This window comes from Thalassotalea fusca, from assembly GCF_053485835.1.
This window is the reverse complement of sequence record NZ_JBQRUN010000005.1, coordinates 173,015-230,685: the sequence shown is the minus strand read 5'-3', so window position 1 is coordinate 230,685 and position 57,671 is coordinate 173,015. Positions and strand designations below refer to the sequence as shown.

Annotated in this window: 58 protein-coding genes and 1 pseudogene (2 of these 59 running past the window's edge); 41 read left to right on the top strand and 18 right to left on the bottom strand. The window is 41.9% G+C overall.

Annotated features, from left to right (window positions below):
- Together ACSLUK_RS08715 and ACSLUK_RS08710 are read left to right on the top strand one after the other, a co-directional pair.
- A protein-coding gene (locus tag ACSLUK_RS08715) for a TonB-dependent receptor family protein (RefSeq protein ID WP_448548163.1) crosses the window boundary here: on the top strand, positions 1-685 show its 3' portion. The gene continues 1,535 nt to the left of window position 1, outside the view; only the last 685 of its 2,220 coding nucleotides appear in the window; its start codon lies beyond the left edge, outside the window; the stop codon is at positions 683-685.
- A gap of 479 nt (positions 686-1,164) precedes the next feature.
- Positions 1,165-2,130, top strand: coding sequence for a sterol desaturase family protein (locus ACSLUK_RS08710; protein WP_448548162.1), 966 nt, complete (start codon positions 1,165-1,167; stop codon positions 2,128-2,130).
- Positions 2,131-2,173: 43 nt separating this feature from the next.
- On the opposite strand, the gene ACSLUK_RS08705 is transcribed toward ACSLUK_RS08710, so the two are convergent.
- Both ACSLUK_RS08705 and ACSLUK_RS08700 read right to left on the bottom strand, forming a co-directional pair.
- On the bottom strand, positions 2,174-3,700 hold the full coding sequence (locus ACSLUK_RS08705) for a leucyl aminopeptidase (RefSeq protein WP_448548161.1): 1,527 nt from the start codon (positions 3,698-3,700) through the stop codon (positions 2,174-2,176).
- Between the two features lie 150 nt (positions 3,701-3,850).
- On the bottom strand, positions 3,851-5,854 hold the full coding sequence (locus ACSLUK_RS08700; protein ID WP_448548160.1) for a methyl-accepting chemotaxis protein: 2,004 nt from the start codon (positions 5,852-5,854) through the stop codon (positions 3,851-3,853).
- A gap of 262 nt (positions 5,855-6,116) precedes the next feature.
- Between ACSLUK_RS08700 and ACSLUK_RS08695 the strand changes: the two genes are divergently transcribed.
- Both ACSLUK_RS08695 and ACSLUK_RS08690 read left to right on the top strand, forming a co-directional pair.
- A complete protein-coding gene (locus ACSLUK_RS08695; RefSeq protein ID WP_448548159.1) occupies positions 6,117-10,121 on the top strand; it encodes a two-component regulator propeller domain-containing protein in 4,005 nt (1,334 codons plus the stop codon).
- 177 nt (positions 10,122-10,298) lie between these two features.
- Positions 10,299-11,375 (top strand): annotated as a pseudogene (locus ACSLUK_RS08690) (peptidoglycan-binding domain-containing protein); the annotation flags it as partial.
- Between the two features lie 484 nt (positions 11,376-11,859).
- Here ACSLUK_RS08690 and fusA read toward each other — a convergent pair.
- Entirely contained in the window at positions 11,860-13,947 is a 2,088-nt protein-coding gene (gene fusA / locus ACSLUK_RS08685; protein ID WP_448548158.1) for an elongation factor G, read from the bottom strand.
- A gap of 632 nt (positions 13,948-14,579) precedes the next feature.
- On the opposite strand from fusA, the gene rpsJ reads away from it, so the two are divergent.
- From rpsJ to rpsQ, 11 genes are read left to right on the top strand one after another with little or no spacing between them, the layout of a single operon-like run.
- Positions 14,580-14,891 carry a 30S ribosomal protein S10 gene (gene rpsJ, locus ACSLUK_RS08680; protein WP_093332363.1) on the top strand — a complete coding sequence of 104 codons (312 nt, stop codon included), beginning with the start codon at positions 14,580-14,582 and terminating at the stop codon, positions 14,889-14,891.
- A 14-nt stretch (positions 14,892-14,905) separates the two neighbouring features.
- Positions 14,906-15,544 carry a 50S ribosomal protein L3 gene (rplC, locus tag ACSLUK_RS08675; protein WP_448548157.1) on the top strand — a complete coding sequence of 213 codons (639 nt, stop codon included), beginning with the start codon at positions 14,906-14,908 and terminating at the stop codon, positions 15,542-15,544.
- A gap of 18 nt (positions 15,545-15,562) precedes the next feature.
- Complete coding sequence (gene rplD / locus ACSLUK_RS08670) at positions 15,563-16,168, top strand: 50S ribosomal protein L4 (RefSeq protein WP_448548156.1); 606 nt, start codon at positions 15,563-15,565, stop codon at positions 16,166-16,168.
- Positions 16,165-16,467: a 50S ribosomal protein L23 gene (gene rplW / locus ACSLUK_RS08665; protein WP_448548155.1), complete on the top strand. Its 303-nt coding sequence runs from the start codon at positions 16,165-16,167 to the stop codon at positions 16,465-16,467. Before rplD ends, rplW begins: the two co-directional genes overlap by 4 nt.
- Before the next feature lie 11 nt (positions 16,468-16,478).
- Entirely contained in the window at positions 16,479-17,303 is an 825-nt protein-coding gene (rplB, locus tag ACSLUK_RS08660; protein WP_448548154.1) for a 50S ribosomal protein L2, read from the top strand.
- A 27-nt stretch (positions 17,304-17,330) separates the two neighbouring features.
- Entirely contained in the window at positions 17,331-17,609 is a 279-nt protein-coding gene (gene rpsS, locus ACSLUK_RS08655) for a 30S ribosomal protein S19 (RefSeq protein WP_074496195.1), read from the top strand.
- An 11-nt stretch (positions 17,610-17,620) separates the two neighbouring features.
- Complete coding sequence (gene rplV / locus ACSLUK_RS08650; protein ID WP_448548153.1) at positions 17,621-17,953, top strand: 50S ribosomal protein L22; 333 nt, start codon at positions 17,621-17,623, stop codon at positions 17,951-17,953.
- 11 nt (positions 17,954-17,964) lie between these two features.
- Positions 17,965-18,657 carry a 30S ribosomal protein S3 gene (rpsC, locus tag ACSLUK_RS08645; protein ID WP_448548152.1) on the top strand — a complete coding sequence of 231 codons (693 nt, stop codon included), beginning with the start codon at positions 17,965-17,967 and terminating at the stop codon, positions 18,655-18,657.
- A gap of 10 nt (positions 18,658-18,667) precedes the next feature.
- Positions 18,668-19,081, top strand: a complete 414-nt coding sequence (gene rplP / locus ACSLUK_RS08640) for a 50S ribosomal protein L16 (protein ID WP_448548151.1) — start codon at positions 18,668-18,670, stop codon at positions 19,079-19,081.
- Entirely contained in the window at positions 19,081-19,272 is a 192-nt protein-coding gene (rpmC, locus tag ACSLUK_RS08635; RefSeq protein WP_448548150.1) for a 50S ribosomal protein L29, read from the top strand. The genes rplP and rpmC overlap by 1 nt, the downstream gene beginning before the upstream one ends.
- Positions 19,272-19,520 carry a 30S ribosomal protein S17 gene (gene rpsQ, locus ACSLUK_RS08630; protein ID WP_448548149.1) on the top strand — a complete coding sequence of 83 codons (249 nt, stop codon included), beginning with the start codon at positions 19,272-19,274 and terminating at the stop codon, positions 19,518-19,520. Before rpmC ends, rpsQ begins: the two co-directional genes overlap by 1 nt.
- Positions 19,521-19,559: 39 nt before the next feature.
- Here rpsQ and ACSLUK_RS08625 read toward each other — a convergent pair whose 3' ends face one another.
- Entirely contained in the window at positions 19,560-19,949 is a 390-nt protein-coding gene (locus tag ACSLUK_RS08625; protein WP_448548148.1) for a winged helix-turn-helix transcriptional regulator, read from the bottom strand.
- Positions 19,950-20,089: 140 nt separating this feature from the next.
- Between ACSLUK_RS08625 and ACSLUK_RS08620 the strand changes: the two genes are divergently transcribed.
- Positions 20,090-20,632, top strand: a complete 543-nt coding sequence (locus ACSLUK_RS08620; RefSeq protein WP_448548147.1) for a nuclear transport factor 2 family protein — start codon at positions 20,090-20,092, stop codon at positions 20,630-20,632.
- A 140-nt stretch (positions 20,633-20,772) separates the two neighbouring features.
- Here ACSLUK_RS08620 and ACSLUK_RS08615 read toward each other — a convergent pair whose 3' ends face one another.
- Entirely contained in the window at positions 20,773-22,641 is a 1,869-nt protein-coding gene (locus ACSLUK_RS08615) for a methyl-accepting chemotaxis protein (RefSeq protein ID WP_448548146.1), read from the bottom strand.
- A 297-nt stretch (positions 22,642-22,938) separates the two neighbouring features.
- Positions 22,939-23,787, bottom strand: a complete 849-nt coding sequence (locus ACSLUK_RS08610; RefSeq protein WP_448548145.1) for a glycosyltransferase family 2 protein — start codon at positions 23,785-23,787, stop codon at positions 22,939-22,941.
- A 386-nt stretch (positions 23,788-24,173) separates the two neighbouring features.
- Here ACSLUK_RS08610 and rplN point away from each other — a divergent pair, with 386 nt between their 5' ends.
- The 19 genes from rplN to ACSLUK_RS08515 all read left to right on the top strand — a co-directional run bounded on the left by rplN (position 24,174) and on the right by ACSLUK_RS08515 (position 35,085).
- Positions 24,174-24,542, top strand: coding sequence for a 50S ribosomal protein L14 (gene rplN / locus ACSLUK_RS08605; RefSeq protein WP_448548144.1), 369 nt, complete (start codon positions 24,174-24,176; stop codon positions 24,540-24,542).
- A gap of 12 nt (positions 24,543-24,554) precedes the next feature.
- Positions 24,555-24,869 (top strand): 50S ribosomal protein L24, encoded by a 315-nt coding sequence (gene rplX / locus ACSLUK_RS08600; RefSeq protein WP_448548143.1) that lies wholly within the window; start codon positions 24,555-24,557, stop codon positions 24,867-24,869.
- Positions 24,870-24,884: 15 nt separating this feature from the next.
- Positions 24,885-25,424, top strand: a complete 540-nt coding sequence (rplE, locus tag ACSLUK_RS08595) for a 50S ribosomal protein L5 (protein ID WP_448548142.1) — start codon at positions 24,885-24,887, stop codon at positions 25,422-25,424.
- An 11-nt stretch (positions 25,425-25,435) separates the two neighbouring features.
- Entirely contained in the window at positions 25,436-25,741 is a 306-nt protein-coding gene (gene rpsN / locus ACSLUK_RS08590; protein ID WP_448548141.1) for a 30S ribosomal protein S14, read from the top strand.
- A gap of 19 nt (positions 25,742-25,760) precedes the next feature.
- A complete protein-coding gene (gene rpsH, locus ACSLUK_RS08585; protein ID WP_448548140.1) occupies positions 25,761-26,150 on the top strand; it encodes a 30S ribosomal protein S8 in 390 nt (129 codons plus the stop codon).
- A 10-nt stretch (positions 26,151-26,160) separates the two neighbouring features.
- Positions 26,161-26,694 (top strand): 50S ribosomal protein L6, encoded by a 534-nt coding sequence (gene rplF, locus ACSLUK_RS08580; RefSeq protein WP_448548139.1) that lies wholly within the window; start codon positions 26,161-26,163, stop codon positions 26,692-26,694.
- A gap of 9 nt (positions 26,695-26,703) precedes the next feature.
- A complete protein-coding gene (gene rplR, locus ACSLUK_RS08575; protein WP_448548138.1) occupies positions 26,704-27,057 on the top strand; it encodes a 50S ribosomal protein L18 in 354 nt (117 codons plus the stop codon).
- Between the two features lie 9 nt (positions 27,058-27,066).
- Positions 27,067-27,570 (top strand): 30S ribosomal protein S5, encoded by a 504-nt coding sequence (gene rpsE, locus ACSLUK_RS08570; RefSeq protein WP_448548137.1) that lies wholly within the window; start codon positions 27,067-27,069, stop codon positions 27,568-27,570.
- A gap of 6 nt (positions 27,571-27,576) precedes the next feature.
- Positions 27,577-27,756, top strand: coding sequence for a 50S ribosomal protein L30 (rpmD, locus tag ACSLUK_RS08565; RefSeq protein ID WP_448548136.1), 180 nt, complete (start codon positions 27,577-27,579; stop codon positions 27,754-27,756).
- Between the two features lie 2 nt (positions 27,757-27,758).
- Complete coding sequence (rplO, locus tag ACSLUK_RS08560; protein ID WP_448548135.1) at positions 27,759-28,193, top strand: 50S ribosomal protein L15; 435 nt, start codon at positions 27,759-27,761, stop codon at positions 28,191-28,193.
- Between the two features lie 8 nt (positions 28,194-28,201).
- Positions 28,202-29,527, top strand: coding sequence for a preprotein translocase subunit SecY (gene secY, locus ACSLUK_RS08555; protein ID WP_448548134.1), 1,326 nt, complete (start codon positions 28,202-28,204; stop codon positions 29,525-29,527).
- Between the two features lie 30 nt (positions 29,528-29,557).
- A complete protein-coding gene (gene rpmJ, locus ACSLUK_RS08550; protein ID WP_084692761.1) occupies positions 29,558-29,674 on the top strand; it encodes a 50S ribosomal protein L36 in 117 nt (38 codons plus the stop codon).
- Positions 29,675-29,796: 122 nt separating this feature from the next.
- Positions 29,797-30,153, top strand: coding sequence for a 30S ribosomal protein S13 (rpsM, locus tag ACSLUK_RS08545; RefSeq protein ID WP_448548133.1), 357 nt, complete (start codon positions 29,797-29,799; stop codon positions 30,151-30,153).
- Positions 30,154-30,167: 14 nt separating this feature from the next.
- Complete coding sequence (gene rpsK, locus ACSLUK_RS08540; RefSeq protein ID WP_074496178.1) at positions 30,168-30,557, top strand: 30S ribosomal protein S11; 390 nt, start codon at positions 30,168-30,170, stop codon at positions 30,555-30,557.
- Positions 30,558-30,588: 31 nt separating this feature from the next.
- Positions 30,589-31,209, top strand: a complete 621-nt coding sequence (gene rpsD / locus ACSLUK_RS08535) for a 30S ribosomal protein S4 (protein WP_448548132.1) — start codon at positions 30,589-30,591, stop codon at positions 31,207-31,209.
- 27 nt (positions 31,210-31,236) lie between these two features.
- Positions 31,237-32,226, top strand: coding sequence for a DNA-directed RNA polymerase subunit alpha (locus ACSLUK_RS08530; RefSeq protein WP_448548131.1), 990 nt, complete (start codon positions 31,237-31,239; stop codon positions 32,224-32,226).
- Positions 32,227-32,267: 41 nt separating this feature from the next.
- Positions 32,268-32,675, top strand: coding sequence for a 50S ribosomal protein L17 (rplQ, locus tag ACSLUK_RS08525; protein WP_448548130.1), 408 nt, complete (start codon positions 32,268-32,270; stop codon positions 32,673-32,675).
- Between the two features lie 255 nt (positions 32,676-32,930).
- On the top strand, positions 32,931-33,830 hold the full coding sequence (locus ACSLUK_RS08520; RefSeq protein WP_448548129.1) for a phosphoribulokinase: 900 nt from the start codon (positions 32,931-32,933) through the stop codon (positions 33,828-33,830).
- Positions 33,831-33,837: 7 nt separating this feature from the next.
- Entirely contained in the window at positions 33,838-35,085 is a 1,248-nt protein-coding gene (locus ACSLUK_RS08515) for a gluzincin family metallopeptidase (RefSeq protein WP_448548128.1), read from the top strand.
- Between the two features lie 25 nt (positions 35,086-35,110).
- Here ACSLUK_RS08515 and ACSLUK_RS08510 read toward each other — a convergent pair whose 3' ends face one another.
- Positions 35,111-35,515, bottom strand: a complete 405-nt coding sequence (locus ACSLUK_RS08510) for an OsmC family protein (RefSeq protein ID WP_448548127.1) — start codon at positions 35,513-35,515, stop codon at positions 35,111-35,113.
- Between the two features lie 41 nt (positions 35,516-35,556).
- Positions 35,557-35,913 (bottom strand): DUF3802 family protein, encoded by a 357-nt coding sequence (locus tag ACSLUK_RS08505; protein WP_448548126.1) that lies wholly within the window; start codon positions 35,911-35,913, stop codon positions 35,557-35,559.
- A gap of 533 nt (positions 35,914-36,446) precedes the next feature.
- Here ACSLUK_RS08505 and ACSLUK_RS08500 point away from each other — a divergent pair.
- A complete protein-coding gene (locus ACSLUK_RS08500) occupies positions 36,447-39,437 on the top strand; it encodes a TonB-dependent receptor (RefSeq protein ID WP_448548125.1) in 2,991 nt (996 codons plus the stop codon).
- 326 nt (positions 39,438-39,763) lie between these two features.
- Complete coding sequence (locus ACSLUK_RS08495; protein WP_448548124.1) at positions 39,764-40,099, top strand: DUF3718 domain-containing protein; 336 nt, start codon at positions 39,764-39,766, stop codon at positions 40,097-40,099.
- Between the two features lie 63 nt (positions 40,100-40,162).
- Here ACSLUK_RS08495 and ACSLUK_RS08490 read toward each other — a convergent pair whose 3' ends face one another.
- The 10 genes from ACSLUK_RS08490 to ACSLUK_RS08445 all read right to left on the bottom strand — a co-directional run bounded on the left by ACSLUK_RS08490 (position 40,163) and on the right by ACSLUK_RS08445 (position 51,761).
- Positions 40,163-40,963 carry a DUF1338 domain-containing protein gene (locus ACSLUK_RS08490; RefSeq protein ID WP_448548123.1) on the bottom strand — a complete coding sequence of 267 codons (801 nt, stop codon included), beginning with the start codon at positions 40,961-40,963 and terminating at the stop codon, positions 40,163-40,165.
- A 242-nt stretch (positions 40,964-41,205) separates the two neighbouring features.
- Entirely contained in the window at positions 41,206-42,678 is a 1,473-nt protein-coding gene (gene astD, locus ACSLUK_RS08485; protein WP_448548121.1) for a succinylglutamate-semialdehyde dehydrogenase, read from the bottom strand.
- Between the two features lie 42 nt (positions 42,679-42,720).
- A complete protein-coding gene (astA, locus tag ACSLUK_RS08480) occupies positions 42,721-43,740 on the bottom strand; it encodes an arginine N-succinyltransferase (RefSeq protein WP_448548120.1) in 1,020 nt (339 codons plus the stop codon).
- Positions 43,741-43,799: 59 nt separating this feature from the next.
- Complete coding sequence (locus ACSLUK_RS08475; protein WP_448548119.1) at positions 43,800-45,017, bottom strand: aspartate aminotransferase family protein; 1,218 nt, start codon at positions 45,015-45,017, stop codon at positions 43,800-43,802.
- A 335-nt stretch (positions 45,018-45,352) separates the two neighbouring features.
- A complete protein-coding gene (locus ACSLUK_RS08470; protein ID WP_448548117.1) occupies positions 45,353-46,498 on the bottom strand; it encodes an HDOD domain-containing protein in 1,146 nt (381 codons plus the stop codon).
- Positions 46,499-46,549: 51 nt separating this feature from the next.
- Positions 46,550-47,164 (bottom strand): anthranilate synthase component II, encoded by a 615-nt coding sequence (locus ACSLUK_RS08465; protein ID WP_448548231.1) that lies wholly within the window; start codon positions 47,162-47,164, stop codon positions 46,550-46,552.
- A gap of 170 nt (positions 47,165-47,334) precedes the next feature.
- Positions 47,335-48,300, bottom strand: a complete 966-nt coding sequence (locus ACSLUK_RS08460) for a 5-oxoprolinase subunit C family protein (RefSeq protein ID WP_448548116.1) — start codon at positions 48,298-48,300, stop codon at positions 47,335-47,337.
- 1 nt (position 48,301) lies between these two features.
- Positions 48,302-49,057: a 5-oxoprolinase subunit PxpB gene (pxpB, locus tag ACSLUK_RS08455; RefSeq protein ID WP_448548115.1), complete on the bottom strand. Its 756-nt coding sequence runs from the start codon at positions 49,055-49,057 to the stop codon at positions 48,302-48,304.
- Between the two features lie 3 nt (positions 49,058-49,060).
- Complete coding sequence (locus tag ACSLUK_RS08450; RefSeq protein WP_448548114.1) at positions 49,061-49,837, bottom strand: 5-oxoprolinase subunit PxpA; 777 nt, start codon at positions 49,835-49,837, stop codon at positions 49,061-49,063.
- Between the two features lie 10 nt (positions 49,838-49,847).
- Positions 49,848-51,761, bottom strand: a complete 1,914-nt coding sequence (locus ACSLUK_RS08445) for an MOSC N-terminal beta barrel domain-containing protein (protein ID WP_448548113.1) — start codon at positions 51,759-51,761, stop codon at positions 49,848-49,850.
- Positions 51,762-51,937: 176 nt separating this feature from the next.
- Here ACSLUK_RS08445 and mpl point away from each other — a divergent pair, with 176 nt between their 5' ends.
- The 4 genes from mpl to ACSLUK_RS08425 all read left to right on the top strand — a co-directional run.
- Positions 51,938-53,314: a UDP-N-acetylmuramate:L-alanyl-gamma-D-glutamyl-meso-diaminopimelate ligase gene (gene mpl, locus ACSLUK_RS08440; protein ID WP_448548112.1), complete on the top strand. Its 1,377-nt coding sequence runs from the start codon at positions 51,938-51,940 to the stop codon at positions 53,312-53,314.
- Between the two features lie 12 nt (positions 53,315-53,326).
- Positions 53,327-53,947: a flavin prenyltransferase UbiX gene (locus ACSLUK_RS08435; protein ID WP_448548111.1), complete on the top strand. Its 621-nt coding sequence runs from the start codon at positions 53,327-53,329 to the stop codon at positions 53,945-53,947.
- Between the two features lie 188 nt (positions 53,948-54,135).
- On the top strand, positions 54,136-57,354 hold the full coding sequence (locus ACSLUK_RS08430; protein WP_448548110.1) for an amidohydrolase family protein: 3,219 nt from the start codon (positions 54,136-54,138) through the stop codon (positions 57,352-57,354).
- Positions 57,355-57,494: 140 nt separating this feature from the next.
- Positions 57,495-57,671 carry the 5' end (the start) of a VOC family protein gene (locus ACSLUK_RS08425; protein ID WP_448548109.1) on the top strand. Its footprint extends 225 nt past the window's final position, so 177 of the gene's 402 nt are visible here — the first part of the coding sequence; it begins with the start codon at positions 57,495-57,497; its stop codon lies off the right edge, out of view.

Sequence of the window (57,671 nt, the reverse complement as noted above, 5' to 3'; positions counted from 1 at the left end):
AGGTTTTGTACCTACCAGCCCGGCAGAAGCGCCCGAAGTGGATATTGAAAACAGTGTTAACTATGAGCTAGGTGGTCGTTATAGTAATAATGGTACACAGCTAGAGTTGGTAGCGTTTTTTAATGACATCAAAAATCTTAAAGAAAGTTGTACCTTCTCAACGTCAGCGAGTAATTGTAATCTTGATCAAGAATACAATGGTAGTGCGGTAGATGTGTACGGTGTAGAGTTTTCAACGTCGCACACTTTTTCGCTAGATGGTGAACTCGATATTCCAGTTTCACTGGTTTATACCTATACATCATCAGAGTTTAAGACGAGCTTTAATTCTGATTTTCCAATGTGGGGGCAAATCACCGCAGGTGATGAACTACCATACCTTCCTGAAAATCAGCTTACTTTGAGCGCTGGCGTTGTTGGCGATAGATGGGAAATCAACATGATTGGCCGTTATATCGATGAGATGAAAGAAGCTTCGGGTCAAGGCGTAACGTTAAGTAACGTTGTAACAGAGGCATATGCCGTTGTTGATATTTCAGCAAAATACGACTTGATGGAGTTTGGTGCGATTTATCTTAAGATAGACAATATCTTTGATGAACAAGAAGTTGTGAGTCGTCGACCATATGGAGCGCGCCCGACTAAACCGATGATGGCGCAAATTGGGTATCAATACAGCTTTTAACAAAACGAAAATTTAGCGTAGATACTAGTGATACAAAGGCAACATTGATTATAATCGTGTTGCCTTTTATGTATAGGATGTACGGTATGACGCGGTGCCATGGATGGCAAAGAGCGACGATATACAGGATGTACGGTATGACGCGGTGTCATGGATGGCAAGGAGCGTCGATATACAGGCCCTTCGATTGCTTCGCACTCAGGATGGACGGAGGATTGTGAAGCGCCTCGTAGGATCCTGAGCCTGCCGAAGGGCGATAGCTGCGCACTCTAGGTGGACGGAATAGTCAAATGTATTCGTTCGCCCGGAGTAGGAGGCACGACGTATCGAAGGGGGAATAGCGATTAAGTATAAGTCGTAGTTTGTTGAATGAAGTTGCTTAACCCGGCACACAAATAGAACACAAGGAAAGTATAGAGGAAAGGCTTGTTATTAGGGTGATGCTAATAACATTATTACTAGTTTAGGTAACACGGTACATGATTGAATTTCTAAATCAAAACCTGCAAGAGTTATTCTCATATTTGCTCGATCCAAATAAACGTTTGTTTATTGGTTATATCGTGTCGGCTGCGGTTCTTGCGCTACCTGTTTATTGGTTAATGACCAAGCAAAAAAGCGTTGCTGGTTTCATGCGCTTTCTAATGCCAAAGTCGATTTACTTGTCGCATTCCGCTAAACAAGATTACGTATTGCTGGTGTTTAATAAACTGATCAAAGCGGCGCTATTCCCTTTGGTGATAGTCACTATGGCACCTGTCGCGTTAGCCGTATCATCGGCGTTAGAATGGCTGTTTCAAATGACAACCATTTTCTCTGCCCCGCAAATAGTCGTCATGATAACGTTTACTATCCTGTTATTTGTCTTTGACGATCTTACTCGATTTCTCTTGCACTATTGGTTGCACAAAGTACCTATGCTTTGGGAGTTTCACAAAGTCCATCATTCGGCCAAAGTTCTCACGCCATTTACTATATATCGCTCGCATCCCGTGGAAAATTATTTGTATGCCTGTCGAATGGCTATTACCCAAGGTACTGTAGTGGGTATTTGTTATTTCATGTTTGGTCCAACACTGAAAATGATAGATATATTAGGGGCAAACTTGTTTGTTTTCGCATTTAATATTTTAGGTTCTAATTTGCGTCATAGTCATATTTGGTTGTCATTTGGTGATAAAGTGGAAGGGTGGTTGATTAGTCCAGCACAGCACCAAATTCATCACAGCAAACATCCAAGTCACTACGACGTCAATTTAGGCACGGCATTGGCGATATGGGACCGCATGGCTAATAATCTGGTAAAAGCATCGTCAGTTAACTCGTTGGAAGTTGGTTTATCAGACTCGCAGGCTGACCATTCTTCTCTTGCCAACATTTACTTTGAGCCTTTTGTTCGTTGCTATCGCCGCCTAGTTAGTCGTTTTACCAATAAAAGTGCATAAAAAAGCCGCCCATTCGGACGGCTATAAATTGACTCTTACGTAATTACTTGTCTTGAGACTCGATCCAATCGGTTAGTAATCTTACTGCATAACCAGTTGCGCCTTTTGACGCTTCACCTTCAGCCGAAGATGTAAGGGCATTACCGGCAATATCTAAGTGTGCCCATCGTACGTCACCTGCAAAGTGCTGCAAGAAGCTAGCAGCGGTAGATGCGCCTGGCCCACCTGAGCCAATATTTTGTAAATCAGCAATGTCGCTCTTTAGTTTATCCTTGTACGCTAGTGGTAAGCGCCATAAGTTTTCGTTAACACGCTTTCCGGCAAACGTTAGCTGTTCAACAAGTTGTTCATCATCAGAGAATATTGCCGCATACTCATTACCTACAGCACGTACTTTCGAGCCTGTAAGTGTCGCAATATCAACCATGATTTGTGGTTGATAGTGCTTTCTTGCATACCACATTGCATCTGCCAGTACTAAACGACCTTCAGCGTCCGTGTTCAACACTTCGACTGTTAGGCCTTCAGCTGTTCTCAATACATCACCTGGGGCGACTGAAGTTTCTGAAACCATATTGGCTGCCATCCCCATAACGGCGACAACATTAGCCTTGACCTTGTCTTTAGCTAACGCGGTAACAGTGCCTAGAGCTGCTGCGGCACCAGCCATATCAGATTTCATGCGAGAAATTGAACTCCCTGTTTTAACGTTGTAGCCGCCAGAGTCAAAGGTGATACCTTTGCCAACCAGAGCAACAGGCGCGTCATCACTCCCTTTGTAGTGAGCAATAACTAACCTTGAACCTTGCAAGCTGCCTTTACCTACTGCGAATAGGGCACCCATGCCTAATTGCTCAATTTCTTTTGGCGTCAATATTGTCACTTCAACACCGTATTGTTCGATTGATTTGGCCGCTTGAGCAAATTCTACTGGCGTCATGTTGGAGGCCGTTTCATTGACAAGATCTCGTGCCAAAAATACGCCACTTTGAATATTTGTTAGTGGCTCATAGGCGCGTCCGGCTTTTCCAGCATCAAGCACGTCAAATTGAACGTTTTTCTCTTTGCGTGCCTCCTTGTGGTAGGTATCAAAGCGATAAGCTCTTAAACTTAAACCATGCGCCAGAAGAGCACTTACTTGAGCATTTTGTTTAGCGTTGTTACCACCCAGATCGTCTGTCGCAATAACAATATCTTCAATATTGTCTTTCTCGAGTTTGGCAGAAATGTTGCCGCCAAGCTTAGTTATTTTTTCTTGTAGAAAATCGTTTTCTTCGCCAATTCCTGCAATCAATACACGGTCGAATTCTACGCCGGCGGGGGCAATTACCTCTACAAAACTGCCATAGCTGCCATCAAATTCAGCGACGTTGACTGCTTTTGACAATTGGCCCTTGGTTAGCTTGTCGAATCGATTAAACTCATCAGGCGCTTTGCCTTTACCGTGAAACAATACGAGTGCATCAGCGGTTGGGCTCATATTCTTTTCAAATGAAATTTGTTCTGCGTTTACGTTGAATAGCGCGCAGCTAATAGAAAAGGCAATAGCTGTTCTTGTCTTATTGAACATATTAATAGAATCCTTCAGAGATAAATAAAAACTCAGTTTTATCTGAGATTTGACAGAATGTTAAGAGAAAATAGATTAATGGCAGATAGTGTGCGGTGATTTTCACATAAAGGCGCATGCCCCATTTTGCATGGGGCATGCTTGAGTATTTTACACTTTAAATTGGTTAACCACTTTTGATAGCGATTGTGCATTTTGTCGTAAATAATCAAGTCCAGTTGTCATCTCGGTAGATGTCTTAACTGTATCGTCAGTAAGCACTCGCACATTCTCTACATTTTGCGAAACTTCTTCGGCAACGGTCGCTTGTTGATTTACTGCATTGGCAATTTCAAGTGTTTGGTTTTGGAACTCGGTTATTACGGTGGTAATTTCGGCTAGTACGTTGTGTACTTGTTCCGTCAGTTCTACACTATGCGCTGCTTCATCACGGCTTTGATTCATCACATCCACCGCACTGGTCGCGGTAGTTTGCAAGTCGTCAATAATGGCTTCTATGTTCGCGGTAGATTCTTGGGTGCGAGAAGCCAAGGTCCGTACTTCGTCGGCAACTACGGCAAATCCTCGCCCTTGCTCACCCGCACGAGCGGCTTCAATGGCTGCATTCAACGCGAGCAAGTTAGTTTGTTCAGCAATACCGCGAATGACCGTTAATACTTCGCCTATGCTCTGAGTACCCTCTCGTAGCTTACTAACCACTTCAGCTGCTGAAGATACGTTGTCTGAGAGCTGATTAATGCCAGATGCAGCTTGCGCAACTACGCGTGCTCCCTCGCTCACTTGTTGCTCGGCATTGTTAGCTAACTCTTTTGAAGCGTTGGCGTTATTTGATATGTCTTGGCTAGTTTGCGCAAGTTCCGTGGCTGCCGTAGCCACCATATCGATCTCGCGTTTTTGATCTTCGATGATATTACTGGTTTGATGACCCACTGCGGTAGCTTGTTCCGTAGACTGTTCTACATCATTGGTTATGACGACAGTTTCCTTTACTAATCCTTGGATTTTATCAACAAAGGTATTGAATTCTTTCGTTAGTGCGCCAATTTCATCCGGTCTTTGGTTATTAATGCGCTGTGTTAAGTCACCATCACCTTCAGCTATTTCGTGCATGGCGGCTTTCAAATCGCTGATGCGTTTAAATAGCGGCGTAAGCAACAACCAAATCAAACCTGCAATGAGTGTAATAATTAACAGAACTACAATCGAGTAAGACCAAAATGCTGATTGTACTGGGTCAGTAATTAGGCGCTCAGGTACCATAAAGCCCAGTTTCCAATTCATTAATGGATATTCACTTTTTACTTCATCAAATATCACTAAATATGAATTACCTTGGTAGGTGACGTTGGCAAGCCCTTGTTCGTTTTGGCTAATGGTATACTGTAACTCGTTAAACCCTTGCGCATCTTGAAAGTGTTGGTCAACTTTACTCATTAAATCACCTGGCTCAAAGTCGTCGTCAAAGCCAGGGAAGAAAACTAGTTTTCCTGTGTCTGTCATTAAGAATGCTTCACCTTCACCTTGGTATTTGATCTTGGCGAGAAGGTCTTTACCTATCGTAGTGATTAATATATCGATACCACCTATCCCGAGAAATCTTCCATTTGGTAAATAATATGGACCTTTTACCGTAGCCGAAATAGAGCCATCATTAGCATCTACCGCTGGATCGGTAACGTACATGCGACCAATATCAATACCTTCTTGCCACCAAGGACGTTTGCTAGTGAAGTAATTCGCATCAGTATAGCGACCATTCAAATCGAAATACTCATGCGTATTTTCAGTGCCAAAAAATACGCTTTTAATTGCACTATCTTGATCGGAAAAATAGCGGAAGTATTTAATAACATCTTGGTACTCAGGGATGTGATCAATATCGGATAAGCGCTGGTCGTAACTGGTAAACCAATCTACGACTTGCGGACTAGCGAACACCGCATGGTTAATTTGGCCTTTGGCTTCAAAATAGCCACGGATCTCACTTGCCTGCTTGGCTACGATACCTTCGATCGATTCAATTAGTTGCGCGCGGGTATTGTCACTAACGTTAGTGAGCAAAAAGTAAGATGTTATGATTAGTAAAATGGCAACGGCAGAAGAAATTCCTACCACCAAGCGCCCCATAATAGAGCGTTTAAAAAAACGGAACATGAAAAACCACCACTGATTTTTGTTATTTTTATATACGACCCAACGAACATATCAATTAGGGCAACGATTTGGAAGTTATTTGACCAAAAAAAGTGCACTAATTATGAAGTGCTAGAGGTATTTTATCGTGATGGTATTTAGCTAATAATCAATCGAACCAGCCAGTATTTATGGAACGACAGACTCACGCAAAATTGGCAAGCGAATAACATTACTATATGATGCGATTACAAAAAAGCCTATTGCTTAGCGTACACCAATAATGCAACTAGGTAAGATAAACAATAAGCATTTCATGTTGGCAAAAGGAATTATGGCACAGCAGTTTTTCGCCTCTTTATTAACTTTATTCTTACTCTCTCAATTTGCAAGCGCCAAAAGCGACCTTGTGGATTATTTTGATCACTACGGTTTTGAGCAGAACATTAGCCAGGGAAGTGTTAATTGTATGGTCAGAGATAAAAACGGGTACTTATGGGTGGGAACGCAAGGTGGGCTAAATCGGTTTAACGGCATCGAGTTTAGCACCTACCTAGCAGACGGTTCTGACAAAAACCCTTCAGGAAATTGGATTACTGGTTGTGCAATGGATACCGAAGGTAATTTATGGTTCAGCACAAAATCTGCGGGCATCAATAAGCTTTCATCACGGACACAAAGGTTTATCACACTTAATTCTATTAATACCGATAACATAACCGACGATCGGTTTAACACCTTGTTTATTGAAAATGAAAAATACTTGTGGGCTGGAGGCGCAAACGGTGAGCTATTTAGGGTCAGTTTGCTTGATAACACAGTGACTCGCTTTAAAGTACATGAGGGTAGCATCAGCAAAATAAATCGTATCGTGAAAGGGATTGATGGAAAGCTATGGTTGGCAACGGGCAGTGGTTTGTACTATTTGTCGGACACGCATTTAAAACCTGTTGAAAATGTGCTCACACAAGAAAACCCGATAGAAGGAGAGCTATGGACACTCGCAATTGATCATACAGGTAATTTATGGATAGGCGGAAAAAAGGGGCTCTATCTGTTGTCGCATTCTTCCGATGGATATATGGTTTCATCGCAATCCGTCAAAGCGTGGGTGACGGGCATTGTGGAAAGAACAAAGGGAGTGTTGTGGATAACCACTTATGGTTCGGGCTTGTATATTTTCGAACCAGATTTTGGTATTCAGCAACGGTTTGTCAAAAAAGATCGGAATGCTTACGGATTGAGAAGCGACTATCTTATTTCAATTAACAAAGACAGTGATGACCAGATTTGGTTAGGCTCAGATGGCAAAGGGCTACAAAGGTATCTGATTTCACGCAATAGATTTCACCATACCTCACATGATCCGGAAGATGAGCTCACAATTAGTCATGCATTTGTGCGTGCAGTATCTACGGAGAAAGATGGAACACTTTGGGTGGGCACACGAAATGGCCTAAACAGAAAATCGCCAAACGGCAGCGGCTTTATTCGGTACTTCTTCGATGAAAGTCAACCCAATAGTTTGCCCAATAATAATGTGTTCGCATTGCATGTAACTGAAGAGGGCACTGTGTGGGTAGGCACATATGGTGGAGGGTTGGCAAAATATAATCATGCGACCGATGATTTTACACGTTATTCACAGGCGTCTGGCTTACCAAGTAGTTATATCTATGCAATCACATCATCCAGCGATAAGGAATTGTGGCTTGGTACAAATAAGGGATTAATTCATTTCGATCCAAGCACTGAGGAGTCTCGCCACTATTATCATAAAGAAGGTACGACTGACAGTTTAAGTCAGAACACCGTAGTTAGCCTATATGACGAAGGTAAAGATAGTTTGTGGGTTGGCACATTCTTAGGATTAAACAGATTTGATAAAAATACGGGCAAGTTTACTCATTTTAAGAAAAACCCTTTAGGATTGACAGACAATGTTGTTACTTCTCTAATGCATGACTCCCGAGGTGACTTGTGGGTTGGCACGATGAATGGACTTAATCGAATTGATGGAAAGTCGTTTGAGATAACACAGTTTGGCGTCGAAAATGGATTACCTAATGGCAATGTATTTGGGATTGTAGAAGACAATACGGGAAATTTATGGATGAGTACCAACAATGGGTTAGCAAAATTCAACATTTCAGACCAAAATTTTAGCATTTATTCAGTTGGCGATGGATTGCAGGACAGGGCATATATTCTCGGAGCTTACTATCGAGATAATCGAGGCAGGCTATATTTTGGAGGAGTAAATGGTTTCAACTGGTTCACGCCTGAGTCGTTGGCGCTAGAGCCTAAGACGCCCAACGTAATGCTAGAAGATTTCTTATTATTTAACAAAGCAATAGATGAAAAATCTCTCATAAAGCGTACCAAAGGGGAGTTCATTGAGTTATCCCATGAAGATGTTATTTTTGGTGTGCGATTTAGCGCTCCGCTAGCCACACATCCAGAAAAATTACAATTTGCTTATAGGTTAAATGGATTTGATACCAATTGGATTAATGCGACAGCGTTAAATCGAGTTGCTACTTATACAAACATACCTGCGGGCGAGTTTGAGCTGAAAATAAAAACACGTTATGCAGGAGGAGCATGGAGCAAGAACCTCACCGTTCCAATTAAAATAAAACCGGCTCCATGGTTTTCTTCATGGGCTATTAGTCTCTACGTGTTACTTTCGGGTATTTTCTTATGGAGCTTTTGGCAAATGCATTATAAAAAGAAGTTGGCAGAGCAACAAAAAAGGCATGCAGAAATAGTAGCTAATGCAAAAGATGAACTCTTGGCGAATGTATCGCATGAATTCAAAACGCCTATCACACTCATTCTGGGGCCAACTAATGAGTTGATACAAACGAGCAATGTTGCTACCAAACGGCAACTTGAAGGCATTAAGCGCAATGCAGAAAAGCTCGACACATTGGTGAGCAATATATTAGCTAACAAAACATTAGATATTAGCCATAGGGTAGAGTGTACTGACATATTAGCTATCGGTTTATCTATGGCTAATGAGTTTTCAGTGCTTGCCAAAGAACATCATCAGCAAGTTGAATACGTCACATTGAATCAGCAGGAGATATTTGTTGATATTGAGTCTGAAAAAGTTGAATTGGTGATCAGTAACTTGCTATCGAATGCGATCAAATATGCAGGCGAACATTGCAGTGTAGAATTACGAATTTGGAGTGAAGGACAGCATTGTTTTATCCTAGTTCAAGATACCGGAGTTGGTATTCCTGAGAATGAGCTAGATTCTGTCTTTGAGCGAGGATTTCGAGGTGCTGGCAATAAGGAGTCGTCCAATGGTCACGGTATTGGGTTATCTTTGGTTAAAGACATCCTTGAGCAGAAAAATGGCGAAATCAAACTCACTTCACGTATAAATGAAGGAGCACGATTTCTTGTCAAACTACCGCTTGCTATACGTCACACTATTCTTACCCAAACTCCTTCACACAATATCCAGCGTATCGATAAAGGGAAAAAGCTGTTAATCATTGATGATAACGCAGAAATTTGTCTTTACTTATCACAAATATTATCAAGTCATTACCGATGTCAAATGAGCTCTGACGGTAAAGAAGGGTTAGCACGTGCATTGGAATGGCAGCCAGACGTTATAATTTCCGATGTGATGATGCCCAATATGAATGGTTTGGAGTTACTCCAAGCGTTAAGAACCAATGATAGTACTTGTCATATTCCTGTACTTATGTTGAGCGCTTATCCATCAAAGACATTGAAATTAAACACTCTGTCTTTGCTGGCTGACGAATTTTTGCCTAAACCCTTCGATAAAGCCGAGTTGTTTGCTGCGTTGAGCAATATCTTAGCAATTAGAGCCATGTCACAGCAAAAGGCGATACAGCAATTACATGATTCAAAGAGCGAATCACTTGCGTCTGACAACCCAACACAATCTTGTCTTCCTGCTCATAATGTCAAAGATGCGAGGTTCATAGAGCGAGTGAATAGTTTGTTGGCAGAGCATTATACTGATGCTGAATTCTCACTTGCGGCACTCGCACAAAAAATGTTCATGAGTGAGCGAAACTTGCAGATAAAAACTAAAGCGCTGTTTGGAGTTTCTCCTGTCGACTTAATCAGGGAGGTTAGATTGCACCAGGCGACATTAGCACTATGCGGAGGTGCTGACAGTGTTGGAGACATAACTCTGCAATGTGGTTTTAATTCACAAAGTTACTTTACTAAATGTTTTAAAGAAAAATACGGTATGACACCAAACGCTTATAGAAAATTGAAACGCGATTAGCATATTTTCGTAATTGTTATAATAAATTTCGTGATTGTGCTAAGTCTAAGGTTATGATTATGTTAAATTTATTTTGCTTTTGAGTGGTGCGGTTAATTGCTTTTTTAGTGAATTAACCAGTTTTAAAAGGAGAGTAATGTGACTTTCAAAGCAAAATCCTTAGCTATTGGTTCAATTATGTTTGGTTTAATGGCCTGCCAAAGTACATCAACATCAGTAACATCAGGGCAAAGCTCGCCCAACGTAAATGAAGTAAAGCAGCAACAATATAACGGACCGAAAGCTCGTATTGCAGTTGCTCGTTTTACGGATAAATCAAACAACCGCCATTGGTGGACCAAAGAAATTGGCAATGGTATGTCAGATCAACTAATGACCTCGCTTGTTAATACAAATCGCTTTATTGTTCTAGAACGTCAGGCGTTAGATGCAGTGTTGTCAGAACAGGATTTAGTAACCTCTGGGCGAGTGAATGCTGTGACGGGGGCTGGCTATGGTGAAGTGGAAGGTGCAGAAATTGTCATTGTTGCTTCTGTAACTGAGTTTGCAGATGGGTCTTCAGGAGGAAGTGTCGGTGGCGCGGGATTTCTAGGTGATGTATTCAGTTCAGTGAAAGCGGGCTTTTCGAGTACACATATGGCTATAGATATGCGCCTAATCGATACCACTACATCTCGTGTATTGGCTGCAACCTCCGTTGAAAGCGGTAGTAAAGATTTCGATTTTTCTGGCGCGTTATATAACTTCGGTGATTCATTTACCTCAGGCAGTTTAAGTGGCTGGTCGAATACACCCAAAGAAAAGGCGCTTAGAGAAGTTATAGAAAAAGCCGTACAGTTTATAGTAACCAAAATACCTGAAGACTTTTATCGCTATAATGCAAACAACACACTAACTGCTGGTAAAAAAGCGCCTAAACATACTGCTAAAGTTAAAAGCTCCAAAACTCAAAATGATAGTCATAACAAAGATGAAACTGTTAATGACTCTTCTAGATCATCACGTGCAATGTCGTTAGATTCTGTGAGCATTGCGATGGCACAAGCTCAATTAAATTGCCTGGGTTATTTGTCAGATCAAGAAAAAGAAGGAAGAATGACTCCCAATACGGTAGTGGCTGTCAAAAAGTTTCAACAAGCATCGGGGCTAACTGTAAATGGAGATTTAAACGACACAACAAGAGATGCTTTAGCTGATACAGGATGTTTGAATAATTCTATAAGCGGAGCAATGAGTATGATTGCTAGCGCATTTGTTGGCGCCTCGGAAACCTCGGACGAGGAATACGATCGCATAGATAACAATGATTTCCTATTAGTGCCAACGCGTGAAGACAAAGACTTAGGCAGCCTTTCTATTGCTCATAAAGAAAGTGAAAGTGGTATGACTGAGATTGAAGTGTTCGCTAAACATTCTGAATCGGGTGTAGCATTAACAAAAGCGCATGCTACACTGTTCAAAGTTGCGTCGGATGGTGTTTTAGCCGATGAGCCCGATTATCTTCAGCATGACGTGGTAGAGCCAGTAAATAGTGGCCGATACTACTTAAAAGTAGCTTCACATCAAAAATTCTTTGCATCTGGTGATGTTATTCTAAGGCGAGGGAAGAAAAATATTATCACTGCTACGTTAAATTAGGATAAGAGTATTTCACTAAAGTTTGTTAAGTTTATCTCATAAAAAAACGGTCCTAAATTTAGGACCGTTTTTATTTTTAGATTTGAATTATTTATTCAAATTATTTTTTAGCGTTACGCTCTTTAACTTCAGCGATAACTTCGTCAGCTACGTTTTGCGGACACTGGTTGTAGTGTGAGAATTCCATAGAGAATTGACCACGACCTGATGTCATTGTACGTAGGTGTCCGATGTAACCGAACATTTCTGAAAGTGGAACGTCTGCCTTGATGCGAACACCTGTAGTGCCAGCTTCTTGGTCTTTGATCATACCACGACGACGGTTCAAGTCACCGATTACGTCACCAACGTGATCTTCTGGAGTGAACACGTCAACTTTCATGATAGGTTCAATCAACTGAGGACCAGCCTTAGGAATTGATTGACGGAAAGCGCCTTTAGCTGCGATTTCGAACGCTACTGCTGATGAGTCAACCGCGTGGAATCCACCGTCGTATAGTTCAATTTCAACGTCTAGTACAGGGAAACCAGCTAGAACACCTTCGTCCATCATGCCTTTGAAGCCTTTCTCGATTGCTGGGAAGAATTCCTTAGGAACGTTACCACCAACAACAGTAGACTTAAATGTGAAACCTGAGTTCGGCTCACCTGGCTTGATACGGTAATCGATCTTACCGAATTGACCTGAACCACCAGATTGTTTCTTGTGCGTGTAAGAATCTTCAACAGCTTGCGTGATAGTTTCACGGTATGCTACTTGTGGCTTACCAACTTCAAGCTCAACACCGTAAGTACGCTTAAGGATATCTACTTTGATATCTAAGTGTAATTCACCCATACCTTTAAGGATTGTTTCGCCTGAATCTTCGTCAGTCTCAACTTGGAATGTTGGATCTTCAGCAACCATCTTACCGATAGCAATACCCATTTTCTCAGTTGAACCCTTATCTTTTGGTGCAACCGCGATTGAGATTACTGGTTCTGGGAATACCATTGCTTCAAGTGTACAAGGCTGTTTCACGTCACAAAGTGTGTGACCAGTTTGTACGTTCTTCATACCAACGATAGCAAGAATGTCACCAGCTTGTGCTTCAGTTAATTCTGTACGATCTTCAGCTTGCATCTCAACCATACGGCCGATACGCTCAGTTTTACCTGTGAACGAGTTAAGTACAGTATCACCTTTCTTAAGGCGACCAGAATATACACGTACGAAAGTAAGTGCACCGAAACGGTCATCCATAATTTTAAATGCTAATGCACGGAACGGCTCATCTGCGTCTACAATTGCGAATTCACCAGTAGGCTCACCTTCTTCGTCAGTCAACGGTTGAGGTGGTACTTCAGTTGGAGAAGGTAAGTAATCAACAACAGCATCAAGAAGAAGTTGCATACCTTTGTTTTTGAAAGCTGAACCACAGTAAGTAGGGAAGAACAACAATTCGTTAGTACCTTTACGGATACAAGCTTTGATTTGCTCTTCTGTAGGGTCTAATTCACCTTCCAAGTAATCCATAAGCATATCTTCATCTGCTTCTAAAGCAGTTTCGATTAGCATTTCACGGTATTCAGCAGCTTGGTCTACCATATCTGCAGGGATATCTTGAATTTCGTAGTTTTCTGGCTGACCAGAATCGTCCCAAACGTATGCTTTTTGGCTTAATACGTCTACAACACCAACAAAGTTATCTTCTTCACCGATTGGTAAAGTCATAACAAGTGGGTTAGCGCCAAGTACGTTCTTAACTTGATCTTTAACGCGGAAGAAGTTTGCACCTAAACGGTCTAGTTTGTTAACGAAAATCAAACGTGCAACTTTAGATTCGTTAGCATAACGCCAGTTAGTTTCTGATTGCGGCTCAACACCACCAGAACCACAGAATACACCGATACCACCGTCAAGAACTTTAAGAGAACGATATACTTCTACAGTGAAGTCAACGTGACCCGGAGTGTCGATTACGTTAAAACGGTGCTTTTTCCATTCACAAGTTACGGCAGCAGACTGGATTGTAATACCACGCTCAGCTTCTTGTTCCATGAAGTCAGTTGTTGACTCACCATCGTGAACTTCACCGATCTTATGGATCATACCCGTAAGTTTCAAAATTCGTTCAGTTGTGGTGGTTTTACCAGCATCAACGTGAGCGAAAATACCAATATTTCTGTATTTTGATAAATCTGCCATTTCTTTGCTCTATAGAGTTAGTGATTAAAAACCGCGCGAGTATACCAGAAGTTGAGCGAAACAAACATATCTAAGAAGAATTAATTTTAGCGTTCAAGTTAAATTTTTCGATCTAAAAGGAGGAACTAGGTGCGGATTAGTTATTTAAATTCTTTACATTGCTTAGTTTTTTAACCGCGTTGATTTCAAATAGTCGCATATTAGTACTTGTATTGGTATCCATAATGCGGCACATAGTAAACTTATACGAGGAATGCCCAAATCTGGGTTTGGTAAAAAGATGTCTCTATAAGAAATGCAGTAGGGCGTTAAGAACCATTTAATTGCATCATACTAAAGTTAATAGCTTCCTACCTATATAAATAAGCAGAACTATCAAGTTTTTTGAAGGTGGTAATCCAGAGAACGATAGTTCAGCAACAAAAAACTACTTGTTTAAAATTTATTCTTATGTATAATACGCGCTCACGTTAGGCCTATGCCTTCGTGATTTAGCTAAATTGCTTCGATAGAATTTAGCTCACACAGCAACCCCGATAGGGGGTTGAATGTTTTAGTCGGTACACCCCCCTTTCATACTAAGAAAGGCGATGGGTCGTATTTTGTTCGTTCTTTTATAGGGGATTTGATTCATGTCAAATCAAAGAATTCGCATTCGTTTGAAAGCGTTTGATCATCGTTTGATTGATCAATCTACAGCAGAAATCGTTGACACTGCTAAGCGTACTGGTGCTCAGGTTCGTGGTCCAATTCCACTTCCTACGCGCAAAGAGCGTTTCACTGTTTTGATTTCTCCACACGTTAACAAAGATGCGCGTGATCAGTACGAGATTCGTACGCACAAGCGTTTAATTGATATCGTAGAACCTACTGATAAGACTGTTGATGCACTTATGCGTCTAGACTTAGCAGCTGGTGTCGACGTTCAAATTAGCTTGGGTTAATAGGGGGTTTTAACATGACTATAGGTCTAGTTGGACGTAAAGTTGGTATGACTCGTATCTTCTCTGAAGATGGCGTTTCTACTCCAGTTACAGTCCTAGAAGTTGAAGCCAACCGTGTTGCTCAGGTTAAAACTGTAGACAACGATGGCTATTCAGCGATTCAAGTTACTACTGGTACTAAGAAAGCTAACCGTGTAAACAAGCCAGCAGCTGGCCACTTTGCGAAAGCAGGTATTGAAGCTGGTCGTGGTTTGTGGGAATTCCGTTTAAACGACGGTGAAGGTGCTGAATTAGCAACTGGTAGCGAAATCACAGTTGAAATTTTCAACGACACTAAATTAGTAGACGTGACAGGCACATCTAAAGGTAAAGGTTTCCAAGGCGGTATCAAGCGTTGGAATTTCCGTACTCAAGATATGACACACGGTAACTCATTGTCTCACCGTTCAAACGGTTCAATTGGTCAATGTCAAACACCAGGTCGCGTATTCAAAGGCAAAAAAATGTCTGGTCACATGGGTGCTGAGAAAGTAACAACTCAAAACCTTGAATTAGTTCGTGTAGACGCTGAGCGTAACTTGCTTCTTATTAAAGGTGCAGTTCCAGGTCACGTAAACGCTAACGTAATCATCAAGCCAGCTGTTAAAGCCTAACGTCTGAGGAGAATTTTGATGGAATTAGCATTAAAAGACGCGTCAGGCGCTCTTGAAGTTTCAGAAGCTACTTTTGGACGTGAGTTCAACGAAGCTTTAGTACACCAAGTAGTTGTTGCTTATGCAGCAGGTGCTCGTCAAGGTACTGTTAAGCAAAAGAACCGTTCTGAAGTTAGTGGTGGTGGCAAGAAGCCATGGCGTCAAAAAGGTACTGGCCGTGCACGTGCTGGTACAACTCGTGGTCCAATTTGGAGAACTGGTGGCGTAACATTCGCAGCTCGTCCTCAAGATCACAGCCAAAAAGTTAACCGTAAAATGTACCGTGGTGCTATCCAAAGCATCCTTTCTGAATTAGTTCGTCAAGAACGTTTAGTAGTGGTAAATGACTTTGCGGTTGAATCGCCAAAAACTAAAGACTTAGTTGCTAAGTTAAAAGGTTTGGAGTTAAAAGACGTATTAATCGTTACTCCAGAAGTTGATGAGAACTTGTTCTTATCTGCTCGTAACCTTTACAAGGTTGATGTACGTGACGTACAAGGTATCGACCCTGTAAGCTTGGTTGGTTTTGAAAAAGTATTGATGACTGCTAGTGCGGTTAAGCAAATTGAGGAGATGTTAGCATGATAAGCGAAGAACGTTTGTTAAAAGTGCTTTTGGCACCAAACATTTCTGAAAAAGCAACAATGTCTGCTGAAGCAAACAACACAGTTGTTTTCAAAGTAGCCACTGATGCAAAGAAAGCTGAAATCAAAGCGGCAGTAGAAAAACTTTTCGAAGTTAAAGTTGAAGGTGTTCGTACTTTAAATGTTAAGGGTAAAACAAAGCGTACAGGTGCTCGTTTTGGTCGTCGTAGCGACTGGAAAAAAGCGTACGTTACTCTTGCAGAAGGTAGTGACATCGACTTCGTTGGCGCTGAAGCATAGGAGAAGTACAGATGGCTATTGTAAAATGTAAACCAACTTCTCCGGGTCGTCGCCACGTAGTTAAAGTGGTAAACCCGGACCTATACAAAGGTAAGCCTTACGCTCCACTTTTAGAGAAAAACTCTAAGTCTGGTGGTCGTAACAATACGGGTCGTATTACAGTTCGTCACGTTGGTGGTGGTCACAAGCAACACTACCGCGTAATTGACTTTAAACGTACTAAAGATGGCATTCCTGCAAAAGTTGAGCGTTTGGAATATGATCCAAACCGTAGTGCTAACATCGCGTTAGTATTATATGCAGACGGTGAGCGTCGTTACATCTTGGCTCCTAAGGGCCTAAAAGCTGGTGATACAATCCAGTCTGGTGTAGATGCGCCTATCAAAGCAGGTAACACATTACCATTGCGTAACACACCATTAGGTAGTGTTATTCACGCAATCGAACTTAAACCAGGCAAAGGTGCTCAAATTGCTCGTGCAGCGGGTACTTATGCTCAGTTAGTTGCTAAAGACGGTGCTTATGTAACGTTACGTCTTCGTTCAGGCGAAATGCGTAAAGTTGAAGCAGATTGTCGTGCAACTCTTGGTGAAATCGGTAACGCTGAACACATGCTTCGCTCATTGGGTAAAGCTGGTGCTCAACGTTGGCGTGGTGTTCGCCCAACTGTTCGTGGTGTTGCCATGAACCCAGTTGATCACCCTCACGGTGGTGGTGAAGGTAAAACTTCAGGCGGTCGTCATCCGGTATCTCCTTGGGGTGTACCAACTAAGGGTTATAAGACTCGTAAGAACAAGCGTACTGATAAGTTCATCGTACGTCGTCGTACTAAATAGTACTTAATTAATTAAAGAGGAATCACCATGCCACGTTCTCTCAAGAAAGGTCCTTTTATTGACCTACACTTGTTGACGAAGGTAGAGAAAGCGGTGGAAAGCGGGAATAAAAAGCCAATTAAAACTTGGTCCCGTCGCTCAATGATCATACCTAATATGATCGGATTGACTATCGCTGTCCATAATGGTCGTCAACACGTTCCTGTATTTGTTACTGAAGAAATGATCGGTCACAAATTAGGTGAATTTGCACCAACTCGTACTTATCGCGGCCACGCTGCTGATAAGAAAGCGAAGAAGAAGTAAGGGGAAGTTAGATGGAAGCAATCGCTAAACATAAATTTGCCCGTGGTTCTGCTCAAAAAGCACGTTTAGTTGTGGATCAAATCCGCGGCTTACATGTTGAGAAAGCACTTGAAATCCTAGAATACAGCAACAAAGGTGCTGCTGTTCTTGTGAAGAAAGTTTTAAACTCAGCAATTGCTAACGCAGAACATAACGAAGGTGCAGACATTGATGAATTGTTCGTTAAAACTATTATGGTTGACGATGGTCCAACAATGAAACGTATCAAGCCTCGTGCGAAAGGTCGCGCGGATCGTATCCTTAAGCGTACAAGTCACATCACTGTGATTGTAGCTGATAGCTAGGAGATATTAGAATGGGTCAAAAAGTCCATCCAAATGGTATTCGCTTAGGTATCACTAAACCTTTCGCGTCTACTTGGTTTGCAAGTAGCAAAGAATTTGCAGATAACTTACACGGCGATCATTTAGTTCGTGCATACTTATCTGAAAAGCTTAAGCGTGCATCATTGTCAAAAATCGTGATTGAGCGTCCTGCTAAATCTATCCGTGTAACAATCCACACTGCTCGTCCAGGTGTTGTTATCGGTAAGAAAGGCGAAGACGTAGAAAAGTTACGTTTAAAAGTATCTAAAATCGCTGGTGTTCCTGCTCAAATCAACATCGCTGAAGTACGTAAGCCAGAAATGGATGCGCAGCTTGTTGCTGACAGCATTGGTAGCCAATTAGAGCGTCGTGTAATGTTCCGTCGCGCTATGAAGCGTGCTGTACAAAATGCAATGCGTTTAGGTGCTAAGGGTATCAAAGTTGAAGTTAGTGGTCGTTTAGGCGGCGCTGACATCGCACGTTCAGAATGGTATCGTGAAGGTCGTGTACCTCTACATACATTACGTGCTGACATCGACTACGCAACTGCGCGTGGCGAAACAACTTACGGTACTATCGGTATTAAAGTGTGGATCTTCAAAGGTGAAGTAATCGGTGGTATGCCTGCACAGGTAGAAGCACCTGCTAAGCCTAAGAAAAGAAACAACCGCAAGAGCAAGTAGGGGATAAGTAATGTTACAACCAAAACGTACTAAATTCCGTAAGCAATTTAAATTGCGTAACCGCGGTCTTGCAAACACTGGTAGTTCAGTAAGCTTCGGTACTTACGGCCTTAAATCAGTTGAACGTGGTCGTATGACTGCGCGTCAAATTGAAGCGGCACGTCGTGCAATGACACGTCACGTTAAGCGTCAAGGTAAAATTTGGATCCGTGTATTCCCGGACAAACCAATTACTAAGAAACCTCTTGAGGTTCGTATGGGTAAAGGTAAAGGTTCTGTGGAATATTGGGTATGTCAAATTCTACCAGGTCGTGTTCTTTATGAAATGGAAGGTGTATCAGAAGAATTGGCACGTGAAGCATTTGCATTAGCAGCTGCCAAATTGCCATTCAAAACAACCTTCGTAACTAGAACGGTGATGTAATGAAAGCTAGCGAATTAAGAGAAAAAAGCATTGAAGAGTTAAATGCTGAGTTACTTGAATTGTTACGCGAGCAGTTTAACTATCGCATGCAAGCAAGCACAGGTCAGTTAGCACAAACTCACTTGCTAAGAACGGTACGTCGCAATATTGCACGTGTAAAGACTATCATAACTGAAAAGGCTGGTAAGTAATGAGCGAGAAAATTCGTACACTACAAGGTCGTGTAATCAGTGACAAAATGGATAAGTCTATCACTGTCCTGATTGAGCGCCGTGTTAAGCACCCAATGTATGGTAAGTTCATGACGCGTTCAACTAAGTTGAAAGCGCATGATGAAACTAACCAATGTAATGCGGGTGATTTAGTAACTATTCGTGAATGTGCTCCAATCTCTAAGACTAAGTCTTGGACTTTGGTAGACGTAGTTGAAAAAGCTTAATAGCTGATTTAACTTCACAACAGTTGATCAAAAACCCTGCTATTTAGCAGGGTTTTTTTTGTCATATTCGTTTCGAGATTGCCTAATTTCGTCATGGTGATCGCTTGCCCAAGTTACCAGTTGGAATAAAGGTTTCACTATGCCTTTACCCATCTCTGTAAGTTGATATTCTACTCTCACAGGTACTTCAGGAAAAACTGTTCTATTGACATAACCTTCGCGTTCTAAGTCTCGTAAGGTTTGCGTTAACATTCGCTGTGAAATACCCACAACTCTAGATTTAAGAGAATTGAACCGATCAGCTTCATTCACTAGTGCAAATAAAATCAGCATTGACCATTTATCACCAATTTGCGCAATAACGTTACGAATTGGGCAATCTTCATTGTTATGAAAAACTCGTTTTTCTGCTTTAATGTTCTCTTTCATAACTCACCTTCTATATATCTTACTTTCATAGGGGTTACCTATTTGTGCCTAGGTCACATTCAAGTGCCTAATTGTAATGTAGGTAACTTTTAATTACCATGGGTAAAGTTAGTAACCAATTAGGTTTTTTGGAGTTATTTATGTGGAAAAGCTTTATATCAACAATTCTTGTTTTAGTTTGTACAACGTCATTCGCTCAAGGGGGAAGTAGTCCTTCTGTTGATTTTCAACAATTGAAAAAATCACACTGGTCTCAACAGGAATTAAAAAATGCAAAATTGATCGCTGATTTCGTACAAAATCTAATGAACGACCACAACTTTGACTATGTATTGAAACAGTTTAATGATAATTCCTATGTACAGCATAATCGTAACATTCCAGATAAAATAGCAGGTTTGGTTGGCTTCTTGCGTGAGTTTGTTCAGGACTATCCTGAATATTCATATGAGGTGAAACACATCTATGTTGATGGGGATTTTGTCATATTTCACTCTCATGCAACGCTAGAAAAGGTAGATAGAGGCGATGATCAAAAAGGTATGAACATTATTGATACTTGGCGCATAAACAATGGAAAAATCGTCGAACATTGGGACTCAATTCAGGCGCTTGATGGCATGATGCGATTTTACTTTTTAATGACTGGCGGCACAATTCGTAATACGAACGGAGTGTTCTAACCTCAAGTACAAAAAAAGCATTTTGGTGGCTGGTGAGTATGGCCACTGGCCATTACAAGCGAATAAATGATAGGTTAGAGCATAAGACTGACAGTTACTTGGCACATGATAGTAACTGTCAGTTTGACGTTATAAGAAACTTAAGCCTTAAACTGTTCTAGCATCTGCTCTTGCTTTTTAATGTTCTCTACTTGGTTCAGCATTGTCACATTTACATTGTCGGCTTCGTCAGACACTTGGTGTGAAATGTCCTTAATGTTGTATGCATTCCTATTAATCTCTTCAACCACCACACTTTGTTCGTCGGCAGATGCTGATATTTGTACATTAAGATCAACGATGGTTTGGATTGATTGGCGAATACTTTCTAGTGCGGCATCGGCGGCTTGTGATTGTTCCACCGTTGATGATGCAATTTCTCTACTTTGATTCATTTCGGTCACTGCTGATTTGGCGCCCGATTGCAGTTGGTCAATCATCGTTTTAATTTCATCGGTTGCTTCCTGCGTGCGTTGAGCGAGGGTGCGAACTTCATCTGCAACTACTGCAAAACCGCGCCCTGATTCACCAGCGCGTGCAGCCTCAATAGCTGCATTCAATGCCAGTAAGTTAGTTTGTTCGGCAATGCCATTGATCACTGCTAGAATATTTTCGATACCGTTGGTGGCTACTTCGAGGTGCGACAGGACCTGTACCGCATGGTCTATTTGATCAGACAGTGAAGTAATTGATTTATTCGTCGCCTGTACAATATTACCCCCTTCAATCGCGGCTTCGTCAGCCCCACGTACTGCGTCAGCTGCTTGTTTGGCAGTATTTGCAACTTCTTTAGATGTTGCAGCCATCTCGTTAGTAGCTGTGGCGAGTGTGTCAATTTCTGTTAATTGGTTATGCATCGCTTGATTAGCGGTTTGCGCACCTTGAGATGTTGTTTGGGCATCAAGGTAAATGTCGTGTCCAAGTTGCTTGATATCGCCAATGAGTTTTTGAAGCATTTCTGTGAACAGGTTAAAGTTGTGCGCTAATGCTGCAAACTCAGGATCACTGTTTGTTTTAAGCCTCACTGTTAGGTCTGCATTACCTTGAGCAACATTAGACATGGCTTCGTTGATCTCGCTAAGTGGCTTCATCAGATAGTTAATAATGAATAGCAAGGCTCCAATACCAAATATCAGGGAAATAATGGAATATAACAGTGAATCGGAGCTTAATTCATCAACCGCCATAAAAGCCTTATTTTTGTCGAGAGCCACTCCCACATACCAGTCAAATCCTTCAACTTTTTCAAAGCTCACCAAAGTGTCTGTTTCACCGAGCGTGACCTGCTGAAAAGCCGAATTAATATTTACGTTTGGCATCACTTCGGTTAATGGTTTGCCATTAAAGTTGCTATTAGGGTGGGATATAACCACGCCGCCTTTACTGACCATAAAGGCGTAACCCGCGTTAAACATGTTTACTTTATTAATCATATTTGAAAGGCCAGCAAGGCTAACATCAAAAAATATAGCTCCCGCAAATCGCCCGCTTTGGTGAACTGGCGTACCGACCGACACTAGTATTTCTTTCGATACTGCATCAGCATATGGTTCAGTAACAATGGTCTTATTGGCTTGCTTGGCATCTACGTACCATGGGCGAGCACGCGGTTCCCAATTTGCCCCGGGATTCCAATTTGGATCGCTGGCAACGTACTTGCCAGTATCTTCATAGCCAAAACCGATAAGTATAAAACTGTTTTGAAGAGAGGCATTAGACAGGACTCTAGCAGCTTGCGACATTTCAATGTTCTGTTCTATCAGTTCTGTGGTAAGTTCGGCTAAACCGGTTTTACCGCTCATCTCTGCTTGCACAGAATTGCTAATCCCCTGAAGTATTTCTGCCACACTGGTATTAACCTGTTCTTCAAGCTTGTTCTTAACTAAAAAGTATTGATTGAATGAAAGTAAGGATAACGCCAGAAGCAAAATTATTGACGATGCTGCCACGATTTTATGATTGAATTTCACTCATGCCTCCAGTTTATTATTATTGAAGCAAGCTTATAAGGTGTCTTTTTATTTCTGAGCTTATTTTTGCTTACCTGATTTTGGTGTGTGCTTATGTTATTAATGTCTGAGTGAATAACACTTAGTACGCATTTCATGTATCGGTAAATTATAAATTTTATTTAACGCTTAATTGTTACTGTTGTGTAGTAATTAAGCAATACTAGCTTTTCGATCGCGATAAATCTATCAGAATATAATGTATATCTTTTGGAGGCTGTTACCGTATACAACAACTGAGTACGCTTAATTCAACCATTAAGCGCGTTTAACTGTATCTAAATACTGAGAAAGGCCGTATTGGGTATATGTTGATTTATTTTTCAATGTTTCTTTTTTAATACGCGCACTATTTGCAATGGCATCTGGTGTAGCATAGCCACGACTGTGATCTAGGTGGATAACGATGGCGCTATAACGTATTTGCTTGGCCTTGATGCCTGAATGTCTCAATCGAAAGCCGAGTTCACAATCTTGTCCACCATATTGCATACGCTCGTCATAACCGTTGACAGCAAATAGGTCATTTTTCCAGCCTGATGCGTTATGACCGTTCCATGTTCTCTTGGTCGGCGTTAAGTGATTTAACCAATAAGCAGAAAAGCTGTTAGCGGATAGTTTTTGTAACTTGAGCGTCTTCTTGAGACCGTGAGCAAGCAACCACTCAGGAGAAAAAGCATCTCCGTTTTTGATATCTTCTTTGGTAATTGTCTGGCTGATCGACATAGGTAATTTAAAATACCCGCCTGAAAGATAGTATCCTGTTTTTGCATGCTGCCGATGGACCGAGACAAAATCTTTTCTAGGGATGCAATCTCCATCGGTAAATATGACATATTCGCCTTTGGCCTCAAGCAATGCCTTATTCATGATTCGACATTTTTGAAAACCATTATCTTCTTGCCAAATATGGTTTATACGAATATGCGTGTGTTGCCTAAATTTTTCGATAAGCTCACCGGTGTCCGCGGTTGAACCGTCATCTGCGATGACTATTTCAAAATGTTTATCCAATTGAAAATGAAAGCCCCAAAGTACCTTTTCTAACCAAACTGTAGAATTGTACGTGGTAAATATTACCGAAATGAGCTGATTATTCGTTAGCATATAAACTTATTCGTGTTTACAAGATTTTGCTCATTCTTATAGTGTTCTATGACACTCATGTGAAAGAATTTAGAAAAAATTATTGCAAGTACCGGTTCCCTCGATTTGGCGGATTGATTCTAAAAGATCAAATTTAATGTACTGAAAGGGTTGTTTATAAATAATTCAGTCTCATCTCTATTTACGCGATGATTGATTGCCAATGATGCTTGTTTTATATGCTGATTCAGTGGCATTAGGGGAATTATTAATAATTGTACAAATAAAGTACCACTTTTACATTAGTGGTGTTATAATCTCGCGCCCGCTCAATTTGGGTTGGGTTTTAAAGGCAGTGACGGGTCAAATTTCTGGCCTTGAATTTATTAACAGCGGAGCACATAAAAATGATCCAAATGCAAACACAGCTAGACGTTGCTGATAACAGTGGCGCTCGACGCGTGCAATGTATTAAGGTCCTTGGTGGCTCGCACCGTCGCTATGCACGCATAGGTGACATCATCAAAGTTGCAGTGAAGGAAGCAATTCCTCGCGGCAAAGTTAAAAAAGGTGATGTACTGAATGCGGTAGTGGTGCGCACTAAAAAGGGCGTTCGTCGCCAGGATGGTTCTGCCATTCGCTTTGACGGCAACGCGGCAGTAATGTTAAATACTAACTTACAGCCAATTGGTACTCGTATTTTCGGGCCAGTGACACGTGAACTACGTACAGAAAAGTTCATGAAAATTGTGTCATTAGCACCAGAAGTACTATAAGGAGTCACGATAATGGCATCTAAGATTCGTCGTGATGATGAAGTAATCGTACTTGCGGGCAAAGACAAGGGCAAGACTGGTAAAGTCACTAAAGTTCTAGTTGAAGAAAGCAAAGTATTTGTAGAAGGTGTAAACCTTGTTAAGAAACATCAGAAGCCTGTACCTCAGTTACAGCAAGCTGGTGGCATCATTGACAAAGAAGCACCAATTCACGTATCAAACGTAGCGATCGTTAACCCTACTACGGGTAAAGCAGATCGTGTTGGTTTTAGAGTTGAAGACGGCAAAAAAGTTCGTTTCTTCAAATCTAATAACGAATTAGTTTAATAATTGGAGTAAACGATGGCGAAACTGCATGATTTTTATAAAGATACAGTTGTTGCAGAACTTCAAAAGAAGTTCGAATACAAAAGTGTCATGCAAGTCCCTCGGATTGAAAAGATCACCCTTAATATGGGTGTTGGTGAAGCTATTGCTGATAAAAAAGTATTAGAAAACGCCACAAATGATCTTACTGCAATCTCAGGTCAAAAGCCTTTAATCACGAAAGCGCGTAAATCAGTAGCGGGCTTCAAAATTCGTGAAGGCTACCCTATTGGCGCAAAAGTAACTCTACGCGGTGAGCGCATGTGGGAATTCTTAGAGCGTTTAATCTCTATTTCAGTTCCTCGTATCCGTGATTTCCGTGGCTTGAACCCTAAATCGTTCGATGGCCGTGGTAATTACAGCATGGGCGTGCGCGAGCAGATCATATTTCCTGAAATCGATTACGATAAAATCGATAAGATTCGTGGTTTAGATATTACTATCACAACGACTGCGAAATCTAATGAGGAAGGTCATGCTTTGCTGACTGCCTTTAACTTCCCGTTTAAGAAATAAGGTGTAGAGTTATGGCTAAATCGTCAATGAAAGCTCGTGAAGCTAAACGTACCAAGCTAGTAGCAAAATACGCTGAAAAGCGTCGTGCGTTAAAAGAAATCATCTCAAACGTTAATTCTTCTGAAGAAGAGCGTTGGGATGCCGTATTAAAACTTCAAACTTTACCTCGTGATTCGAGTTCTTCACGTCAACGTAACCGTTGTAACGTGACAGGTCGTCCACATGGTTACTTACGTAAGTTCGGTTTAAGCCGTATCAAATTGCGTGAGACTATGATGCGCGGTGAAGTTCCTGGTCTTAAGAAAGCTAGTTGGTAATTCACGGGAGTAAATGGTTATGATGACTGATCCTATCGCGGACATGTTTACACGCATCCGCAACGGTCAATCTGCAGCAAAAACTGCAGTAACAATGCCATCTTCTAAGCTAAAAGTAGCAATTGCTAACTTGCTTAAAGAAGAAGGTTATATTTCAGATTTCGCAGTATCAGGTGAAGTTAAACCTGAGTTATCTGTAGAGTTGAAGTATTTTGAAGGTAAAGAAGTAATCGAAACAATCAAACGTGTTTCACGTCCAGGTCTACGCGTATACAAAGGCAGCAACGAGCTTCCTAAAGTATTAGCAGGCATGGGTATTGCTATCGTTTCTACTTCTAAAGGTTTGATGACTGATCGCGCCGCTCGCTCTGCGGGTCTTGGTGGCGAAATCATCGGTTTCGTAGCGTAAGGAGCAAATTATGTCTCGTGTTGCAAAAGCACCTGTCGAAGTTCCTGCTGGCGTTACCGTAACGTTATCAGGTCAAGACATTACTGTTAAAGGTCCAGTTGGTGAACTTTCTCACACTGTAAACAGTTTAGTTAACGTTTCTCAAGAAGAAAACGTTATCAAAACAACTGTTGCTACAGAAAGTAAAGAAGCTTGGGCACAAGCCGGTACTGCACGCGCGTTAATCAATAATATGGTTACGGGTGTAAGTAAAGGTTATGAAAAGAAATTGATTCTTAACGGTGTTGGTTATCGTGCAAAAGCTGCAGGTCAGAGCTTAAACCTTTCTTTAGGTTTCTCTCACCCAGTTGATCACGCTATTCCGGCTGGCATTTCTGTCGAAACTCCAACTCAAACTGAAGTTGTACTGAAAGGTGCTGACAAGCAGTTGGTTGGTCAAGTGGCTGCAAATATTCGTGCATATCGTAAGCCTGAGCCTTATAAAGGCAAAGGTATTCGTTATTCTGACGAACATGTGCGTCGTAAAGAAGCTAAGAAGAAGTAGGGTAATACGATGGATAAGAAAACATCTCGTTTACGCCGTGCAAAGCGTGCACGTGCTAAAATCAGCGAGTTGGGTGCGAATCGTTTAGTCGTACACCGTACTCCTCGCCATATTTACGCTCAATTGATCGCTCCTACAGGATCTGAAGTAATCGCTGCGGCGTCTACTTTAGACAAAGAAGTGCAAGCTCAAGTTGAGAAAACAGGTAACAAATCTGCAGCGGAAGCTGTAGGTAAAGCAATCGCAGAACGCGCTAAAGCAAAAGGCATTGAGTCAGTTGCATTTGATCGTTCAGGTTTCCGTTACCATGGTCGCGTAAAAGCGTTAGCAGAAGCAGCTCGTGAAGCTGGTCTTCAGTTCTAGGAGTTGATGATGGCTAATGTAGAAAACACACAACAAACTGATATGGCTGAAAAGCTAATCGCTGTTAACCGTGTATCAAAAGTGGTTAAAGGTGGTCGCATATTCAGTTTCACAGCACTAACTGTAGTTGGTGATGGTAATGGCCGCGTTGGTTTTGGTTACGGTAAGGCACGTGAAGTTCCTGCTGCAATCCAAAAAGCAATGGAAAAGGCACGCCGTAACTTAGTAACTGTTGACTTGAAGGGTACTACTCTTCAACACCCTATCAAGGGTCGTCATTCAGGTTCTAAAGTTTACATGCAACCTGCTTCTGAAGGTACAGGTATCATCGCCGGTGGTGCGATGCGTGCAGTATTAGAAGTAGCTGGTGTACAGAACGTATTGTCAAAAGCATACGGTTCTACTAACCCAATCAACGTTGTACGTGCAACTGTATCAGCACTAGCGAACATGAAGTCGCCAGAAGCTGTTGCAGCGAAACGTGGTAAAAGCGTTGCTGACATCTTGGGGTAATTGAGCATGGCTAAAACAGTTAAAGTAACTCAAACTAAAAGCTCTATCGGTCGTTTACCGAAGCACAGAGCTACATTGAAAGGTCTTGGTTTACGTCGTATTCGTCACACAGTTGAGTTAGAAGATACTCCTTCTGTACGCGGTATGATTAATCAGGTATCTTACATGGTTAAGGTGGAGGATTAATAATGCATTTAAATACTTTATCTCCTGCACCAGGCGCTAAGAAAGCCAAGAAACGCGTAGGTCGTGGTATTGGTTCTGGCTTAGGTAAAACTGGTGGTCGTGGTCACAAAGGTCAGAAGTCTCGTTCTGGTGGTGGTGTACGTCCAGGTTTTGAAGGCGGTCAAATGCCATTGAAACAACGTTTACCTAAATTTGGTTTCACGTCACGTAAATCTTTAGTTCACGCTGAAGTACGTTTACATGAACTAAATAGCATCAAAGGTGATGTTGTCGATATTCACGCGCTTAAAGACGCTAACCTAGTTACACGTAACATTGAGACAGCAAAAATCATGTTGTCTGGCGAAATTACTCGTCCAATCACTGTTCGTGGTATAGGTGTTACTAAAGGTGCACGTGCGGCTATTGAAGCTGCTGGTGGCAAGATCGAGGAATAATACAGGTTATGGCTACACCAGGAATGGATAACAAGGCTCAAGGCGGTTTGTCTGAGTTGAAACAAAGATTGTGGTTCGTATTCGGCGCACTTATTGTGTTTCGTTTAGGTTCATTTGTGCCAATCCCTGGTATTGACGCCGCTGTATTAGCTCAGTTGTTTGAACAACAAAAGGGCACCATCGTAGAAATGTTTAATATGTTCTCTGGTGGTGCACTTGAGCGTGCCTCTGTATTGGCGTTAGGTATTATGCCGTACATTTCAGCTTCAATTATTATGCAATTGCTAACAGTCGTTCATCCGACTATGGCAGAGCTTAAGAAAGAAGGTGAAGCTGGACGTCGTAAAATCTCTCAATACACTCGCTACGGTACTTTAGTGCTAGCAACAGTACAATCTATCGCGATTTCCAAAAGCCTGCCGGGTATGATGCCTGGCTTGGTGATGAATGCCGGATTCGGCTTCTACTTTACTGCGGTTGTGAGTTTGGTCACTGGAACTATGTTCTTAATGTGGTTAGGTGAGCAAATTACTGAGCGCGGTATTGGTAATGGTATCTCAATCTTGATATTTGCAGGTATTGTTGCTGGTATGCCATCTGCTGTTGGTACAACGGCAGAAATGGCGCGTCAAGGTGAATTGCACTTATTAGTATTATTGCTAATTGCAGTAATTGTATTTGCTGTGACTTTCTTTGTGGTATTTGTTGAACGTGGTCAACGACGTATTGTTGTCAACTACGCGAAACGCCAGCAAGGTCGTAAGGTCTTCGCTGCACAAAGCACACATTTACCATTAAAAGTTAATATGGCTGGTGTTATCCCACCAATCTTTGCATCAAGTATCCTCTTGTTCCCTGGCTCTATTGCGAGTTGGTTTGGACAAGGTGACGGTATGGTTGCTGACGTATTGCAAGAATTATCAATTGCAATTTCGCCAGGTCAGCCGTTATACGTTATGCTATTAGCTGCGGCGATAATATTTTTCTGTTTCTTTTACACGGCGTTAGTTTTTAACCCGCGTGAAACTGCAGATAACCTGAAAAAATCTGGAGCGTTTATCCCTGGCATTCGTCCGGGCGAGCAAACGTCTAAATATATCGATAAAGTAATGACGCGTTTGACTTTAGCAGGTGCGTTGTATATTACTTTTATTTGTTTGGTTCCAGAGTTCATGATGATCGCATGGGATGTGCAGTTCTACTTCGGTGGAACATCGCTACTGATCATTGTTGTTGTTATCATGGATTTTATGGCACAAGTACAAACTCATTTGATGTCTCATCAATATGACAATGTACTTAAGAAAGCAAACCTTAAAGGCTACGGCCGATAAGTTGCTTACGTTAGTAAACGGAGTAGTAAGATGAAAGTTCGTGCATCCGTAAAAAAGATTTGCCGTAACTGTAAAGTTGTTAAGCGCGCAGGTGTTGTTCGAGTAATTTGCAAGAGCGATCCTAAGCACAAGCAACGCCAAGGTTAATCTTGGAAAGTGTCATTATGAATAAATAATGACACTTTAATTTGCAAAAAAGAGGCGGGTTGAGTATCCTAACGGGCTTTTCAACCTGTGGTTTTTTAATTTTAAATATAGGAGATGTGTTAGTGGCCCGTATCGCTGGCATTAACATCCCTGATCGTAAACATGCAGTAATTGCCCTTACTGCGATTTACGGTATCGGTGCAACTCGTGCAAAAGCTATTTGTGCGGCAACTGGTATCGCAGAATCTACGAAGATCAGTGAATTAGACGAAGCTCAAATTGATGTGCTTCGTGCAGAAGTGGATAAGTACACTGTAGAAGGTGACTTACGCCGTGAAGTTTCAATGAACATCAAGCGTCTGATGGACCTTGGCTGTTTCCGTGGTATACGCCATCGTCGCAGTCTTCCTCTACGTGGTCAACGCACTAAAACTAATGCGCGCACCCGTAAAGGTCCTCGTAAGCCGATTAAGAAGTAACGAGGTAATTAGACATGGCTAAAACTCCGGTTCGTTCACGTAAACGCGTGAAAAAGCAAGTTGCTGATGGTATGGCTCATATCCATGCATCATTCAACAATACAATCGTAACTCTTACAGACCGTCAAGGTAATGCATTATCTTGGGCAACAGCTGGTGGTTCAGGTTTCCGTGGTTCACGTAAATCTACACCTTTCGCTGCTCAGGTAGCTGCTGACCGTGCTGGTAAAGCTGCACAAGAGTTTGGTTTGAAGAATATTGAAGTGTTCGTTAAAGGTCCAGGTCCAGGTCGTGAATCTGCTATCCGTGCCTTAAATGCTGCTGGTTTTAAAATCACCAACATTACTGACGTAACACCGATTCCTCATAATGGTTGTCGTCCGCCTAAAAAGCGTCGCGTTTAATTGGCACTTTTAGGATTGTTGGAGAAGAAACATGGCAAGATATTTAGGTCCAAAGCTAAAGCTTAGCCGCCGCGAAGGAACAGACTTGTTCCTTAAAAGTGGTGTGAGAGCAATTGACACTAAATGTAAGATCGAAACTATCCCAGGTCAGCACGGCGCACGTCGCGGTCGTTTATCTGACTATGGTGTTCAGCTTCGTGAAAAACAAAAAGTACGTCGTATTTACGGTGTATTAGAAAAGCAATTCCGTAACTACTACAAAGAAGCGGCTCGTATCAAAGGCAACACAGGTGAAAACTTGTTACAGCTTTTAGAAAAGCGTCTTGATAACGTAGTTTACCGTATGGGTTTTGCTAGCACTCGTGCAGAAGCACGTCAGTTAGTAAGCCATAAAGCTATCGTAGTGAACGGAAAAGTTGTAAACATTCCATCTTTCACTGTTAAAGCTGAAGATGTGGTTGCAGTTCGTGAAAAGTCTAAAACACAAGCACGTATTATCGCTGCTTTAGAGTTAGCTGAACAACGCGAAAAACCAGTCTGGGTTGAAGTAGATAATAAGAAAATGGAAGGCGTATTTAAGCGTATTCCTGATCGTACAGATTTATCTGCTGAAATTAATGAACAGTTGATTGTTGAACTTTACTCTAAGTAGTAAAGTTGCATTTTAAGAGAGGACATAATGCAGGGTTCCGTAACCGAATTCCTAAGACCACGATTGGTTGATATTGATACTGTTAGCCCAACACGTTCTAAAGTTACTTTAGAACCATTGGAGCGTGGTTTTGGTCACACTTTAGGTAATGCCTTACGCCGTATTTTATTATCTTCTATGCCGGGTTGTGCCGTAACAGAAGTTGAGATTGATGGCGTATTACATGAGTACAGTAGTAAAGAAGGTGTTCAAGAGGACATTATCGAAATACTGTTAAACCTTAAAGGACTTGCTATTGGTTTAGAAGGCAAAAATGAAGCAGTTCTTACCTTAACTAAGTCAGGTGAAGGCCCTGTTACGGCAGCTGATATTCAACATGATGGTGACGTAACTGTTGCTAATCCAGATCATGTTATCTGTCACTTAACTGGTGACGGTTCTATCAGCATGCGCATTAAAGTTGAAATGGGTCGTGGTTACGTTCCTGCTTCAGCTCGTCGCGAAGCCGAAGAAGAAGATCGTGCAATTGGTCGTCTATTAGTAGATGCGTCTTTTAGTCCGGTAGTAAGAATTGCTTATGATGTTGATTCTGCTCGTGTAGAACAACGTACAGACTTAGACAAATTAGTACTAGATATGGAAACTAACGGTACGTTAGATCCTGAAGAAGCAATCCGTCGCGCTTCAACTATTTTAGCTGAACAGCTAGATGCGTTTGTAGAATTACGTGATGTGACTGAAATTGAGCCGAAAGAAGAGAAACCTCTTTTCGACCCAATTTTACTTCGCCCAGTTGATGATCTTGAACTAACTGTTCGTTCAGCGAACTGCTTAAAAGCAGAAGCGATTCAATACATTGGTGATTTAGTACAGCGTGCTGAAGTTGAACTTCTTAAAACACCTAATTTAGGTAAGAAGTCACTTACTGAAATTAAAGACGTGTTAGCGTCTCGTGGTTTATCTTTAGGTATGCGCCTAGAGAACTGGCCACCAGAAAGCATTGCTGATAACGACTAAGTCGGTCATCATTTTTTAATAGTTGAGATAAGGATTAACTTATGCGTCATCGTAAAAGCGGTCGCCAGTTAAACCGTAATAGCAGTCATCGCCAGGCGATGTTCCGCAATATGGCAAGCTCTTTAGTTAAGCACGGTGTTATTAAAACTACTGTTGCTAAAGCTAAAGAACTACGTCGCGTTGTTGAGCCACTAATCACTTTGGCCAAAACCGACAGCGTAGCAAACCGTCGTTTAGCGTTTGCTCGTACACGTGATCAAGAAGTAGTTGGTATTTTATTTAACGAGCTTGGTGAACGTTACCAAGAACGTCCAGGTGGGTACACTCGCATTTTGAAATGCGGTTACCGTACTGGTGATAAAGCACCAATGGCATATGTTGAGCTTGTAGATCGCCCAGCAGTTGAAGAAACTGCTGAAGTGTCTGAAGAAGCAAGTGCAGAAGCATAAGCTAAAACGCTTTAGATAAAAAACGGAGCTTAGGCTCCGTTTTTTTATGCCTAAACCAAACGGATGTCTTGCCTCAATTTAAGAAACTTATCCCCATTTGATTATTCTTGCCAATCGCCTAAGTTCAACTAGCCATACTTGTAGTTCAGTGGGTAAGTTAAGAAATAAAGTATGGACTGTTACTAAAGGCTCTCTCTTGACCTCGTAGCTAAATCACCGTATAAAAACTAGGTCTAAAAAAATGAGAACACATTAATGTCTTCACGAAATCCTATCATTGCGGTAACGGGTTCTTCTGGTGCAGGAACTTCTACGACTACCGAGTCGTTTGAGCACATGTTTCGTACACTCAACATTAACGCCGCGAACGTCGAGGGTGATAGCTTTCACCGTTACTCACGTCAAGAAATGGAGCTTGAAAAACGTAAAGCGAAGGAAGGTGGGCGCAAAATAAGCTACTTTGGTGATAAAGCAAATGATTTCGATGCACTAGAAAAGTTATTTCGTGATTATTCAGAAACGGGGCGGGGAAAAATGCGCCGTTATCTGCACACATTTGACGAGGCCGTCCCTTACAATCAAATGCCCGGTACTTTTACGCCTTGGGAAGACTTAGGAGAGGGCACCGACTTATTGTTTTACGAAGGGCTACATGGTGGCGTTAAAACCGATAACAACGATGTGGCGCAATATGTGGACTTGCTTATAGGGATGGTGCCTATTGTAAACCTTGAGTGGATTCAAAAGATCATCCGTGATACGAACAAACGAGGTCACAGCCGTGAAGCGGTAACTGCGAGCATTGTACGAAGCATGGAAGATTATATTTCGTACATTACGCCGCAATTCTCTCGTACGCATATCAATTTTCAAAGGGTGCCAACTGTAGATACATCTAATCCATTCAGTGCCAAAGCAATCCCTACATTAGACGAAAGCTTTGTTGTCATCCGTTGCCGAGATAATGTTCATGTAGACTTTCCTTATTATCTAAGCATGATTGACGGTGCTTTTATGTCGAGGGTTAATACGCTTGTAGTGCCTGGGGGTAAAATGGGGTTAGCGATGGAACTGATATTGACTCCTATGATCAAAGAACTCATGTACAAGAAACAAGAAGCAAACAAACAACTTGATTGGATGAGTGATTTATAGGTTTGGTATGTACTATCGATTGTTCGTCGTCAGCTTAGCTTTAGTCTCATGTATTGCTTTTTCTAAAGGTACGCTAATTACTAATATTGAGAAGTCAGGAAATGACGAATGGACGGTTGAGTATATTAGCCAAAAGCCGATACGTAGTATTTCATTTGCATCTGCGCCTGATGACTCCAGAAGCAGACGTTGGTTGCTTCTTAGTGAAGGTTTTACGCTACGGCATTTGAATAATAGCGATATTATTACCCGCCCAGACGGTAATAAATTTGAGCGTGTAAAGTTCAAACTAACGCCTACTTACACACACCTACCAAAAGCCTATGCACCTTTCTCACCTTTCTCTGATGGTGGTATGTTGTTTCATAGCGGCCGCTTTTTTGCGTGTGCAGAGTTATGCTCACCGATCGAGAATGCCTGGTATATTTCGCTAACTGTGCCTAACGGTGAAAACATCATCGTTAATGGTAAAGTCACTACACAGGGAGTGAGCTGGTGGGACAATAACGGTGGTCGGAAAGTTTATGTAGGACAGAAATCTGTCGTTGAGGAAGATGGCTTTATCAGCATAATCGACGACGCAATATCTCAATCGCAGGGAGCGATGATAGAAAGATTTTTGCCAGATATGATGAAGTGGCTTGAAAAGCACTATGGAAGGCTATCGCAAAAGCCTATGCTGTTTGCTTCATATAGTATTACCAATGATGGCTCTTATGGCCAGCAAGGTGGTACATTGCCCGATCAGGTGTTTATGCACTGGTATGGGAAGTTACCAGACTTTGACAAAGAATCTGAGCAACTGGTTTGGTTTTTTGCCCACGAAGCGGCTCACATGTATCAGCGTTTAAATGGCCGCGCTATTTCACCTGTAGATAACTGGCTTCATGAAGGGCATGCCGAGCATATTGCTAAGAAAATTGTCATGCAGCTTTACCCGAAATACCAATCTTATGCAGATAACATGAGTAAAAAAGCCAGTAAAAACTGTCGTGACCAATTAGCGCATTCTACGCTTCACGAGCTAGTCGAAAATAATCAGCATAAAGTGCTTTATCAATGTGGACTCTACATATTTGACACTATTGATAACGCTAGTACTTCAAGTAATGGTGTTCATCTGCTGTGGAATCAGTTCATGCGTCAAATAAAGCCTGGACAAGAGGTGTCAGGTGTCTCTTTTATTGAATTAGCAGGGAAAGAATACGCATTACCTGAAGAGGAACTTAAGCAACTAATGTTATTGGTGCAATAACATTAGTTGAAGTATCGAGAGCGTGTTAAGCGCCTATAATCTCGAAATCATGAGTGATATTAACTGATTTGTTCAGCATTTGCGCGACTGAACAATATTTATCCGCCGAAAGATTTATCGCTCGCACAACGTGTTTTTCGCTTACTTCTTTACCTGTGATGACGAAATGCAGGTGAATGTCTGAAAATACTCTAGGAACGGTTTCAACACGAGTTGAAGATACTTCTACGATACAATCTCGAACATCTTGCTTGGCTTTTTTCAAAATGCTCACGACATCGACACTTGAACAGCTGCCCAATGAAATTAGTACATTTTCTAATGGACTTGGTGCATTTTCGCCTGCGTTAGCGTCCAACACAATGGTGTGGCCGCTTTCTGAGGTTCCTAGAAACTTCTCTTCGCCAATCCATTTAACTTGTGCTTTCATACTTTACCTTTGGTTATCATTAATTTGTTTAGCGGGTAGGGTTAATTCTGAGCTAATGTTGCGTGGATTTCAGTATCAAATAAATTCTTAATTAAGGTCGCAAATTCTTTGATAAATTTACGCTGTGCACCGTTCGCAGTATTGTTAATGACACCTGATAGAATCTCCTCTAAGTCATAAACAATTGCGTCGACTTCTCTAATGATTGTATTGCGTTGATTAAACGTAAGAGAATCATTTTGGCTGCACACCATAATAATTTGTTCGCTGAGTTCTTGTTCAATCAGCTCTATAATTGTTTCAGAAGATTGAGCTTGAGCAGAAACATGTTCAAAAATGTGTAGGTGTTCAGTGAGGTACTCTATGATATGAACATAGCCTTCTGTATCGGTTACCATAAGTTAACTATCTCAAGTAGTTGAATTTATACCATGCAAATAAATCATTGCTAATATGATGTCTACTATAGCTTTTTTGTTTCGCATATGCCATGGCGAATTTCGATTATCCTCACTGGCTAATTTAATTGGTGACATTAAGTATAATGTTTCTGAATTACCGGCCTGAAACATGTCAAACTATTTCAAGTTGTTATTTTTCTGAGCGCCAAAATGGCGTGTTTTAACGCTGTTTACAGTTATTTAACAATAATGGGTGGGGCTGTAAATATATCTGTGCAGGTGGTTCTAACGTGTGTAAAAAAATGGCAGTCAACTAAGTTGTTGATTGTAGTTTATTTTTTGTGGTGAGCTGCTTTTCGTACACTTGGCGCTTTTAAGTTTGAGTCGAGTATTTCCAAATTGTATATCTTTCTTGAATATTTGTTCGAAAATAGGCAAAATCTAACATGCTTGTTACTAAATGTAACAAGGCATGTAAAAATTATTATAAATAATAACAATAATGCCTATTAGTTCAGAGAGAAATAAACATGAATGTAAATCTTAAAAGATCTTTTAAAAGATCTGTGACAGCTGGTGCTGTTGCACTTTCACTTGGACTGGCCGTTCCAGCAATCGCTGCAACTAACACGGCTGGCTCAATATTTGGTAATGCACAAGCCGGTTCTCAAATCACATACAAGAACAAAAACACTGGCGTTACTCGTACTATTAAAGTAGACGAGCAAGGACGTTTCAGTGTAGGTAGTGTTCCAACTGGCTCATATATTGTTACTGACGCTACTGGAGAAACACGTGAAGTTAAAGTTTACTTAGGTAAAGGTACCGAAGTAGGCTTCGGCGATACTGAAATTATTATGGTTTCAGGTAGCCGCACCAATATGATCGATACTTCGTCTGTTGAAACTACTCACGTATTTGATGCAGACGAAGTTGCTAAGTTACCGCTTCCACGTAACTCTGTTTCTGTTGCTTTATTAACTCCTGGTGCTATTCAAGGTGGCTCAAACTTCGGTCGTAACTTGCCTTCATTTGGTGGTTCATCAATCGCAGAAAATGGTTATTACATTGATGGTATGGACGTAACTAACCTTCGTTCATTATTACAATTTGCTGATTTACCACAAGATGCCATTGCGCAAACTCAGGTTAAATCAGGTGGTTACGGTGTAGAGTACGGTCGTTCAATCGGTGGTATCGTAAACATCGTGACTAAATCTGGTAGTAATGAATGGAAATTTGGTGGTTCAGTTTACTATACGCCAGATGCGTTTAGAGCGTCAGACAAAAACTCTATTCACAACAAGTTAGATGGTTCTAGCGAAATTAACACGTTTAATAGTGAAGATGAGACTGATAACCTTGAGTATAACGTTTATGCTTCTGGTCCAATTATTGAAGACAAGCTTTTCTTCTTCATCAACGCAGAAGGTCAAGACTACGAGCGTAATAACTACTCTCGTGACACAAGTTCTCGTTCTAAAACTGATACCCCTAACTACTTAGCTAAGTTAGACTGGTATGTGACTGAAGACCACCTATTACGCTTTACTCACATTAACAATGAAACCGAATATGATCGCGTTAACTACAATAATGCTGACGGAGACGAGTGGGTTGGTAAGCACGGTGATGTAGCTTCTGCATATACTTACCAAGAAGGTGGTGACATTAACATACTTTCATATACGGGTTATTTAACTGACGATTTCACGTTAAACCTTATGTATGGCGAGCTAAAGCACGAATATTTAGAAGTTCCTAACTTACCAGGTGATGACTGTGCATACGCTTGGGATACTACTAACGGTGTAGGTTGGGGGGGTCGTACGGCCATCGGTTGTTGGAATGCTCCAGTTCAATCAACGGTAACAGACCAGGTAGACAACACTGATGAGCGTACAAGCTTCAAAATTGATGGTGAGTATGTACTTGGTGATCACACCCTTCGCTTTGGTTACAACAGCGAAGAGTACGACTCTACTTCACCAGGTGTGAAATACTCTGGTGACATTTACTATCGCTACATTACTGCACATGAAAACAATGGCTGTCGTGTAAATGGTACGAGCTTACCTTGTGGCACAGAAACTGTACGTGTTCGTCGCTACAATACGCAAACAGCTACTTTCGCGGTTGAAAACACAGCATGGTATGTTGAAGACAGCTGGCAAGCAACTGATGACTTAATGTTTTACGGTGGCCTTCGTGGTGAAACTTTCACTAACAAAGATGGTAACGGCGATATTTTCTTAGAGTCTGATAACTTAATAGCACCACGTATTGGCTTTGCTTGGGATATTGATGGTGATGCTACTAAGAAACTTTCTGCGACTATCGGCCGCTATTACTTACCAGTTGCATCAAATACCAACATTCGTGCAACGCGTGAAGAACGTTTCTTTGAAGACTTTCATTTTGTTTCAGGTGGTTGGAATGCTGACGGTAGCCCAATTGGTTTAGGCGACAAGTTTGGTAACAGCACGGTTGACGTCCAAATTCCTAACCCAGAAATCATTGCTGATCACAACTTAGAACCAATGCACCAAGATGAAATCATTGTTTCTTACGAGCAGCAAGTTAACGATGATTGGACGCTAACAGCTAAGTTCATGGGTCGTACCGTACAAGATGGTATGGATGACTTCTGTGCAAACGATGGCTTTACGCGTTGGGCAGCTGACAATGGTTATGATAACTTTGACCCGCATTCATTAGCTGGTTGTATTATTGTTAACCCAGGCAATGACATTACTATTAGCATGGATCTAGAAAATGACGGTAACTTAACTAAAGTTACTACACCAGCTTCTTACCATGGTTTACCAGAGTATAAGCGTCATTACGTAGGTCTAAAATTGATCGCTGATAAAGCGTTTACTGATAACTGGTCAGGTAACTTCTCTTACACGATTTCTCGTACATTCGGTAATGTTGAAGGGTATGTTAACTCTTCACTAGCACAAGAAGATGCTGGTGCAACACAAGATTTCGACCACGGAAACTTCATGCACGGTGCTTACGGTGAGTTACCAACTGATAGAACGCACCAATTCAAAGCGAATGGTTACTACCAAATCAATGATGAGTGGTTAGTTTCATTAAACTTTAGTGCAACTTCAGGTATTCCATTAAGCTGTCAAGGTTACGTAAGCTTAGACGGTATGATGGAAGGCGACGGTTCTTCATCGTACGACCACGGTAACTTTAGACGTTACTCTGCATCAAGCTTCTACTGTAACGATGGTTCAGGTAACCAAGTGCTTACTAATCGTGGTGATGAAGGCCGTTCAAACTGGTTATTTAACACAGATGTTGGCTTTTCATATACGCCAGAGTGGGCAGAAGGCTTACGCTTAACTGCGACAGTGAACAATGTTTTCAATACTCAACGTCCTGAAGACATTAACCAACAGAAAGACTTAGCTCGTGGTAACCCAGAAGTTAACCCTGACTTCTTAGTGCCGACAAGCTATCAGTCTGGTCGTTATTTACGTCTATCAGCACATTACAACTTCTAATTTAAGTACGATATAAAATAGTATTGTAATGTTACAAAGCGCCTAGGTAACCCTAGGCGCTTTTTTTTGCGTCAATTTTTGTCCAGTTGTAATAATTGATTTCATATAGAATTATGCAATTTAGCAATTTTACAGCATGCTAATCAGCTGATTTTTGGAAACAATGTCCTATCTCAATGGTAAGGCAGCTAGTGTTTAGTACAAATATTAGCCTGATATATTGTTACATTTGTCTATTCGAGAAACACAACTAAGCAATTTAAATAAGCCACAATTACTCTCAGCGACATCAAATAATTGATAACATTATTAGCTGGAGAAATAGTATGAAAAAAGTAAGCGTATTTGTTGCGAGCATATTTGCCCTAACATCATTAGTAGGATCAGCTAGTGCAACTCAATTTAAAGCGAATAACGATAGTACAGCGACTCAGTTGTGTGTAACGGCTTTAGTGGGTAATAAGTTGGCTATGCACAACAAAATTAAAGAAGTAGGACTCTCTAAAAAGTACGTTGCAAGTAACATAAAATGTAATGGAAAAGTATTATTAGCCTACGTCGAGAAACGTGGAATCAATGCCGACGCGATGATGAAAATGCTTGATAATAAAGCCACAGAAGTTTCGATAACTGATGTCGCGAAGTTAAATAGTAATTTCTAGTAGATTTCAAAGTAAAAAAGCTGCTCGTTGAGCAGCTTTTAATCGTTTTTTGACGCTTATTTATTAAGCCGCAGCGTTGGTGCTTTCAAAGATTTTATCAGCAGATGCTGCAACAAAACCTGTGTAAAGCTCACCGTTCGCTAGTGGGTAACGTTTAGCAAATTCATAGAAACATGAAGGAATTTCTAATGCTTTATCGCTAAACTGGACCGTCACTTTGTCAGCAATCGTCGAAGACTGTGCAAGCTTAACCGCTTCACCGCCTTTAATCTCACCGCCTGAAGTATTCAATGTGAAGCCACTGTCTTTTAATGAAGCATTTACTGATTCTACGTCATTGAAGCTTGTTAAGTGGTTTACGCTCACTGTGAAGTGATTAGCACGGTAACCCCATGCCGCTAGCCATGCCGCATACTCACTTTCAGCAAGTAAAGTTTTATACTCATCTGAAGTAATGTTCCATGACTTACCAGAGTATAAGAACTCTTGCTTAGCCACGAGTGAAGGGTCAATTGCATCAACAATCTTGTTGATAATCACTTGTGCTTCAGCAGAAAACTCTTCAGTAAGCAGTTGGCTAATGAATACTTTAGGCATAGTGCTATCGGCGTGCTCGTAGTGCTTAGCGTATAGCTTTTTCGCTTCAAAATGGTATTCACCAGACTCTTCATAGCCTAACGCAATCAAGTGTGCTGCAAGCTTCTCAATGTTTACTTTATCGTGATTAAATGTGCGATAAGCAACATGGTCATTAATTAGGTCATTACCTGAACCTAATAGCTGATGGATCTTTTCCGCAGAAGGTGTAACTTCTAGGTAGTTTTTCCAAATATTATTAAATAAATCGATTACTTGTGCTGTCATCGTTTACTCCTAGTGCATAATAAAAACATGAAATACTAATACCAACTGAATTGCGTAATTACTCTATAATTAAGTTCACTCGGCATAAATTTAAACTATGGCTAGAATTGTTGGCTGTTCTTGATAAATTTTGAGCAGGTTGAATTACTAACCACTGTGAATTTGGTTAGGTTAGATTTGGTCAATACTCTTGAAAAAGCTGGGTCGTAACCCAGCTGTTTCTGAATTATAACTAAGTGTCATTACTTAATTGTCAATCCTGGGCTTAATGCAGCAGGTAGCGCTACTTTTTCAGCCTCAACTGATGCTACTGGGTATGCACAGTAGTCTGCCGCGTAATAAGCACTTGCGCGGTGGTTACCGCTCTCACCAATACCACCAAAAGGTGCTGCGCTACTTGCGCCAGTAATTGGCTTGTTCCAGTTGACGATACCCGCACGGATGCGTTTGAAGAAGTGTTGATAATCCGCTTCTGAATCGCTCAACAATCCAGCCGACAAACCGAATGAAGTATTATTGGCTTCATTGATCGCAGCATCGAAATCGCTGTAGCGGTAAATCTTCAATAATGGACCAAAGTGCTCTTCATCTGGCATTTCATCGATAGCTGTAACATCAATAATGCCTGGCGATATAAAGCCTGTGCCAGCTTCTAAATGCTTAAGTTCGAGCAGTGATTTGCCACCTAAAGATATTAGTTGCTCTTGTGCTGCAACTAAACCTAACGCTGCGCGCTCAGAGATCATTGAGCCAATGAACGGCTGCTCTTCATCATCATAGTAACCAATCTTAATGGCTTTAGTTGACTCGACTAGCTTAGCAATAAGCGCATCGCCTTGTTCGCCTTCAGCAATAAATAGGCGACGTGCACATGTACAACGTTGGCCAGTGGTAATAAATGCTGATTGGATGATATCGTGTACCACGGCGTCAGTATCGGCTACATCCTTAACGATTAACGGGTTATTTCCACCCATTTCTAATGCTAAGATTTTGCCCGGCTGTCCACCAAATTGTTCATGTAGTAATTTACCTGTAGTAGAACTACCTGTGAAAAATAGACCGTCAATTTGAGGGTGGCTTGCTAATGCTTTACCTGTTTCAACTTCACCTTGAACTAAGTTGATTACGCCAGCTGGAAGTCCTGCTAATTGCCATAGCTTTAATGTTTCTTCAGCCACTAATGGCGTTAGTTCACTTGGCTTAAATACAATGGTGTTACCTGCGATTAACGCAGGGACAATATGACCATTAGGCAAGTGGCCTGGGAAGTTATAAGGGCCAAATACCGCAACAACACCATGAGGCTTATGGCGGATAAATGCTTTTGCACCTGGCATTGGGTTTTCAACAGTACCTGTGCGTTCTTCATAGGCTTTAACAGAAATAGCAATTTTACCTATCATCGCGCCCACTTCTGTACGCGTTTCCCAAAGTGGCTTACCTGTTTCAAGGGCAATTGTTTTTGCTAGTGATTCTTTGTTCTCTGTTAATACGTCTGCAAATTTCGATGCAAGCGCAATACGCTCTTCCAGTGATGTTTGAGACCAAGTTTCAAACGCTGTACGCGCACTTTCAATTGCTTTGGCAACTTGCTCAGCTGAGGCGCTCTTACCTTGCCAAATAACTTCATTCTTGGCAGGGTTTAACGAAGCAACATCGTGACCTTCGCCAGCGAGCCATTCGTTGTTAATTAGTTGATTTGGGTGCGTCATTTTCTTTTTCCTCGTGTCTAATAGTGCTATTAGACGTTAATCTTAGTTACTGACCAGTCGAATCCAGTCGCCTTCTTTTACATTTAAGGCGTCAGCATGTGCTTGACTAATCACCGCTTGTTGTGCGGTTTCTCTAAGAGATAATGGTGCTTGAATCGCTCTAAAGTCAGCTATTTCTGTGTTACAGATGATGTAGTTGTCTGTTTTATCAACGTCGCCAATAATCACCTGACACTTTTTACTTTCTTTCACCGTTCGGATTGAAGATGTTTGTGATTCAACTGTTGGACCAGCATCAAAAATATCAACATACCCACGACGACAGAACCCTTCCGCTTCCAATAACCTAAGTGCTGGAATTGTTTTATCGTGAACCTTATTGATAACTTTTTGCGCTTCTTTACTCAGTAAATTCACGTAAATAGGGTATTTAGGCATTAATTCCGCGATAAATACTTTCTTACCGATACCTGTTAAGTAATCCGCTGTCGGAAAATCGATCGAGAAGAAATGTTCTTCTAACCATCGCCAGAATGGCGAGTTGCCATCTTCATCAGAAACACCGCGCATTTCTGCGATAACAGTCTCGGCAAAGCGCTCTAAGTGTTCTGCGATGAACAAGAAACGAACGCGTGATAAAAATCGTCCATTGTTGTTCTTACGGTGGCTTTCACTTAAGAACAGTGTACAAATCTCAGTGGTCCCAGTGTAGTCATTACATAGGGCTAAGGTTTCTACAGTGTTATAGATATTTAGCTCTCGAGAGTTATGAACAACTTTACCTAAATGATAATGATAGAAGGCGTCATCTAAACCTACCGCAGCTTCGATACCTGTTGTACCAACTACTTGGCCAGTTTCAGTGTCTTCCATCACAAATAGGTAACCTTCATCACCCGGTTGTGTGACATTTTTTTTGCTAAAAGACGATTCCGCACGAGCGATGCGCTGTCTTAATAACTTTTCATTGACAGGAAGTGATGTAAAACCGTGTCCTGATTCGATAGCAATACGATGTAATGCATCGTAATCACTGTCTAGAATAGGGCGTATTATAACCATAGAAAAATCTCAATGAGTAATTAGAAGGGCAAGTGCAACGCACTCGCCCGCTCAAGTTATTAAGCGTTAACGATAGACGCCACAGCTTTTTCGAAACGTGCTAAACCTTCAGTGATATCTTCGTTAGGAATAACTAAAGATGGAGCGAAGCGCACGATGCTAGCGCCTGCAACTAAGGTCATCACACCTTCTTTGATCGCTGCATTTAAGAAGTCTTTAGCACGGCCTTGATACTCGTCTGTTAACACAGCACCGATAAGAAGACCTTTACCACGAATTTCTTTGAAAACATTATACTTAGCATTGATTGCATTTAAACCTTCAACATAAGTGGCTGCTTTTTGCTTAACACCGTTTAATACTTCTTCAGTATTTACCGTGTCAAAAGCGGCTTCTGCAACAGCACAAGCTAATGGGTTACCGCCGTAAGTACTGCCGTGTGTACCAATTTTAAGGTGCTTAGCAATTTCAGTTGTTGTGATCATTGCGCCGATTGGGAAACCACCACCTAATGCTTTAGCTGTTGTTAAGATGTCAGGCGTAACACCTAATCCTTGATAAGCATAAAGCTCACCAAGACGGCCAACACCAGTTTGTACTTCATCAAAAATTAATAATGCGTTGTGCTTGTCACAAAGCTCACGAACACCTTTTACAAATTCGTCAGTAGGAGAAACGATACCACCTTCACCTTGAAGTGGTTCCATCACGATGGCACAAGTTTTGTCAGAGATAAGTGCCTTAACGCTGTCTAAGTTGTTGTATTCAGCGTGAACAATATCACCTGGCTTTGGACCAAAACCATCAGAATATGCCGCTTGGCCACCCACAGTTACAGTGAAGAATGTACGGCCGTGGAAGCCTTGTTTGAATGCGATGATTTGAGTTTTGTCTGCACCGTGAACTTCAAGTGCCCAGCGACGTGCTAATTTCAATGCGGCTTCGTTTGACTCTGCGCCAGAGTTTGCAAAGTAAACTTTTTCAGCAAAAGTATTGTCAACAAGCTTCTTCGCTAAACGAAGTGCTGGTTCATTTGTCATTACGTTTGATAAGTGCCAGATTTTGTCTGCTTGCTCTTTCAGTGCACCAACTAATGCTGGGTGACAATGACCTAAACAGTTAACTGCGATACCACCTGCGAAATCGATGAATTCGCGATCTTGTTGATCCCATACGCGAGAGCCTTTACCACGAACAGGAATAACGGCTGATGGTGAATAATTAGGTACCATCACGTCGTCGAATAATTCACGATTTACAGGAAAATGATTGGTCATTGTATACTCCTCTGTCTGGGGACGTCCCCACGATTAATTTGGAACATCTACGGTTATCTTGATTGTAGCAGCCTGCATGGCTGTTTATCTAAAAGGGATCAAGATACCTTATTGTAGTTCAATTTTAGGGGAGCATTATGACAGAAAAAAATAACTTTGTCTTGTTTTGATTGCGCTGAAAGCCTTTATTGATAAGGGTTTGGCGGTTTTATTCAATTAACTTGCATAACTATAAATACGTGTTAATTGCTTAAAAAATGCAAAGCCAGACAGGATAAAAGTCCACCACTTGCTAGAATGGGCGAGGGAATGATTCATAAATAATCAAAAAAAAATTACTTAAAATTTAGTTTTAAGTGGTCAATATCGGTTTTCTTGAGCAGTGAAATGTCTTCTGGGGTGAGTTTTGCTGCAGCCAAAAAGCGCTTTGCTTCTTCGCTGCTGATAAGGTCGTCTTTGACTAAACTGCGAAATGACACATAGGCTTTTGCTTTGATCATGATTTGAGCGAGTGGCGTCATTCGTTTCAACTCGTGGCTATAAGCGAGATCAAATGCAGTCTCTGTAATAGGAAGGCGATCAAACCGCATTAATTCGATAACGTCAGCAGCTACTTTTGCGCTATGAGACACAAGTTGTTCGTGCAATAATTCTGGCGCCATATCAAAGTCTACCAACACATCGTGCAAGCGCTTGTCACGATTTTCATAGGCGGCCTTCAATTCAGCTTTGTGCATGTCATTATAGGTGGTAATAAAACAACGGGTAACGGCCAGTGCACCAATGTTGCTTAACATACCCGCGGCAAATGCAACAAAGCCGTCGATACCTTGCTGCTCTGCTAACGCTCGTGCGGCCAATGCTACAGACAAGCCATCATTCCACAGTTTTCGTTTCATCAGAGGGTATGGTGATGTACTAATGGGCAGCCAGTGTTTCAACATAAAAGTAGGCATGACCAATTTCAAATTGTCTAATCCTACATAACTCAGCGCTAAATTAGGCTCTGTCACCTGAATATCTGAACGTTTACGGTATTGTGGTTTGTTGACTAACGTGATTAACTCATCTGCCAGCCACGTTAGCGAGTTTACTAATGGGCTGATGCGATTGATGGACGCTGCCCTAACCGCCAGAATTTCCATAATTGCTGGCGCGGCGTCTTCGATGCTTAGGACGCTGGTATATAAATTCTGCTTGTTATCAAATTCATTATTAACTTTAGCAGTCACCTTGGCGTAGAACTTTGCCATGATTTGTGCTTTAAAATGAATTTTTCCATGCTCTTCAATAACTTTATCTTTCTTAGCCTTTCTTTCAACTTCCAATAGCTCTCGGCGCGTATTTTCTTGCTCACTTTCTTGTCGTTCGTTGGTTGGAATTTTGCCATAGAGTTGCTCAGCAAAATCTTTACTGATAGAAAGTGCGATTGCTCGCTGATATATTGTGGAGACTAGCTCGTTATTTTCAAAAAATTGCATGGAATGTATGAAAGCTAAAACCGACGTTGCTAGTCAGTCTATCGGCTTATCTTAAGTATTCTTTATATTATTATAAGTATTTTCAACATATTGCATGATAAAATTGTGCAATAAGTCATGTCCTTTTTCTGTCTGTACCGACTCAGGATGAAACTGAACGCTGGCGATGGGCAACGTTTTGTGCGCCAATGCCATGATTTCATCCACATCACCAAGCGCGTCTGTTGACCATGCGGTCACTTCTAGTTCATTGGGCAGTGTATTTATATCCACTACTAACGAATGATAACGAGTTACGCTTAATGGGTTAGGTAACGCTGTAAATAACCCCGACTGCTGGTGAGCAATGCGAGAATTCTTACCATGCATAACCTTTTTCGCCCGAACCACTTTAGCACCAAAGTGTTGTGCAATGCACTGATGTCCTAAACAGACACCTAAAATAGGGATTTTCCCTGCAAACGCTTCAATTGCCTTTAGCGATATACCTGCGCTGTCTGGATCGCATGGCCCCGGTGATATCACGATACAACTTGGTGCTAACTCAGCTATTTCATCTATGGTAATTTGATCGTTTCGGTAGACTCTAGTGTCTTGCCCTAGCGTTTGAAAATAGTGAACTAAATTAAACGTGAACGAATCGTAATTATCGATCATCAATAACAAGGGGCAACCTTTAAACTTCAAACAAACCGCGCGTATTCTAATCGCAATTGATACGCAAATCACCTATTTTCCATTTAAGCATCATATTTGTAGGACAGAGGGCGGGCTGTTATAGGCAGTTTATTGTTACGATACTTGTGTTACTCCTATCACAGGTGAGATTTCATAGTTTAATTGGTGATGTTAAGTCGCTGATAAAGCATATGAAGTTGCTGTTGTGCAAACGATAATGATACGGGCCGAAAGGTTACCTTAGCGCCAGCCGTAAGCTGTGCTAGTCGAAAGAGATCGGTTTGCATAACGTGACCGATGATAGGGTAACCGCCAATGGTCTGACGTTCTTTCATCAAAATGATGGGCAAGCCGTCACTGCTAATTTGAATTGTGCCAAACGCACAAGGACGTGAAAGTTGTTGAAAATGACTGGCACTGAGTGGCAATGGCATCCCATTTAATCGATAGCCCATCTTGTTGCTATTGCGGGTGATTTCGTATGATTGTGACAAAATGATATTTTGCTCGCTTTCGCCTAAATGACGCCACAGATCACAGGGGATAAAGCGTAACGTGAGCTGGTCAAACGCATAAAAATTAGTGGGGACAGGCTGGTAGATTGAACCAAGCTCGATTCGTTGTTCGTCATCAATAGGTGTTAAAGTGAGTGAATGCCCCGATTTCAGAGGATGAATCTCGACCGCTTCGTTCATCGCATCAGGCACTGGAGAAACGCTTTCTAAAAATTCTGGGGATGCGATACGGTGCTGCAGGGCAATATATACATATACGCCAGTCGTTGGACGCGAAATTGACAGTTTTTGGCCTGCTGCAAGCGATAGTTTGTGCCACTGGCGCTTAGTTTTACCGCCAATGAATACTTGGCAATTAGCGCCAGTGATCGATAACTCAATATCGATAGAACTTACTAGGGTTGTTTCTGCTAGCGCTAATTCGATGACCGGTGCTGAAGCTGAATTCCCCAGCAGCAGATTAGCATATGCAGCGGCATGTAAGTCGGCTGCACCGCTAGCACTAAAACCTAAGTGTTGGGCATGTTCGCGTCCTAAGTCTTGCAGCGTAGCGTATCCCATTAGGTGTTCGATACTGATTATTGGCTGTTTTCCCCTGTCACGATTCATGTCAACGAGACTCCTGTTGAACTTGGCCGCCGAGTCGCTCAAATTCGTCTTCGTCGATAGCTCTGAACCGAACCGTATCACCAACTGAGATGGTCGGAGAAAAACAAGCGGTTAAATGATACATAGAAAACGGTGTTTGGCCGATGATGTGCCAACCTCCAGGGCTTTCATTTGGATACACTGCGGTTTGGCTGCCTGCAATAGCAACCGCACCTTTAGGTACTCGTAATCTAGGCTTTTGCCTTCTAGGGAGTATCAGACTTTCATCGAGAGACGCTAAATAACAAAAACCAGGAGTAAACCCAAGTGCGTAAGCGCGATACTCGCTTTGGCTATGAATGTTAATAACGTCATTACACGATAATTTGGTGGCGCTTGCGACTTTAGCTAAATCCCAACCTGCAACCTCATTGTACAAAACGGGAATTTCAACAACGGAAGCCTTGGCATTGTTGTTGGCGGCTTGGTCATTTTGAGGGGAGGTTGACGTTTCAGAAATAACTTCTGATAGTACAAAAAACAAATGTTCAACGGTCAATGAGGCAAAGTGGTAGTAGACAATCAAACTGTTGTAGCTGGCCACGCTGTCGATAAGTTTCTGACCGAGTCTGTTATTGATTTCTCGCTGGACAGCTAGAATGTGATGATGCTGGGCTTCGTCGATGTTTTCAGGCCAACATAACAAGACCGCATTTTCTGTGATAAATTCAACTGCGATATCACTAATGGTCATCTTAAGTTGCTGTGTAGTTTTCATTGTTTACGCTGCACAGCTATCTAAGTAAGCACGTAATTCCTTGACCATGGTTAGCGCTTCTGCGGTATCACCGTGGACACACAAGCTATCAATACTGAGCGATAATGCTGAGCCGTCTTCTGACATAATGACTCCACCTTCCTTAATATCCTTACAGCGTTGAACAACAAGTGGTATATCGTGCACAACCGCATTGGCTTTACTCCTTGGCACCAACTTACCATTGCTTTGATAGTTTCTGTCGGCAAACCCTTCAAATATCAGTGCAACACCCAAACATTTGCCAATGGTAATGAAGTCTTTGATATATCGCGGTGGAAGTGCCTGCATCATCAATGGTAATGACAGTGACTTGGCCGCCATAGCAACACTTTCAAAGATGTCTGTATTTGCCATCATGTCATTATACAATGCGCCATGGGGCTTAATATAGGCAACTTGCCCTTGATGGTGGCGACACAATGCTTGCAAAGCGCCAACTTGGTAAATAATCATTGTGATCAATGAAGAGCGATCATAGGCGATTGAACGTCGGCCAAATCCTTCTTTATCTGGATAGCCTGGATGAGCACCGATCGTGACATTGTGTGCTAATGCTTGAGCAATCGTCTTGCTCATTGTGTTTGGGTCTCCAGCATGAAATCCACAGGCAATATTGGCGCAATCAATGTACGGCATAATCTCGGCGTCGTTGCCCATTTTCCACGAACCGTAGCTTTCACCCAAGTCACAATTGAGTGTTAATCGATTGAATACGCCGTTGAGCGATGTTGATACCATTAGTTAACCCTTAGTCTCCGGAAATAACCAGATCCGATTTTGGAATGCAACTACATGAAAGTATATACCCTTGTTCTTGCTCTAAGTCTGTTAAGCCATCTTTAGCGAGTTGTTCTACTTCACCACTTTCCAATTTCACCTTGCAAGTGCCACACATGCCTGCACGACAAGAGTATGGAATAGCTAATCCTGCGGATTCCGCTTGGTCTAACAAAGGCTCTTTGGTATTGCCTTTGTGAAAAGTATCCCAGGAGTCAAAGAGTATTCCCACTTGTTTGACTTCTTCGGCTGGTGTTTGTTCGGTTTGCTGTGTTAATCGTTTGCCAAAGCTCTCGTAATGGAATTGAGATTCAGGTAAGTCGATTGCCATCAAAAGCGACTTGGCGTGTTCTCTGAATGCTTCTGGACCACAAACCAGCACTTCTCTCGACAACAAATCAGGAATGCAGCGGAGCATTTTCTCTGTTAGTCTGCCTTGATGATCGGTCCACTCAGGTGGCGCTGACTGCGTTAGTGTGAACTCAAGGCGGCAATTGCCGTGTTGTTTGGCTAACGCTTTGACTTCGTCAAAGGCAATAAGGTCGTTCTCGCTATGTGCGCTATGAAAAAAGGCAACATCGTTATCAACGCCTTGGTCGACTAATGCGCGCAACATTGACAGCATTGGCGTAATACCGCTGCCGGCAGAAAGCATCAGTATTTTTTTAGGATTAATGGCCTGCAAATGAAATTGACCACTTGGCTGTTTGGCTTGCAGCTTATCGCCTACTTTCAAGTGGTCATGTAAGTAGTTTGATACTACGCCTGGCACTTGGTTATCGTTGACGCGTTTGACAGTAATACTTAACAGATTGGGTCGAGTCGGGCTCGACGACAGCGTGTAGCAACGATTAACTTCTTTACCATCAATATTTAACGTTAAGGGCAAATGCTGACCAGCACTGTAATTTACTTGCGTATTATTAGCTGTTTTTAGCCAAAAGGTTTTTACGTCGTGGGTTTCCTCGGTAATTTTGATGCATTCGACAGGGAAACTCGAGCTAGTTATTGTACTTGCACTCATTGCCGCTACTGATTTTTTAGGCGTATTACCTCTAACATGATGAAATGCTGGCGGACTTTGCTTACTTAACACCGTAACACTGTCACCCATGTGGATTTGGCCTTGATTCAGCGCAATTAGGTTTTGACCAAACATGACATCGCCACTTTCTACCTGTCGATACTTTTTCAGGGTCGATAGCGGTTCTTGCTTCGCGTGCTTCTGTGCATTGCTCGGATCAATCGTTGTGAAGATGCAACGAGAGCATGGCTTAACAACTTCAAATTCAACTTCTCCGATACGAATATGCTTCCATGTGTCTTCTTCAAATGGTTCAGTATTGCTGACGACAATGTTTGGTCGAAACTGCGCCATACTGACCTGATGATCGCTCATACGTTCATTTAGATCTGCCAGTGAGGCTTCCGAAATCAAAAGCAATGGATAGCCGTCGGCAAAGGCGACTTGATTCATACGATTCTTAACTCGACGACTGGATTGCTCGCCAAAAAATACCAACTGGCAAGGCTTACCTAAGTACTGACTAAACCAAGTATCGTAATCCGGTGCGCAATATTGACCCGCAATGGTATCTTTCCAGACAGTTACTTGTCTGTACTCATGCGTAAATTTGGCGTAGCTAATGTTTAACACTGGCATATCAGGAGCTGTTAGCAATAAGCCTCCGGGAGTCAAGCTGGCGCTAATTAAACAAATTGTGGGATCTGTTCGTGCTGTAATGAACTGTCCATTGTTGTCCGTTAGTACGAAACGGCGATCAAACGCCAGACCAAAATCATCAACCCAAGCATTCGAAAGGCCAATCCCTTTGCTGGACTTTATTGGATAGACATTGATTTCGGTTAGTGCAGGCAACAACATTGATTTTCCTTGTTTAAAACATTAGATATTCTCGATCTTGAGCAATTCAGCCACACTTTGCAATCGATAGTTTTGAATCATCTTGATTAATTCATTTCATATGTGCTGTTAGCTGTAATTTCAGGTATATTGACCGCAAATATTAAGTTGTTGTGATTACCAGGCTCAGAAAGTTTATGCATATTCATATTTTAGGTATTTGTGGTACGTTCATGGGAGGCATTGCCGCCATAGCCAAACAAATGGGGCACAGAGTGTCAGGATGCGATGAAAATGTGTATCCCCCCATGAGTACGCAACTTGAACAGCTAGGGATTGAACTGCAACAAGGCTACTCTACGGATCAGCTTGCTGAAGAGCCAGACATGGTGGTCATTGGTAATGCCATGTCACGCGGTAATCCACTTGTTGAATATGTGCTAGATCGAAACATTCCTTACACATCAGGTCCGCAGTGGTTATTAGAGCATGTGTTAAAAGATCGCTGGGTGCTGGCGGTTTCTGGCACACACGGGAAAACAACAACCAGTTCTATGCTGGCATGGATATTAGAGTACGCTAATTTAACGCCGGGTTTCCTCATTGGCGGCGTACCGCAGCATTTTGACTGTTCAGCTCGATTGGGCAACTCGCCGTTTTTCGTTATTGAAGCCGATGAATATGACACCGCATTTTTTGATAAGCGTTCTAAGTTTGTTCATTATCGTCCACGCACGTTAATCATTAATAATATGGAGTTTGACCACGCAGATATCTTTGATTCAATTACAGATATTCAACGTCAATTTCATCATTTAGTTCGTATGGTACCCAGTAATGGTTTGATCTTGTCCTCGACCCAAGAATCCTATGTTCAGCAAACCTTAACGCAAGGATGTTGGACACCTCAAGAATTGATCGTTGATGAAAGTGGTATTGAGCAAGGGTGGTATGCGAAGAAACTGGTGGATGATGGCAGCCAATTTACTGTGTATTTTAAAGGTGAAGAGCAAGGTACTGTGTCGTGGCAACTCATCGGTGATTTTAATATTGATAATGCGCTGATGGCAATTGCCGCTGCTCGCCACGCGGGAGTGCCTGCTAATTATGCCATTGAAGCATTGGGGCAGTTTATCAATACCAAACGGCGGTTAGAATTGCGCGGTGAAGTTAATGGCGTGCGCGTTTATGATGATTTTGCTCATCACCCAACGGCCATTACTAAAACACTGAAAGCTATGCGAGCAAACGTTGGTAACGGGCGCGTCATAGCTATACTTGAACCACGTTCGAATACGATGAAGTCGGGGGTACACAAAGCAACGCTGGCGCAATCTCTTGCAGATGCCGATGCCGTATTTGTGTATCAAGGTGAGCAAGTGCAATGGTCTGTGGCACAGCTTATTGAAGATTGTCATCAACCCTGCACTGTGGAAAGTGATATGTCATCATTTATTGCTGCTATCGTGGCACAGATACAGGCTGACGATACTATTGTTGTGATGAGTAATGGCGGATTTGGCGGTATTCATCAAAAATTACTTGGCGAACTCGAGCAAAAGTTTGCGAAATAAGGGCGATTACTCATGAATGTTGAAGAGATGAAAAAAATAACTTTGGCTATTACGGGTGCTTCTGGTTCGGCTTACGCATTAAGATTGCTTGAGTGTTTGTTGGCGGCCAATTATCAAGTGTATGTACTTTGTTCTAGTGCGGCGCGTGTGGTGTTTGATACAGAAGTCGGTTTAAAACTACCTGCAGCACCTGAAGCTGCCAGTCAGGTGTTGATAGCGCGATTCAATGCGCAACCTGAGCAAGTCAAAGTGTTTGGTAAAGAGCAGTGGTTTTCGCCTGTGGCATCAGGTTCGGCTGCACCTAAACAAATGGTTGTTTGTCCTTGTTCTACAGGCACACTTGCCGCGATTAGCCAAGGCATGAGTGATAATCTCATTGAACGAGCGGCGGATGTGGTAATAAAAGAGCGTGGCCAGCTAATTCTCATGCCGCGTGAGACGCCGTTTTCTACTATTCATTTACAAAATATGCTGACCTTGTCACAGCAAGGAGTAACCATTATGCCTGCGGCGCCGGGCTTCTATCACAAACCAGAAAAAATTGAAGACTTAATCGATTTTATGGTTGGGCGTGTACTTGATCACTTGGGTATTGAACAAACTATCATGCCGCGCTGGGGTTATCAGATTTAATTGCAAAATAGCGGTGCAGTTTGATGCGCTGTGCGATTTAATCGATAAAAGCTAACAATTTAACGCAACAGCCTTTGCGCTAAATCGAAATGTGAATTACCTTATTAGCACTCAAAAGTGCGTTTGAAGGTTAAGCATCATCAATTCTTGATACGCACTAACAATAATAATGATACAGGTGCGTATTCATGTCTCAATTTTTCAAGAAAAAAACAGCGATCGCGTTAACTATTGCGATGTCGCTGGCTAGTGTTGGCGCTGTTGCGTCTAACGAATCGACAGATACAAAAGCGGAAAAGGCGTCATGGTCTGTAAATGAGCCGATGGGCGAATTTAAGACCGTTGATATTAATGTCACCCAAGGTACATGGATGAACATTGATATTAGTCCTGATGGCAAAACTGTCGCGTTTGATTTGCTCGGTGATATTTATACGATGCCTGTCTCAGGCGGAAAGGCGACCCCGTTGATGACCGATATTGCTTGGCAAATGCAGCCAAGATTTAGCCCGGATGGCAAATCTATCGCATTCACGTCCGATCAGGGAGGAGGTGATAACCTTTGGCTAATGGATATTGATGGTAGCAATCAACGTGCTGTAACCGAGGAAACCTTTCGTTTATTAAATAGCCCTGCGTGGTCACCTGACGGCCAATACCTTGTGGGTCGAAAACATTTTACAGGTTCGCGTTCTCTTGGCGCTGGAGAAGTGTGGCTATACCACAAATCAGGTGGCAGCGGCGTGATGTTAACAAAACGTCCGAACGAGCAAAAAGATCTTGGTGAGCCAGCGTTTTCACCTGACGGCAAGTACGTATATTTTTCTCAGGATGCAACACCGGGTAAGACCTTTCATTACAGCAAAGATTCGATCAAAGGCATTTACAAGATTAAACGCCTAGAATTAGAAACAGGTGAAATCGACGTTATTATTTCGGGCAAAGGCGGCGCGATTCGTCCAACACCATCACCAGATGGTAAGTATTTGGCATTTATAAGTCGCGATGATTTTCAGTCAAATCTGTATCTGTATAATTTAGAAAGCGGTGAAGAAAAGCTCGTATACCAAGGGCTTGAGCGTGACATGCAAGAAACTTGGGCAATACACGGCGTATATCCAACGATGGCTTGGACACCTGATAACGAAAACCTCGTTTTTTGGGCGGGTGGTCAGATACACAAGCTATCGCTAGACACACAAAAATCTACGGTGATTCCTTTTGAAGTAAACACGCAAAAGAAAATCCAGAAAGCCCTCAGGTTTGCGCAAGATTTAGATATCGACAACTTTAACGTTAATATGCTCCGTGATGTTGAAGTATCGCCGGATGGCAAAAAGGCGGTATTTGAAGCGATGGGGCATATCTATATTAAAGATTTACCCAATGGCCAACCCAAACGATTAACAAAACAAAAAGACCACTTTGAGTTTAATCCGAGCTTTTCACGAGACGGTAAGAAAATCGTCTATGTCACATGGGACGACCACAAACTTGGCAGCATTAAAGTTGCGTCGGTAAGAGGCGGTAAAGGTAAAACCATTAGTAAAGTTGCTGGCAAGTTTGTTGAGCCAAGCTTTTCTCCTGATGGCAAAACCGTGGTATATCGCAAGATTTCTGGCGGATATGTACTTGATTCAGTTTGGGGGCTAAACCCTGGTATTTATTCTATACCAAGCAAAGGTGGTGAGGCTAAACTGATTACTGAAAGCGGTCTACAACCGCATTTTGGTGCGCGTTCTGACCGTATTTATGTGACACGCAACGGCGAAACTCCACATTTAGCGAGTATCAGTCTTGATGATCATCAAGAGCGTAAACTGTATCAAGGAAAGTTTGCCACTGAATTTAGAGTATCGCCTGATGGCAAAAAACTCGCATTTGCTGAGCGCTTCAAAGTGTTTGTTACACCATTTGTTGAGCGTGGTAGTGTGATTGATACGGGACCTAAGGCTAATAACTTACCTGTAGAGCAGTTATCAGTACGCGCTGGTGAAGGTATTAATTGGAGTAGCCGTTCTGATAAGCTTTACTGGTCACTTGGCTCTGATTTATATCAGGCGAGCATTGATGGCCTATTCTCTGGTAACGCGAAAGCGGCTGACGATACTAAGGACGAAAATGTTAAAGTAACTAACCTTAGCTTTGAACAAAAAGCGGATAATCCATCTGGGACAGTCGCGTTTGTTGGTGGCAAGGTTGTCACGATGGAAGGCGACCAAGTGATTGATAACGGCGTTGTTTTAGTACAAGGCAACAAGATAGTTGCAGTAGGTACGCGAGACACCGTCACTATCCCTTCATCGGCAAAGCAAATTGATATCACGGGTCAATCGATTGTACCTGGGTTAATTGACGCCCATGCGCATGGTTCACAAGGCAGTAGTGAAATTATTCCGCAACAAAACTGGATCAATTATGCGGGCTTAGCATTAGGTGTTACTACAATTCATGATCCGTCCAACGATACCACAACATTTTTTGCTGCAAGTGAAATGCAAAAAGCAGGAAAAATCGTTGCACCACGTCTGTTTTCAACGGGCACGATTTTGTATGGTGCAACTATTCCGGGTTACACCTCACATGTCGATTCACTCGATGACGCCAAATTTCATATAGAACGCTTGCAAAAGGCTGGTGCATTTACCGTAAAAAGTTACAACCAGCCACGCCGGAATCAACGTCAGCAATTTATTCAGGCTGCACGTGAAGCACAAATGATGGTTGTACCTGAGGGGGGCTCATTGCTTCAGCATAATCTAACGATGGTTGTTGATGGGCATACAACGCTAGAACACTCTATTCCCACAGCAGATATTTATGATGACATTAAGCAATTGTGGTCACACTCAAAAATGGCCTATACACCGACCATGGGAGTTGCTTACGGCGGTATTTCTGGTGAGCATTTCTGGTATGACACTACCGAAGTATGGCGTCATCCGCGTTTAAGTTTGTTTGTGCCGAGCGAAATATTGGAACCGCGTTCAATGCGCAGAACTAAAGCGCCTCATCATCACTATAACCATATCAATGTAGCTAAAACTGCCAAGGTTATGCAGGACTTAGGAATTGAAGTAAATTCTGGTGCACATGGTCAACGAGAAGGTTTGGCAATGCACTGGGAAATGTGGATGATGGCGCAAGGTGGCATGACACCATTGCAAGCGCTGAAAACTGCCACTATTTCGCCGGCGAAGTCACTTGGTCTAGACAACAATATTGGTTCGATTCGTCAAGGTAAGTTGGCTGATTTAATCGTCATCAATGGTGATATTACTAAAGATATTCATTTAAGTGATCGTGTGAGCTATACCATGGTAAATGGTCGCCTCTATGATGCAGAAAGCATGAATGAAATTGGTAACTACGACAATAAGCGCGAAAAATTCTACTTTGAAAAGTAACCGCTAATCCTCAGTTGAAGCGAATCGAAAGGCATTATCATGTAGTGATAGTGCCTTTTTTTTCTTGCAATACCCCAAAAAATACCTTGCTAAGCAATAATTAAATAAGTAAAAACGGATTGGTATAACAAGGAAATGATATGAATTTAAATCAAGTGACTTTGCCTGTAACCAACATGGAAAAATGTTGTCATTTTTATCGTCAATTGGGGTTTTTACAAATTGTCGATACCCCGCATTACGCACGCTTTGAATGCCCAGAAGGGGACGCAACATTTTCACTTTCCCTCGAAGAACAACAAGAACACCATTCGGTC

Excerpts from the sequence above, each read along its gene's own strand:
- ACSLUK_RS08710 (WP_448548162.1), top strand. The coding sequence starts at position 1,165 with ATGATTGAATTTCTAAATCAAAACCTGCAAGAGTTATTCTCATATTTG.
- ACSLUK_RS08705 (WP_448548161.1), bottom strand. The coding sequence starts at position 3,700 with ATGTTCAATAAGACAAGAACAGCTATTGCCTTTTCTATTAGCTGCGCG.
- ACSLUK_RS08700 (WP_448548160.1), bottom strand. The coding sequence starts at position 5,854 with ATGTTCCGTTTTTTTAAACGCTCTATTATGGGGCGCTTGGTGGTAGGA.
- ACSLUK_RS08695 (WP_448548159.1), top strand. The coding sequence starts at position 6,117 with ATGCAACTAGGTAAGATAAACAATAAGCATTTCATGTTGGCAAAAGGA.
- fusA (WP_448548158.1), bottom strand. The coding sequence starts at position 13,947 with ATGGCAGATTTATCAAAATACAGAAATATTGGTATTTTCGCTCACGTT.
- rpsJ (WP_093332363.1), top strand. The coding sequence starts at position 14,580 with ATGTCAAATCAAAGAATTCGCATTCGTTTGAAAGCGTTTGATCATCGT.
- rplC (WP_448548157.1), top strand. The coding sequence starts at position 14,906 with ATGACTATAGGTCTAGTTGGACGTAAAGTTGGTATGACTCGTATCTTC.
- rplD (WP_448548156.1), top strand. The coding sequence starts at position 15,563 with ATGGAATTAGCATTAAAAGACGCGTCAGGCGCTCTTGAAGTTTCAGAA.
- rplW (WP_448548155.1), top strand. The coding sequence starts at position 16,165 with ATGATAAGCGAAGAACGTTTGTTAAAAGTGCTTTTGGCACCAAACATT.
- rplB (WP_448548154.1), top strand. The coding sequence starts at position 16,479 with ATGGCTATTGTAAAATGTAAACCAACTTCTCCGGGTCGTCGCCACGTA.
- rpsS (WP_074496195.1), top strand. The coding sequence starts at position 17,331 with ATGCCACGTTCTCTCAAGAAAGGTCCTTTTATTGACCTACACTTGTTG.
- rplV (WP_448548153.1), top strand. The coding sequence starts at position 17,621 with ATGGAAGCAATCGCTAAACATAAATTTGCCCGTGGTTCTGCTCAAAAA.
- rpsC (WP_448548152.1), top strand. The coding sequence starts at position 17,965 with ATGGGTCAAAAAGTCCATCCAAATGGTATTCGCTTAGGTATCACTAAA.
- rplP (WP_448548151.1), top strand. The coding sequence starts at position 18,668 with ATGTTACAACCAAAACGTACTAAATTCCGTAAGCAATTTAAATTGCGT.
- rpmC (WP_448548150.1), top strand. The coding sequence starts at position 19,081 with ATGAAAGCTAGCGAATTAAGAGAAAAAAGCATTGAAGAGTTAAATGCT.
- rpsQ (WP_448548149.1), top strand. The coding sequence starts at position 19,272 with ATGAGCGAGAAAATTCGTACACTACAAGGTCGTGTAATCAGTGACAAA.
- ACSLUK_RS08625 (WP_448548148.1), bottom strand. The coding sequence starts at position 19,949 with ATGAAAGAGAACATTAAAGCAGAAAAACGAGTTTTTCATAACAATGAA.
- ACSLUK_RS08620 (WP_448548147.1), top strand. The coding sequence starts at position 20,090 with ATGTGGAAAAGCTTTATATCAACAATTCTTGTTTTAGTTTGTACAACG.
- ACSLUK_RS08610 (WP_448548145.1), bottom strand. The coding sequence starts at position 23,787 with ATGCTAACGAATAATCAGCTCATTTCGGTAATATTTACCACGTACAAT.
- rplN (WP_448548144.1), top strand. The coding sequence starts at position 24,174 with ATGATCCAAATGCAAACACAGCTAGACGTTGCTGATAACAGTGGCGCT.
- rplX (WP_448548143.1), top strand. The coding sequence starts at position 24,555 with ATGGCATCTAAGATTCGTCGTGATGATGAAGTAATCGTACTTGCGGGC.
- rplE (WP_448548142.1), top strand. The coding sequence starts at position 24,885 with ATGGCGAAACTGCATGATTTTTATAAAGATACAGTTGTTGCAGAACTT.
- rpsN (WP_448548141.1), top strand. The coding sequence starts at position 25,436 with ATGGCTAAATCGTCAATGAAAGCTCGTGAAGCTAAACGTACCAAGCTA.
- rpsH (WP_448548140.1), top strand. The coding sequence starts at position 25,761 with ATGATGACTGATCCTATCGCGGACATGTTTACACGCATCCGCAACGGT.
- rplF (WP_448548139.1), top strand. The coding sequence starts at position 26,161 with ATGTCTCGTGTTGCAAAAGCACCTGTCGAAGTTCCTGCTGGCGTTACC.
- rplR (WP_448548138.1), top strand. The coding sequence starts at position 26,704 with ATGGATAAGAAAACATCTCGTTTACGCCGTGCAAAGCGTGCACGTGCT.
- rpsE (WP_448548137.1), top strand. The coding sequence starts at position 27,067 with ATGGCTAATGTAGAAAACACACAACAAACTGATATGGCTGAAAAGCTA.
- rpmD (WP_448548136.1), top strand. The coding sequence starts at position 27,577 with ATGGCTAAAACAGTTAAAGTAACTCAAACTAAAAGCTCTATCGGTCGT.
- rplO (WP_448548135.1), top strand. The coding sequence starts at position 27,759 with ATGCATTTAAATACTTTATCTCCTGCACCAGGCGCTAAGAAAGCCAAG.
- secY (WP_448548134.1), top strand. The coding sequence starts at position 28,202 with ATGGCTACACCAGGAATGGATAACAAGGCTCAAGGCGGTTTGTCTGAG.
- rpmJ (WP_084692761.1), top strand. The coding sequence starts at position 29,558 with ATGAAAGTTCGTGCATCCGTAAAAAAGATTTGCCGTAACTGTAAAGTT.
- rpsK (WP_074496178.1), top strand. The coding sequence starts at position 30,168 with ATGGCTAAAACTCCGGTTCGTTCACGTAAACGCGTGAAAAAGCAAGTT.
- rpsD (WP_448548132.1), top strand. The coding sequence starts at position 30,589 with ATGGCAAGATATTTAGGTCCAAAGCTAAAGCTTAGCCGCCGCGAAGGA.
- ACSLUK_RS08530 (WP_448548131.1), top strand. The coding sequence starts at position 31,237 with ATGCAGGGTTCCGTAACCGAATTCCTAAGACCACGATTGGTTGATATT.
- rplQ (WP_448548130.1), top strand. The coding sequence starts at position 32,268 with ATGCGTCATCGTAAAAGCGGTCGCCAGTTAAACCGTAATAGCAGTCAT.
- ACSLUK_RS08520 (WP_448548129.1), top strand. The coding sequence starts at position 32,931 with ATGTCTTCACGAAATCCTATCATTGCGGTAACGGGTTCTTCTGGTGCA.
- ACSLUK_RS08515 (WP_448548128.1), top strand. The coding sequence starts at position 33,838 with ATGTACTATCGATTGTTCGTCGTCAGCTTAGCTTTAGTCTCATGTATT.
- ACSLUK_RS08510 (WP_448548127.1), bottom strand. The coding sequence starts at position 35,515 with ATGAAAGCACAAGTTAAATGGATTGGCGAAGAGAAGTTTCTAGGAACC.
- ACSLUK_RS08505 (WP_448548126.1), bottom strand. The coding sequence starts at position 35,913 with ATGGTAACCGATACAGAAGGCTATGTTCATATCATAGAGTACCTCACT.
- ACSLUK_RS08500 (WP_448548125.1), top strand. The coding sequence starts at position 36,447 with ATGAATGTAAATCTTAAAAGATCTTTTAAAAGATCTGTGACAGCTGGT.
- ACSLUK_RS08495 (WP_448548124.1), top strand. The coding sequence starts at position 39,764 with ATGAAAAAAGTAAGCGTATTTGTTGCGAGCATATTTGCCCTAACATCA.
- ACSLUK_RS08490 (WP_448548123.1), bottom strand. The coding sequence starts at position 40,963 with ATGACAGCACAAGTAATCGATTTATTTAATAATATTTGGAAAAACTAC.
- astD (WP_448548121.1), bottom strand. The coding sequence starts at position 42,678 with ATGACGCACCCAAATCAACTAATTAACAACGAATGGCTCGCTGGCGAA.
- astA (WP_448548120.1), bottom strand. The coding sequence starts at position 43,740 with ATGGTTATAATACGCCCTATTCTAGACAGTGATTACGATGCATTACAT.
- ACSLUK_RS08475 (WP_448548119.1), bottom strand. The coding sequence starts at position 45,017 with ATGACCAATCATTTTCCTGTAAATCGTGAATTATTCGACGACGTGATG.
- ACSLUK_RS08470 (WP_448548117.1), bottom strand. The coding sequence starts at position 46,498 with ATGCAATTTTTTGAAAATAACGAGCTAGTCTCCACAATATATCAGCGA.
- ACSLUK_RS08460 (WP_448548116.1), bottom strand. The coding sequence starts at position 48,300 with ATGAATCGTGACAGGGGAAAACAGCCAATAATCAGTATCGAACACCTA.
- pxpB (WP_448548115.1), bottom strand. The coding sequence starts at position 49,057 with ATGAAAACTACACAGCAACTTAAGATGACCATTAGTGATATCGCAGTT.
- ACSLUK_RS08450 (WP_448548114.1), bottom strand. The coding sequence starts at position 49,837 with ATGGTATCAACATCGCTCAACGGCGTATTCAATCGATTAACACTCAAT.
- ACSLUK_RS08445 (WP_448548113.1), bottom strand. The coding sequence starts at position 51,761 with ATGTTGTTGCCTGCACTAACCGAAATCAATGTCTATCCAATAAAGTCC.
- mpl (WP_448548112.1), top strand. The coding sequence starts at position 51,938 with ATGCATATTCATATTTTAGGTATTTGTGGTACGTTCATGGGAGGCATT.
- ACSLUK_RS08435 (WP_448548111.1), top strand. The coding sequence starts at position 53,327 with ATGAATGTTGAAGAGATGAAAAAAATAACTTTGGCTATTACGGGTGCT.
- ACSLUK_RS08430 (WP_448548110.1), top strand. The coding sequence starts at position 54,136 with ATGTCTCAATTTTTCAAGAAAAAAACAGCGATCGCGTTAACTATTGCG.